The sequence below is a fragment of the Candidatus Frankia nodulisporulans genome, assembly GCF_902806475.1.
Taxonomy (GTDB): domain Bacteria; phylum Actinomycetota; class Actinomycetes; order Frankiales; family Frankiaceae; genus Frankia; species Frankia umida.
Map to the genome: position 1 here is coordinate 1 of NZ_CADCWS010000012.1, position 43,965 is coordinate 43,965.

General features: G+C 73.3%; 34 protein-coding genes and 1 pseudogene. 17 read left to right on the forward strand and 18 right to left on the reverse strand.

Annotation, left to right across the window (positions count from 1 at the left end; genetic code table 11):
- Positions 1 to 23 precede the first annotated feature (23 nt).
- Both G6R24_RS02640 and G6R24_RS02645 read right to left on the reverse strand, forming a co-directional pair.
- Positions 24 to 1,364, reverse strand: coding sequence for a CpaE/TadZ family protein (locus G6R24_RS02640; RefSeq protein WP_163547577.1), 1,341 nt, complete (start codon positions 1,362 to 1,364; stop codon positions 24 to 26).
- Positions 1,361 to 2,155, reverse strand: coding sequence for an SAF domain-containing protein (locus G6R24_RS02645; RefSeq protein ID WP_163547578.1), 795 nt, complete (start codon positions 2,153 to 2,155; stop codon positions 1,361 to 1,363). The genes G6R24_RS02640 and G6R24_RS02645 overlap by 4 nt, the downstream gene beginning before the upstream one ends.
- Before the next feature lie 531 nt (positions 2,156 to 2,686).
- Here G6R24_RS02645 and G6R24_RS02650 point away from each other — a divergent pair.
- The gene (locus G6R24_RS02650) at positions 2,687 to 2,923 is read left to right on the forward strand and encodes a helix-turn-helix domain-containing protein (protein ID WP_163547579.1); all 237 of its coding nucleotides are present in this window, start codon (positions 2,687 to 2,689) and stop codon (positions 2,921 to 2,923) included.
- A 149-nt stretch (positions 2,924 to 3,072) separates the two neighbouring features.
- Here G6R24_RS02650 and G6R24_RS02655 read toward each other — a convergent pair.
- Positions 3,073 to 3,640: pseudogene (locus G6R24_RS02655) on the reverse strand (hypothetical protein).
- Positions 3,641 to 3,929: 289 nt separating this feature from the next.
- On the opposite strand from G6R24_RS02655, the gene G6R24_RS02660 reads away from it, so the two are divergent.
- Together G6R24_RS02660 and G6R24_RS02665 are read left to right on the forward strand one after the other, a co-directional pair.
- Positions 3,930 to 5,192, forward strand: coding sequence for a LysM peptidoglycan-binding domain-containing protein (locus G6R24_RS02660; protein ID WP_163547580.1), 1,263 nt, complete (start codon positions 3,930 to 3,932; stop codon positions 5,190 to 5,192).
- A 504-nt stretch (positions 5,193 to 5,696) separates the two neighbouring features.
- The gene (locus G6R24_RS02665; protein WP_175084393.1) at positions 5,697 to 6,107 is read left to right on the forward strand and encodes an Rv3235 family protein; all 411 of its coding nucleotides are present in this window, start codon (positions 5,697 to 5,699) and stop codon (positions 6,105 to 6,107) included.
- A 318-nt stretch (positions 6,108 to 6,425) separates the two neighbouring features.
- On the opposite strand, the gene secA is transcribed toward G6R24_RS02665, so the two are convergent.
- Positions 6,426 to 9,398, reverse strand: a complete 2,973-nt coding sequence (gene secA / locus G6R24_RS02670; RefSeq protein WP_163547581.1) for a preprotein translocase subunit SecA — start codon at positions 9,396 to 9,398, stop codon at positions 6,426 to 6,428.
- A 360-nt stretch (positions 9,399 to 9,758) separates the two neighbouring features.
- Between secA and G6R24_RS02675 the strand changes: the two genes are divergently transcribed.
- Positions 9,759 to 10,328, forward strand: a complete 570-nt coding sequence (locus G6R24_RS02675; RefSeq protein WP_163547582.1) for a GNAT family N-acetyltransferase — start codon at positions 9,759 to 9,761, stop codon at positions 10,326 to 10,328.
- Here the strand turns inward: G6R24_RS02675 and G6R24_RS02680 are convergent.
- From G6R24_RS02680 to G6R24_RS02690, 3 genes are all read right to left on the reverse strand, one after another.
- Complete coding sequence (locus G6R24_RS02680; RefSeq protein ID WP_163547583.1) at positions 10,321 to 11,034, reverse strand: response regulator; 714 nt, start codon at positions 11,032 to 11,034, stop codon at positions 10,321 to 10,323. The two genes, G6R24_RS02675 and G6R24_RS02680, sit on opposite strands and share 8 nt — an antisense overlap.
- Before the next feature lie 140 nt (positions 11,035 to 11,174).
- On the reverse strand, positions 11,175 to 11,972 hold the full coding sequence (gene hpf / locus G6R24_RS02685; RefSeq protein ID WP_163547584.1) for a ribosome hibernation-promoting factor, HPF/YfiA family: 798 nt from the start codon (positions 11,970 to 11,972) through the stop codon (positions 11,175 to 11,177).
- A 357-nt stretch (positions 11,973 to 12,329) separates the two neighbouring features.
- On the reverse strand, positions 12,330 to 13,139 hold the full coding sequence (locus G6R24_RS02690; protein WP_163547585.1) for a ComF family protein: 810 nt from the start codon (positions 13,137 to 13,139) through the stop codon (positions 12,330 to 12,332).
- Positions 13,140 to 13,442: 303 nt separating this feature from the next.
- Here G6R24_RS02690 and G6R24_RS02695 point away from each other — a divergent pair, with 303 nt between their 5' ends.
- The 5 genes from G6R24_RS02695 to G6R24_RS02715 are packed head-to-tail and all read left to right on the forward strand — an operon-like array spanning position 13,443 to position 19,047.
- The gene (locus G6R24_RS02695) at positions 13,443 to 14,504 is read left to right on the forward strand and encodes a hypothetical protein (protein WP_163547586.1); all 1,062 of its coding nucleotides are present in this window, start codon (positions 13,443 to 13,445) and stop codon (positions 14,502 to 14,504) included.
- Positions 14,501 to 15,199 carry a DUF4129 domain-containing protein gene (locus G6R24_RS02700; RefSeq protein WP_163547587.1) on the forward strand — a complete coding sequence of 233 codons (699 nt, stop codon included), beginning with the start codon at positions 14,501 to 14,503 and terminating at the stop codon, positions 15,197 to 15,199. Before G6R24_RS02695 ends, G6R24_RS02700 begins: the two co-directional genes overlap by 4 nt.
- The gene (locus tag G6R24_RS02705) at positions 15,196 to 16,659 is read left to right on the forward strand and encodes a DUF4350 domain-containing protein (RefSeq protein ID WP_225438046.1); all 1,464 of its coding nucleotides are present in this window, start codon (positions 15,196 to 15,198) and stop codon (positions 16,657 to 16,659) included. The genes G6R24_RS02700 and G6R24_RS02705 overlap by 4 nt, the downstream gene beginning before the upstream one ends.
- The gene (locus G6R24_RS02710; protein WP_420811331.1) at positions 16,656 to 17,735 is read left to right on the forward strand and encodes an AAA family ATPase; all 1,080 of its coding nucleotides are present in this window, start codon (positions 16,656 to 16,658) and stop codon (positions 17,733 to 17,735) included. The genes G6R24_RS02705 and G6R24_RS02710 overlap by 4 nt, the downstream gene beginning before the upstream one ends.
- 16 nt (positions 17,736 to 17,751) lie before the next feature.
- Positions 17,752 to 19,047, forward strand: a complete 1,296-nt coding sequence (locus G6R24_RS02715; protein ID WP_163547588.1) for a DUF58 domain-containing protein — start codon at positions 17,752 to 17,754, stop codon at positions 19,045 to 19,047.
- A gap of 65 nt (positions 19,048 to 19,112) precedes the next feature.
- On the opposite strand, the gene G6R24_RS02720 is transcribed toward G6R24_RS02715, so the two are convergent.
- A complete protein-coding gene (locus tag G6R24_RS02720) occupies positions 19,113 to 19,565 on the reverse strand; it encodes a DUF5990 family protein (RefSeq protein WP_175084392.1) in 453 nt (150 codons plus the stop codon).
- Between the two features lie 81 nt (positions 19,566 to 19,646).
- On the opposite strand from G6R24_RS02720, the gene G6R24_RS02725 reads away from it, so the two are divergent.
- Positions 19,647 to 20,027 (forward strand): VOC family protein, encoded by a 381-nt coding sequence (locus tag G6R24_RS02725; RefSeq protein WP_163547589.1) that lies wholly within the window; start codon positions 19,647 to 19,649, stop codon positions 20,025 to 20,027.
- A gap of 21 nt (positions 20,028 to 20,048) precedes the next feature.
- On the opposite strand, the gene G6R24_RS02730 is transcribed toward G6R24_RS02725, so the two are convergent.
- Positions 20,049 to 21,083: a stage II sporulation protein M gene (locus G6R24_RS02730; protein ID WP_163547590.1), complete on the reverse strand. Its 1,035-nt coding sequence runs from the start codon at positions 21,081 to 21,083 to the stop codon at positions 20,049 to 20,051.
- Between the two features lie 149 nt (positions 21,084 to 21,232).
- On the opposite strand from G6R24_RS02730, the gene G6R24_RS02735 reads away from it, so the two are divergent.
- A complete protein-coding gene (locus G6R24_RS02735) occupies positions 21,233 to 22,231 on the forward strand; it encodes an RDD family protein (RefSeq protein ID WP_163547591.1) in 999 nt (332 codons plus the stop codon).
- A 35-nt stretch (positions 22,232 to 22,266) separates the two neighbouring features.
- Here G6R24_RS02735 and G6R24_RS02740 read toward each other — a convergent pair whose 3' ends face one another.
- Positions 22,267 to 22,923 (reverse strand): hypothetical protein, encoded by a 657-nt coding sequence (locus tag G6R24_RS02740; RefSeq protein WP_163547592.1) that lies wholly within the window; start codon positions 22,921 to 22,923, stop codon positions 22,267 to 22,269.
- Between the two features lie 199 nt (positions 22,924 to 23,122).
- Here G6R24_RS02740 and G6R24_RS02745 point away from each other — a divergent pair, with 199 nt between their 5' ends.
- Positions 23,123 to 25,339 (forward strand): transglycosylase domain-containing protein, encoded by a 2,217-nt coding sequence (locus G6R24_RS02745; protein WP_163547606.1) that lies wholly within the window; start codon positions 23,123 to 23,125, stop codon positions 25,337 to 25,339.
- 87 nt (positions 25,340 to 25,426) lie between these two features.
- Here G6R24_RS02745 and G6R24_RS02750 read toward each other — a convergent pair whose 3' ends face one another.
- From G6R24_RS02750 to G6R24_RS02765, 4 genes are all read right to left on the reverse strand, one after another.
- Positions 25,427 to 26,605, reverse strand: a complete 1,179-nt coding sequence (locus G6R24_RS02750) for an SIS domain-containing protein (RefSeq protein WP_163547593.1) — start codon at positions 26,603 to 26,605, stop codon at positions 25,427 to 25,429.
- A 6-nt stretch (positions 26,606 to 26,611) separates the two neighbouring features.
- Positions 26,612 to 26,827: a Trm112 family protein gene (locus G6R24_RS02755; protein WP_163547594.1), complete on the reverse strand. Its 216-nt coding sequence runs from the start codon at positions 26,825 to 26,827 to the stop codon at positions 26,612 to 26,614.
- Positions 26,827 to 28,185, reverse strand: a complete 1,359-nt coding sequence (locus tag G6R24_RS02760; protein WP_163547595.1) for a phosphomannomutase/phosphoglucomutase — start codon at positions 28,183 to 28,185, stop codon at positions 26,827 to 26,829. Before G6R24_RS02760 ends, G6R24_RS02755 begins: the two co-directional genes overlap by 1 nt.
- 266 nt (positions 28,186 to 28,451) lie before the next feature.
- A complete protein-coding gene (locus G6R24_RS02765) occupies positions 28,452 to 28,871 on the reverse strand; it encodes a DUF3499 domain-containing protein (protein ID WP_163547596.1) in 420 nt (139 codons plus the stop codon).
- A gap of 356 nt (positions 28,872 to 29,227) precedes the next feature.
- On the opposite strand from G6R24_RS02765, the gene G6R24_RS02770 reads away from it, so the two are divergent.
- Positions 29,228 to 29,698 carry a metallopeptidase family protein gene (locus G6R24_RS02770; RefSeq protein WP_225438048.1) on the forward strand — a complete coding sequence of 157 codons (471 nt, stop codon included), beginning with the start codon at positions 29,228 to 29,230 and terminating at the stop codon, positions 29,696 to 29,698.
- Between the two features lie 14 nt (positions 29,699 to 29,712).
- Positions 29,713 to 31,158 (forward strand): type I phosphomannose isomerase catalytic subunit, encoded by a 1,446-nt coding sequence (locus G6R24_RS02775; protein ID WP_391530114.1) that lies wholly within the window; start codon positions 29,713 to 29,715, stop codon positions 31,156 to 31,158.
- Between the two features lie 95 nt (positions 31,159 to 31,253).
- Here G6R24_RS02775 and G6R24_RS02780 read toward each other — a convergent pair whose 3' ends face one another.
- From G6R24_RS02780 to G6R24_RS02795, 4 genes are all read right to left on the reverse strand, one after another.
- Entirely contained in the window at positions 31,254 to 36,476 is a 5,223-nt protein-coding gene (locus G6R24_RS02780; protein ID WP_163547597.1) for a DUF5719 family protein, read from the reverse strand.
- Positions 36,477 to 36,506: 30 nt separating this feature from the next.
- The gene (locus G6R24_RS23900; RefSeq protein ID WP_163547598.1) at positions 36,507 to 37,184 is read right to left on the reverse strand and encodes a WhiB family transcriptional regulator; all 678 of its coding nucleotides are present in this window, start codon (positions 37,182 to 37,184) and stop codon (positions 36,507 to 36,509) included.
- 445 nt (positions 37,185 to 37,629) lie between these two features.
- Positions 37,630 to 40,401: a bifunctional FO biosynthesis protein CofGH gene (locus G6R24_RS02790; RefSeq protein ID WP_163547599.1), complete on the reverse strand. Its 2,772-nt coding sequence runs from the start codon at positions 40,399 to 40,401 to the stop codon at positions 37,630 to 37,632.
- A gap of 206 nt (positions 40,402 to 40,607) precedes the next feature.
- Positions 40,608 to 40,892 carry a hypothetical protein gene (locus tag G6R24_RS02795; protein ID WP_163547600.1) on the reverse strand — a complete coding sequence of 95 codons (285 nt, stop codon included), beginning with the start codon at positions 40,890 to 40,892 and terminating at the stop codon, positions 40,608 to 40,610.
- 367 nt (positions 40,893 to 41,259) lie between these two features.
- On the opposite strand from G6R24_RS02795, the gene G6R24_RS02800 reads away from it, so the two are divergent.
- From G6R24_RS02800 to G6R24_RS02810, 3 genes are all read left to right on the forward strand, one after another.
- Positions 41,260 to 41,892, forward strand: a complete 633-nt coding sequence (locus G6R24_RS02800) for a TetR/AcrR family transcriptional regulator (protein WP_163547601.1) — start codon at positions 41,260 to 41,262, stop codon at positions 41,890 to 41,892.
- Between the two features lie 94 nt (positions 41,893 to 41,986).
- Complete coding sequence (gene cofD, locus G6R24_RS02805; RefSeq protein ID WP_163547602.1) at positions 41,987 to 43,006, forward strand: 2-phospho-L-lactate transferase; 1,020 nt, start codon at positions 41,987 to 41,989, stop codon at positions 43,004 to 43,006.
- Between the two features lie 91 nt (positions 43,007 to 43,097).
- On the forward strand, positions 43,098 to 43,965 hold an 868-nt coding region (locus G6R24_RS02810), incomplete at its 3' end, for a coenzyme F420-0:L-glutamate ligase (protein WP_420840648.1).

A 43,965-nucleotide genomic window follows, 5' to 3' on the forward strand; every position in this document is an offset into this window, starting at 1 on the left:
GGGACTGACGGCGGAAGACAGGCCTAGCGGGACTGACGGCGGAAGGCACCCCGGCGCCGCGACGCCGCCGGCCGACCGGCCAGGCGAGCGGCGAGCTCACGGATCGCGAGCCGGGCCGGGGAGGCGGGGGCGATGTCACGCAGCAACTGGCCGGCGACCTGGGCGGCGTCCAGCCCGGCGAGGTCGTAGGGCACCAGCGCGACCGGCTCGCTGCCGGTGTGCCGCAGGATCGCCCGGCTCACCTCACGAGCCGGCTCGCCACCCACCACCGAGGCACGCAGCCGGTTGACCACGATCAGCGGCTCGACGGACGGCACACTCTCCCGCAGATCCGCCAGACCCCGGACGAAGCGGACCAGACCCACCGGCTCCGCCGAGGCGACCGCGAGCACGATGTCCGCCGCCTCCAGGACAGCGAGGGTCGCGCCGTTACGCCGCGGGGCCGCCGTGTCGAACGACAACTCCTCGTCGCTTTCCAGGCAGAAGCCGCAGTCGACGACGATGTACGCCGACAGCCGCCGGGCCAGCGCCAGGACCGTCTCCATCGACGCCGGGCGCAGCTCCGGCCAGCGCGACGGACGGGAGATCCCCGGTAGCACCCGCAGCCCGTCACCGAGATCACGACACAGCATGGCCAGGCGCGGCACGTCCAACAGGCCCTGGTTGGCCGAACGGGCCGCGGCGGCAAGCCCTGGCGCCTCCTCCAGCAGGCCCACCAGCTGGCCGATCGCACCCCCGTAGGAGTCGGCGTCGACCAGCAGGGTCGAGACCCCGAGCGCGGCGATCTCCGCGGCCAGGCACAGCGCGAGGGTCGTGCGACCCGGCGCACCCGCCGGACCCCACACCGCGATCACCCGCCCGGCACCGACCTCGGGCACGTCCGCGGCGTCCCCGCCGACGCCGAACGGGGCGAGTTGACCGAAGCCGGGCAGTGCCTCGCTGTAACCACTCGGCCAGCCGGGGGCCGCGCTGGAACCGTTGCCGACCCCCGGATGCGTCGCCAGCGCCCGGGACGCCTCGACCACGGCGCCGGCGACCACCTCGGCGGTCGCATCGGCGGGAATGACCGCGGCGACGCCGAGCTGGCGCAACCGGCGGTCCGCGTCCTCGTCCCCGGGGGCGATCAGACCGACGACGGCGATCCCGGCGATGGCCAGGCGGGTCAGCGCGTCCCGGTCCAGCCGGCGCAGGTCGGCGGACAACAGGGCGGCGCGGGCCGCTCCGGTGGTCGCCGCGGCCAGCAGATCCGGCAGGTCGACGCAGCGGCGGACCACCGTCACCCCGAGATCGCGCCGGTCGAACGCCGACACGAGCCCCGCCTCCACATCCGAGTCGGTCACCGCGGTCAGGATCGGCAGGCTCACCGCCCGAACCCCGCGGTGGTGGTCGGCCCGGACGCGCCGACGCCACCGCTGGCATCGCGTTCCAGCTTCACGACATCGACCCGCTCGCTCTGCGACGCCGCCACCGCCCCGATCGCCCCGTCGATCGGCACCCGCAGGGTGATCGACCGGTCGCCGCTGGCCAGCTTCTCCATCTCGACGAACTCGACGTCGTGCAGCGCGAGCGTCTCGGCACCGGCACCCACCGCCGGCGCGGCCGTGCCGTTCGTACCATTCGTGCCGGTGGCGTCGCCGCCGGACGTGCCGGCCGGGGTCCCGCCCGCCGCGGCCGCCCCGGCCTGGAAGACGTAGATGTCCACGTGATCACCGGACTCGAGCGCCGGCAGCCGACCGGCCTTGACGATGACGGGCACCAGCCGGGTCGCTGGCCGGTCACGCCCGGCGAAGTCGCCGCCGCTGACGAACTCGCCGGCGTTCACCGGACGGGCGAGCGTCGCGCCGGTCAGGTCGCCCACCCGGGCACCCGGGTAGTACCGGCCGGATGTGGTCCCGTCCAGCCGCGCGGACACCGTGCCAAGGTCGCCGGCGACGACGACGTGCCCCGCGGGAAGATCACCGCGGGCCACCACCCACTGCCGGGACGAGTCCGCCGTGGCGAACAGTCGCGCACCGACCACCACCGAGACGAGCACGAGCAGCACGCCCACGAGCAGCCGGGAATCCCGCCAGCGCCGTCGTGTGATCCGCCGCGCCGGGGGCGAGGTGGGCGGCGCGGACGCCTCGGGACGGACCGCCGCGGCAAGCTCGGTCACCGGGAGACCTCCCTTTCTCCTGACTGACCCGCCAGCGCTGGAACGCACCCTCCGGTCGCAGACCGTACGTGGTCTAACAGCTCGAACCTAGTCATACCGGTGAGCTCGGTGGCCGCACAGCACCGCATCCCACCACATCCGACCACCCAGCGCAGCATCAGGCCACGCAACGTCAGAACTGCCCCACATCCCGACGTGTCCGGACGTCGCTCCCACCTGTTGGACGCGCAGGTCACCCCGGTCGATGCGCGCCCACGCGACGCACATAGTGGCCACAATGCGGCCACCGCGGGGCCTCGGACTGGGGTCACGGCCCCGGCCACGGCTGGACCTGAACCTGGGGTTGGCGGCCGGGCCGCGGCCCTCGACCCGTCCAGCCAACAATCCCAGCCGAGGCGGTCGAGCGCGAGTGTGAGCTTTCGGGCGTGACTGGGCGCAGTTATCCACAACCTGAAGCATCTGCAGACGATGAACGGTGGAAACTCTGATACACACGTGAGGAGAGACATCCGGTCTCAGGAGGAGGACCCGATGAACGACCGCTTCCTTCAACTCAACGACGTGGCCGAGATCCTCAACATCTCCTCCAGCCAGACCTACGCACTCGTCCGCTCCGGTGAGCTGCCCGCGATCAAGATCGGCGGGCGTGGTCAGTGGCGGGTGGAGCGCGCCGAGCTCGAGGGCTACATCCAGCGCGCCTACGAGCAGACCCGGGCGTTCGTGGCGGCCAACCCGATGACCCGCGGCGAGAGCATCCCCGAGGACTGAACCCCGGGAGCCGAACGCCGAGAACCGAACACCGGCCCGTACCCGGCCGAGACATCCCGCGGGCATCCGAGCCGGTGGCGCCAGGGCGTGTCCAGTCGGTGGCCGCAGGGGGCGTCCGGCCGGTGGTGTCAGGCGTCCGAGCAGGGGTTTCAGGGGATGCGGCGGATGTAGGCGAGGGCGTTCAGCGGCAGCGTCCAGCCCGAACGGATCTGCCCACGGCGGGCGAACTCGCCCACGGCGTGCTCGGCGACCTCGAGAAAGTCGGCCCCCACCCGGACGGGCGTGCCGTGCAGCGTCGTCCCGTCCACGAACCGCAGCGTGCAGGTGGACCTGTCCCGCACCAGCCCCCGCAGGACGTAGCGCAGGTCAAGCTTGGCACCCAGGGGTCCCTCATGCCCGGGAGCGGCGGAGATGACCGGCAGGTTCTCGACGGCGAGCAGCGCGCGCATCGGCACCAGGGCCTCCGTCGCCCCCGGTTCGGAGCAGCAGCCAGTCCATCCCGAGCGCCGCGAGCGTGCCGTGCAGGCTCTCCCCCGCGTGCTGACCGCCGAGCACCCGCAGGCGGGTCGGGTAGCCCACCACCGGCCGCATCCGGTCGATCATTCGCAGGTAGCCGGCCTCACGGCGGCTGCGGTCGGCGAGTTCGGAGGCGAGTTCCGCCGCCTCGTTCGCCTCCCACTGCAGCTCGAGATCGGCGAACAGGTCCTCCCAACGCATCGGATCTCCTTCGCTCGGCGTCTCATCCAACACATCTCGCGACAACCCAGCCTGCCCGACTTCACCCGGCCCGCCCGGCCTGTCGGGCCTGGCCAGCCCGTCGGACGGCCCAGCCGCGCACAGTTTTCGGAGGCAACCGGGATTGACAGTCACACGGAAGAGGGTTACACAACCAAACAGAGGCAAACGAAGAGTTTCGATGCCATCCGCGAGACAGCACACCCGACAGGTAGCACCTCGACGGTCACCACCGCGACGGACGGCGCACCAACGGACAGGGGATTCGATCATGGGCACGGGACGAGTGCGGCGCACGTTGGCGCGACTCGTCGGCGCGGTTGGCGCGATCGTCGTGGCGATCACCCTGATCGCCTTCGGACCACGCGCCGCCGATCTTCCCGCCAGCTTCCACGACCTGCCGGACTGGTTCACCGCCGCACCCGAGCAGGGGCTGGTCACGATCATCGCCGCGGTGGCGTGGCTGTGCCTGCTGTGGCTGTGCCTGGGCGTGCTGCTCGCCGCGGCGGCGGCCATCCCCGGCGGCCTCGGCCGGCTCTCGGGCGCGCTCGCGCGCCTCGTACTGCCACGGGCGATGCGCCGACTCGTCGAGGTCAGCCTGGGCGTCACCCTCGTCGCCGGGATCGGGCCGGTGATGACCGCACTGCCCGCGATGGCCAACCCCGTGGTCCCGGCCAACCCCGGGGCTGGCGTCACCGCTGCGGCCTGGCCCGACCTCGACCGGCAGGCCGTCTCCCGCACGCCGCTGACGGCCGACCTGTCCCGTCCCAGCATGTCCACCGCCCCGACACTCCCACCGGCCACGCCGGCCCACTCCGGCGATGCGGCGGTGAGTCCCAGCCCGACACTGTCGGTTCCCGGCGTGGACGTGCCGATTCCGATCATCGACCTGCGCGAGACGGCCCCAGCCCCGACACCGGCCGCTTCGACACCGGCCGGGTCCGCACACACCGAATCTCCGGAGGCCGCCCGCGGCGGTGTTCCGGTGCACACCGCCCCTGACCCCGGCGTGTCCGTCCCACTCACCCCCGCCCGCGTCTCGGCGGACTGGCCCGACCTCGGCCGGCCCAGCGCCGCGGCACCGCGAGCGGCTGCTCCGTCGACGACACCGCCCGGCCCGGCCCCTGCCGGCGGTACCTCGTCCGCCTCGGCCCCTGCCCCGGCCGCACGTACCACCCAAGCACCCAGTCCTGCGCCCGGTGCCGGCAGCGCACCGGGCGCAGGTACCGCCGCGGCGCCCCCGTCCAGGGCGGCGTCGGCCGCCCCGAACGACCCGCTTGTTCCGTCCGCGCACCGTGGCACGGGTGTACCCGCGGCCGGCGCGGCGGGCAGCGGCCAGTCGGGCGAGGAGATCGTCGTCCGACGCGGCGACACGCTGTGGTCCATCGCGGCCCGTGCCCTCGGCCCCGACGCCACCACCGATCAGATCGCCGCCGAATGGCCCCGCTGGTGGGCCGCCAACCTGGGCGTCATCGGCCATGACCCCAATGTGATCCTTCCCGGCCAACGCCTCACACCACCCACCGGGCCCTGACCCCGCCCGCCGTCCACCGGAGCCAGCCGTGAACGCAGTCTGTGCCCTGCCCCATCCGCGACGATCCACGGCCGACCCCGGCCTGCGGCTGTTGCCCGTCACCGCCTGCGATCCGCCGTTCGACGGCGAGCCCGGGTCGCGCCCCACCGGACCCCACCCGGCCGGGCCGGCCCACGCCGCGTCCCACACGCCGATCGACCGCACGCCGCGGCGGCTGCCCATGCCCGACCTGCTCTTCACCGAATGCGGCCGGCCATCCCCGCGCTCCCCCGGCCCCGGCCCCGGCACCGCCGCGACCACGACAGCGACCGGCCCTTCCACCAGCCAGCCCGGCGATGGCAGCCGGCCCAGCGATGGCAGCCGAACCACCAACGGCGGTCGGTCCGCCAACGGCGTAACCACGTCCGGCAGGGCTACCGCCAGGGGCACGTCCACCGGCAGGTCCACCTCGACCAGGTCCACCTCGACCAGGACCGGTGCGACCACAGCCAGGACAGCCAGGGGGTGACGGCCCATGGCGCCACCGCCCGCGCCGCCATGGCGGACAACGCTCCGGCCGCGGGCGTCGGTGCCGTGGCGGACCAGCGCGCCGGCGAGGCCGGGCCGTCGCTGTCACCCCGGGTCGCGGCAGTGATCGTTGTTCGGGCGATCGTCGAGGCGCTGGCCGGTGCACGGCCGGTTTCGCACCTCGCACGCTGGACGACCCCGCGGCTGCTCCACGATCTGGAGCGCACCGCCGCCCAGATCACCGACCGGCATCGCGGCCTGGTGCGTAGCGTCCGGGTCAGCGAACCACGACCCGGTGTGGCCGAGGTGTCCGCGGTCATCAGCCGCGGCGCGCGGGCCGGCGCCCTGGCCCTGCGCATGGAGTCCACAGACGGGCGGTGGCGGGTCACCACCCTTCAGGTGGGCTGACCTCCGGTCCTTCAGGTGGGCTGACCTCCGGTCGCCCCTGGCGGTGACCGGGTTCCCGCGACCGGCTCGGTCACGGCTTTCACGGCCTTCGTCCTGACAGTCGGACGGAGGGCATCCGCACGGATCGTCGTGGCCGTGGCGTTGTTCGTTCTGCCCGACCACGGCGACCCGCCTGGCCGGCATCGAGGGCGACCTACCAGGCGGGGCCGGCCGGCCTGGCGCCGGCGGTCAGTGACAGGTGAGCCGAGGGACCGGCTTGATGCCGATCCCTCGGTCCCTGAGGCGTCCAAGACCAGGCCCAGGCAGGGCTACTCGGGGCTACTCGGCGGTGTCGGCGTTGCGCCGGGACGGGTCGCCGTGGCAGCGCTTGTACTTGCGGCCGGAGCCGCAGGGGCAGGGGGCGTTGCGGGCCGGGCGGGCGTTGGCGCCGGTGGACGAGTCCGAGTCGCCGCCGGCCGTCCGGCCTGGCCCGCCGCGGCCGCCGGGGCCGAGGGTGGTCGCACCGTTGTCGAGGACGGTGACCGGACCGGAGCCGCCGTCGACCGAGGGGGCGGTGTAGCGCAGCCCACCGGTGGGACGGCGCGGCTCGAGACCCTTGACGAACACCGGCGGCGGGGTGGGCTGTGCGGGCGGCTCCGGGGCGGGTCGTTCACCGACGGCCGCCGGGTCGCCTACCTGGGGACCGCTCCCGTCGGGCACGACCGTGGGTGGCGCGGGCAGGACGGCGGCACCGGCGGGCCCGGCCACGGGCGCGCTTGGCTGCTCCACCACCTCGGTGGCCTCGGGCTCCTGGCCCGCGACCTGAACCTCGACGTTGAACAGAAGGCGGACGGACTCCTCCTTGATGCCTTCCATCATCGTCTGGAACATGTCGAAGCCTTCGCGCTGGTACTCGACCAGTGGGTCGCGCTGCCCCATCGCCCGCAGGCCGATGCCCTCCTGGAGGTAGTCCATCTCGTAGAGGTGCTCACGCCACTTGCGGTCAAGGACGGCGAGCACGACCCGACGTTCGAGTTCGCGCATGACCGGCTCGTCGTCGGGTGTGTCGCCGAGCTCGAGTTCGCGCCGGTCGTAGGCCTCCTGCGCGTCGGCCTGGACGTCCTCCAGCAGGTGGTCGGAGCTCAGACCGTCACGGTCGTCGACCTCGGGAGCCTCCACACCGACCGGGTAGAGCTGGCCGAGCGCCGTCCACAGGGTGGCGAGGTCCCACTCCTCGGGGAAGCCGTCCGCGGTGGCACCGCGAACGTAGCCCTCGATGGTGTCATCGACGAAGTGGCGGACCTGCTCATGCAGGTCGGCGCCGTCGAGGACCTTGCGCCGCTCCTCGTAGATGACGGTGCGCTGCTTGTTCATGACCTCGTCGTACTTGAGGACGTTCTTGCGGATCTCGAAGTTCTGGCCCTCGACCTGGGTCTGAGCCGACCGGATCGCCCTGGTCACGATCTTCGATTCGATCGGGACGTCCTCGGGGATGTTGAGGCGGTCCATGATGCCCTCGACGGCGGCGGCGTTGAACAGCCGCATGAGGTCATCGCCGAGGGAGAGGTAGAACCGCGACTCACCGTTGTCGCCCTGCCGGCCGGCGCGCCCGCGCAGCTGGTTGTCGATGCGGCGCGACTCGTGCCGTTCGGTGCCAAGGACGTACAGGCCGCCGGCGGCGGCCACCTCCTCGTGCTCGCTCTTCACCGACTGGCGGGCCTTCTCCAGGGCCTCCTGCCAGGCGGCCTCGTAGTCGTCCGGCGTCTCGATCGGCGACAGGCCGCGCTGACGCAACTCGGCCTGGGCGAGAAACTCCGGGTTGCCGCCGAGCATGATGTCCGTGCCGCGGCCGGCCATGTTCGTCGCCACCGTTACCGCGCCCTTGCGGCCGGCCTCGGCGATGATGCTCGCCTCCCGCTCGTGGTGCTTGGCGTTGAGCACCTCATGCGGCACACCGCGCTTGTCCAGCTGCTTGGACAGGTACTCGGACTTCTCCACACTGGTCGTGCCGACCAGGACCGGCTGGCCCTTCTCGTGGCGCTCGGCGATGTCCTCGACGACGGCGTCGAACTTGGCGATCTCGGTCTTGTAGACGACGTCCGCCTGGTCGATGCGGACCATCGGCTTGTGCGTGGGAATCTGGACGACGCCCAGGTTGTAGATCTGCTGGAACTCGGCCGCCTCCGTCATGGCGGTACCGGTCATCCCGGAGAGCTTGTCGTAGAGCCGGAAGTAGTTCTGCAGCGTGATCGTCGCGAGGGTCTGGTTCTCCTGCTTGATCTCGACCTTTTCCTTGGCCTCGATCGCCTGGTGCATTCCCTCGCTGTAGCGGCGGCCGTGCAGGACACGCCCGGTGAACTCGTCCACGATCAGGACCTCACCGTCGGTGACGATGTAGTCCTTGTCGCGCTTGTAGAGCTCCTTGGCCTTGAGCGAGTTGTTCAGATAGCCGACCAGCGGGGTGTTCACCGACTCGTAGAGGTTCTCGATGCCGAGCTGGTCCTCGACCTTCTCGACACCGGACTCGGTGATGGCGACGGTCCGCTTGCCCTCCTCGACCTCGTAGTCGACGTCCCGCTCGAGCAGCGGGGAGATCCGGGCGAACTCGGTGTACCACCGGGTCGGATGGTCGGCCGGGCCACTGATGATCAGCGGAGTACGGGCCTCGTCGATGAGGATCGAGTCGACCTCGTCGACGACGGCGAAGTTGTGGCCGCGCTGCACGAGTTCGTCGGCGCTCCAGGCCATGTTGTCGCGCAGATAGTCGAAGCCGAACTCGTTGTTCGTGCCATAGGTGATGTCGCACGCGTACTGGGCGCGTCGGACACCGGGCGACATCTGCGGATGAATGATCCCGATGCTGAGCCCGAGGAAGCGGTGCACACGGCCCATGTTCTCGGTGTCGCGCTGGGCGAGGTAGTCGTTCACGGTGATGATGTGCACGCCCTTGCCCGCCAGGGCGTTCAGATAGGACGGCAGCGTGGAGACCAGCGTCTTGCCCTCACCGGTCTTCATCTCGGCGATGTTGCCGAGATGAAGCGCCGCGCCACCCATGATCTGCACGTCGAAGTGACGCTGGCCCAGCGTGCGCCGAGCGGCCTCGCGCACCGCGGCGAAGGCCTCCGGCAGCAGGTCGTCCAGGGTGTCGTCACCCTCGGTGAGACGCTGGCGGAACTCGTCGGTCATGCCGCGCAGCTCACCGTCGGACAGCCCGGTGAAGTCATCCTCGATCAGATTGACCTGCTCGGCGATCGCCTTGAGCTTGCGCAGAAGCCGGCCCTCACCGGCACGCAAGATCTTCTCTAGAACCACGGGCGAAACTCCTCCGGCAGGCATGTCGGCGACGTCACCGACGACACGATGCTAGCCCCTGAACCGACGCCTACATCCGACCATCGGATGCGGTTCCCGTAACGGCGCTCGCGGCGGACCAACGAAGGACGGGAGGACCGCTGATCAACCGGTTCCCGACTGGTTTACGGCCGGTTCCCGACGCGCACTCCGACCCGAGCCGCGAACCCCACCAACCGGAGCCGCGAACCCCGCCGTGGCCCGAGCGCGGACGCGACGCACGGCCGGCTCACACCCTTCATCTCATCCCACCCAACGATCGACGAGCCCCCCGGGTGCCCGCCGATCCCGGTCACCACCGCGGGACGTAGAACTGTGGCCATGCCCTCTCTCGAACCGGCGGAGATCACCGCCGGCCGCCTGCACCTGCGCCCCTGGCAGCCCTACGACATCGACGCCGTGTACGAGGCCTGCCAGGATCCGCAGATCGCCCGGTGGACCCGTCTGCCGCGGCCCTACCGACGGGCGGACGCCGAGTCCTTCGTCCGCGATCTGGCCCCCACCGCCTGGGCCGAGGGGACCTGCACGCCGTTCGCGGTGGTGGACGCGACGACGGAACGCCTGCTCGCGTCGATCTCGCTCACGGACATCTCCACGTCCGGGGAGGCCGAAATCGGCTACTGGTGCGCGGAGCACGCCCGCGGCCAGGGCGTGATCTCGCAGGCGGTGACGACCGTCACCCGCTGGGGCTTCGCGATGCTGGACCTAGCGCGGATCGAGTGGCGCGCCGCCGTCGGCAACGACGCCTCCCGACGGGTGGCCGAGCGCACCGGCTTCGTCCTGGAGGGGACGCTGCGCCAAGCCCTGGTGGTCGACGGCGGCCGGCGGGTCGACTGCTGGGTCGGCTCCCGGCTGCCCACCGACCCGCCACCGCGGTCCGAGCTCAGGTGATCTCGAGCAGTTTCTCCCGCACCGCGTAGACCACGGCTTCCATCCGGGAGTGCAGCTGCAGCTTCTCGAGGATGTTGCGGATGTGGTTCTTCACGGTGTTCTCGCTGATGAACAGCTGCTTGGCGATGTCCCGGTTGTTCATCCCCTTGGCGACGAGCCGCAGCACCTCCATCTCCCGCTCGGTGAGCCGGGGGGTGGGTAGCTGCGGCCGGTCATCCTTGTTCTTGATCATGGCCGCGAACTCGCTGAGCAGCTTGGACGCCATCGACGGGCTGATCAGACTCTGCCCGCCGTAGACCGCGCGGATGTCCGCCGCCACCTCGTCGATCGAGATCTCCTTCAGCAGGTAGCCCATGGCACCCGCCTTGATCGCGTCGTAGAGGTCCGCCTCCTCGTCGCTGATCGTCAGCATCACGATCTTGGCGCTGGGCACCGACTCCTTGATCGCGCTCGTGGCGTCGATCCCACCTCGACGGGGCATCCGGACATCCATCAGGACGATGTCCGGCGCGGTTTCCTTGGCCATGGTCACGGCCTCGCTGCCGTCAGCGGCCTCGCCCACGACCTCGATGTCGACCTCCTGGCCCAGCACCATCTCCAGCCCACGGCGGAACAGCGCGTGGTCGTCGACGATGAGCACCCGGATGGGGTTGGCCCCCGATGGCGTCGGGGCCACCTCCTCGGAGCGCGGCTCCTCCACCGTCATGTGACCTCCCTGAGACCGTTATACCCCGACCCGTGCCGCTGCTGGCGACCGCACAGGGCAGCGGCAGCAGCACGGTCATGTACTTCGACACGCGAGGCAAATGGTCCCACGTCAGCCGGTGGACGTGACCTGCAGATCGGCTAAAGAGCGGCGGAGCTCGCGTAGGCGTCGTGTTCCCGGGCCGCCTCACCGGTCCGCGACCGGCCGTGGGACAGCGCCGCCTCCAGCTCGCTCGAACCGGTCAGCCGGATGACCCCGTAGTCGTAGCCAACCCGCCGGTAGACCACGCTGGGCAGGCCGGACTCGGCATCCAGGAACAGGTAGAAGTCGTGCCCGACGAGCTCCATGTTCGACAGGGCGTCCTCCAGCGTCATCGGGTCCGCCTCGTGCGTCTTCTCCCGGACGACAAGGGGGGCCTGTTCGGGTGACTCCGCCTGGTCGGCCTGCTGGCGGACCGCGTTGACCTGTTCGACGGAGGCCGCGACCACCGGACGGGCCGCCGCGGGCCCCGTCGCCGGGCGCCGCTCGTCGGGGGTGTGGTGGCCACCCGGCGCGAACGAGCCGTCGAGGGGCATCAGGCTTTCCAGCGGTACCGCGGTGATCCCGGCCGGCTTGCTTCCGGCGTGGTTGGAGTGGTGGCGGACCCGGCGGTCAGCGGCGCGTCGCAGCCGTTCGGCCAGCTTGTTCGCGGCAAGGTCAAGAGCGGCGTAGCAGTCGTCGGCGGCGGCCTCGGCCCGGATCACCGGCCCCCGCGAGTAGACGGTGAGCTCCACCCGGTCGCAGACGTCAGCCAAGCGCGGGTTGCGCTCCTTCGACAGTTCGACATCCACCCGGATGATGTGGGAGTCCAGCCGCTCAAGCTTGGCGAGTTTGGCCTCGACGTGCTTGCGGAACCGTTCCGGTACCGCGGTGTGCCTGCCCTTGACCACGATGTCCACGCGATCCACCTCCCGTTCAAGTGTCCGGCCACCTGACCTGCGTTCGCAGCCGGCCCAGGTGCCGGTGATCTCATCGCGCCCGCTCGTGCCCCCGTACCCGCTCCCGTGCCTGGCCGGGATACTCGAGGGGCGCCCTGTCCACTCTGGTAACACCTTTCTGTCGTGCCGTTGCGCCGGTCGCGGCGGTCCGCGGATGGTTGCCCGCGATCGGCTCCTTCCCCGCTGCGCCGGCCCTACTCCGATCGCACGCCCAGCATCCGCACGACTGATGCGCTATGGCGTTCGCCGTGCCCGGGCGAGCGCTGCCCGACCTGAGCGTCTCGTGCACACGCGTCCGCAGGGCGCGTACCGGTAGTTTCACCCGGACGGGCCATCCAGCCCCGCCAAGCCGACCTCTGCGCGCGTCGCCGCCGCCCCCAGCCGCCGGGCGGGCGAGGCGGCACCCGTACGTCGCCGGGGGGTGGCCGCCACGAACACGGCCGCGTACGGGTGCAACGCGCCCTCGCGCAGCGCGCGAGCGGCCTCGCTCACGGTGGCGCCGGTGGTCACCACGTCATCGACGATGAGCAGCCGTGGGCCCCCTGGCCCGGCTGCCTCCAGCGTCGCAGCCCGGGCCCGCAGCGCGAACGCGCCCGCGAGGTTATCCGCCCGAGCCTGGATCCCCAGACCGGCCTGATCGGCCAGCCGCCGCACCGGGCGCAGCACCGGTGCCACCCGGACCCGGTAGCCCCGGCCGCGGAGCACCACCGCCGCCGCGGCGCACAGCATCTGGACATGATCGAAACCTCGACGCCGCCGAGCCGCCGCCGACGACGGCACCGGGACCAGCACCACCGCCGGACCAGGCCGGGCGTGAACGATCACCCGGGCGAGCGCGGCCCCCAGTGGGCGGGCGAGATCCGTTCTGCGCCGCTCCTTGTAGGCCACCAGCAGCGCTCGGACCTGAGCGCCGTACCGGGCCGCCGCCAGGCAGGGCGGCGGCCCCCGCCGCCGCGGGGTGGCTATGGGGCCCGCGGCGGCGAGGATCACAGGACCGCGTAGCTGCGCCAGACAGGTCGGGCAGACGGACACGCCCCGCCCACCACAGCCGGCACACGACTGGGGAACCACCAGGTCGGCGAGGATGGACAGGCCTCGCGACAGCACGGGGGGAAGCAGCCGGGTCACACCAGCAGGATCCGCGCCAGCACCCGGCGCCGCCAAGCACGACTTCGCGACCTGTGGATATCGCACCCCCCGACCGCGGCCTGTGGACAGGCGGACGCAGCCGACCGGCCGCGTCTGGGACGATCGACCCGAGCCAGGTGAGCCGACATCGGCGGCCGGTCCGTGACCGACGGCCACAGTCGGCCTCCGACCAGCCCGGTCGGTCCCCGGTCGGCCCTCGGTCGGCCTCGGCCGTCCGCGCGTGGGCGGCCCGTGGGCGGCGAAGACAACGAGACGACGAAGACGACGAGTGGAGACACGACAATGGCAGAAGGACCCGGCTGGGCCACGCCCGGCGGGCCGGCACCCGGCGAGCGCGACACCGGCGGTCCCAGGTGGGGCACGCCGCAGCCGCCCGGCTGGTCCGACGGTCCCGGCCAGCCGGCGCCGCCACCGGGGCCAGTCGGTCCGCCGCCGCAGTCCGCGGGTCCACCGCCGCTGGGGATTCCGCCGGGTGCGCCAGGTGGCCCGCCGGGGCCGTGGCGCTGGGGGGCCACGGCGCCCCGGCCCGGCATCATTCCGCTGCGTCCCCTGGCCCTCGGGGAGATCCTGGACGGCACGTTCGCGACTGTCCGCGCGAACCCGGGTGCCACGATCGGGGTGACGGTGGCCTCGGCCGCCGTGGTGGAGACCATCTCCACCCTGATCGCCATCGGCGCGCAGGACGCGTCACGCACGACCCAGGTGCTGGCCACCGTCGCGTCCTTCGCGCTCGAGCTGGTGCTGAGCCTGTTCCTGTCCGGGGTACTCAGCGTCGTGGTGAGCGAGGCGACGCTGGGCAGCCGGATCGGGCCGACCGAGGCGGTGCGCCGGATCGCGCCCCGCCTGCCCGGGCTGGCCGCGCTGACCCTGGCCGTGCTGGCCGCCGTCGTGCTCGGGGCGGTCGCGCTGCTGATCGGCGCGATCGTGGTGGCGGTGTACCTGAGTCTGGCGACTCCCGCGTACATCCTCGAAGGCGGCGGGGTCCGCCACGCGCTGCGCCGATCGGTGGCGATCGTGCGCGGCTCCTGGTGGCGGGCCTTCGGCATCCTGCTGCTCGCGATGCTGGTGTCGCTGATGCTCAGCGCCGTGTTCGCCCTCGTCACCGGCATCGTGCTGGTGTCCGCGCCGGGAGTGTTCGGTGAGTTCTACGATGGTGATCTCACCATCGCCGGCCACATCGTCGAGGGCATCGGCAACCTGGTGGCGACGACCGTGTCGACACCGATCTTCGCCGGCGCCGCGGTGCTGCTCTACGTCGATCTACGCATCCGACGGGAGGGGCTGGACGTGACACTCGCCGAGGCCGCCCGGCAGCGCGCCGCGGGGGCGGGACCACGCGGATGAGCCTGGGTAGCCCGGTCACCCGCGACGGCGCGCGGGAGGAGGCACGCCGCGAACTCAGCCGCGAGATCTACCACCGCGAGGGCACGAGCTGGTGGAACCGCGTCCTGAACTGGATCGGTGATCGGGTCGTGGATCTGTGGTCCTGGCTGTTCCCGCGGGGTGACACCGGCGGGAGCCACGCGCCGGGCCTCGGCGCGCTGTCCCTGGTGATCGTGGCCGTGATCGTGCTCGGGGCCGCCCGCTGGTGGCTGGGGCCGCTGCGGCGCACCGCAGCGGCGCGACGGGCCGCGCCCGACGAGCTCGCCAGCGCCCGGACGGCGACGCAGCTGCGAGCCGAGGCCGACCAGCAGGCCGCCGCCGGGCAGTACGCCCTGGCCATGCGCTCCCGGCTGCGCGCCATCGTGCGGATGCTCACGGACAAGGGCGTCCTGGAACCACGTCCGGGTCGTACCGCGGGCGAACTGGTCGGGGAGGTCTCCCGGGCCACCGGCGGCCAGCCCGCCCCGGGGCAGCCCGATCCGCTGCGCGCCCTCGCGGCCGCGACGGACGTGTTCAGCGAGACCTGGTACGGCGGCCGTCCGGGCACGGCCGAGGGCTACCAGGTGCTCGTCGAGGCCGACGCCGGGCTTTCCCGGCTGCGCGGCGGCTTCGCCGCACACGACGACCCGCCCGGCAGGTCGGCGGTGCCCGCGTGACGACCAACCCGAACACGGCCCCGACCAGCGGCGGCACCGCCGTCGGCACCGGCGGGTCGGGGCCCACGTCCGTGCGGACCGGGCCGCGGCCGGCGGTGCTGCGCCGGGGCCTGGCGGTCGGCGCGGTCGTCGCGGCGTTCGTGCTCGTCTTCCTGCTGCTGGCGGTGTTCACGGCGGGAACGTCCGGCGGCGAACCGTTCGACGTCAGATCGGCCAGGCCGCACGGCACTCGCGCGCTGGCCGAGATCCTTCGGGCACGTGGGGTGAGCGTGACCCCCGCCGAGACCGTTCCGGTGGGTCGTCGGTCGGCCGGCACGGTCGTCGTGTTCCAGCCCGGCCGCCTCGACCGCGACACGCTCGCCGGATTGCTCGGCCAGGTCTGGCAGGGCTCGGACGTGGTCCTCGTCGGCGCCGACGACGCGGTGCTCGACGTCCTGGACGTGGGAGTCCGCGCCGCGGACGAGAACCCGGGTGGGGGCACGGTGCCTCGCTGCGCGCTGTCGGAGGCCACCGTCGCCGGCACGGTGTCCCTGACGGGAAGCCTGGCCTACACCCGCGCCGCGGGGGGCGATCGCAGTGGGATGCGCGCCGAGTTCTGCTACGGCGAACCGTCCACGGCGGCGCGGCTGGCGGTGCTCACACCTGGTGGCGCGGCCGCGGGCGGGGCGACGCCGGGCGCGGCGGCCGGGGGCGGCCGGCTGGTGCTGATCGGCTCGGCGCGGTTCCTCACCAACGGTGACCTGGACGACGGCGGCGGTGCCGCGCTGGCGCTCGGGCTGCTCGCCCGACACGACACGCTGGCCTGGGTCACCCCGACCGCGGCCAGCCACGACGCGGTGGACACCCGCGGTCCCTTCGAGCTGCTGCCCGGTGGGGTCCGGTGGGGGGTGCTGCAGCTCGCGGTGGTGGTGGTGCTGCTGGGGCTGTGGCGCGGTCGGCGGCTGGGGCCGCCGGTGGCGGAACCGCTGGCGGTCGTGGTCCGCGCGGCGGAGTCCGTCGAGGGGCACGGTCGGCTCTACGCCGCGGCCCGGGCTCGGGACCGAAGCGCCGATGTGCTGCGCGCCGGGCTTCGCGTCCGGCTGGCCGAACGGGTCGGTCTGCCGCTGCGCACGGGCCCGACCGGAGCACCCGAGCCGGATCCGGTCGCCCTGGTCGCGGCGGTCGCGCGGCAGAGCGGCCGGTCACCCTCGGATATTGGATCGCTCCTGTACGGTTCGGGCATGCTGGCACCGATCGATGCCCGACCGGGCCCGTTCGGGCGGGCTGTGGACCAGGCCCGCTCCCGCGGTCTGCCCCCGGAGCCGCCGGCCTGGCCGCGTCCGTCCGCTCAGCCGGCCGGGCCCGGTGCGAACCCGACCCGGTCGACGGGCCTCGATCGCGCAGCTGACCAGCCCGATCGCGCGCTGATGGCGCTCGCCCGCGCGCTCGACGACCTCGACCGACAGGTAGGTGGACGGTGACCACCCCGCACATCGACGCGACGTCGGCCGACCCGGCCGCCGATCCGGGTGAGGTGACACCGCACAAGGCGGGTGGTGCGCCGACGCACCGGCCACCGCCGCCGGGCGAGACGACGCCCCCCGATCCCGATGCCGCCCGCCGGGCGCTGATCGCGTTGCGCGGCGAGGTCGCCCGGGCCGTCGTCGGCCAGGACGCGGCCGTCAGCGGGCTCGTCGTCGCACTGCTGTGCCGCGGGCACGCCCTGCTCGAAGGCGTGCCCGGTGTGGCGAAGACGCTGCTCGTGCGGACGCTGGCGGCGGCGCTGGCGCTGGACACCAAGCGTCTGCAGTTCACCCCGGACCTGATGCCCGGTGACGTCACCGGGTCGCTCGTCTACGACAGCCGCAGCTCCGAGTTCGCCTTCCGCGAGGGCCCCGTCTTCACCAACCTGCTTCTCGCCGACGAGATCAACCGCACCCCGCCGAAGACGCAGGCCGCGCTGCTGGAGGTGATGGAAGAGCGCCAGGTCACCGTGGACGGTGTCCCCCGCCCGCTGCCCACCCCGTTCGCGGTGCTGGCCACCCAGAACCCGGTCGAGCACGAGGGCACCTATCCGCTGCCCGAGGCGCAGCTGGACCGTTTCCTGGTCAAGGTGACCCTCCCGCTGCCCCCGCGGGACGACGAGATCCGGGTGCTCGCCCAGCACGCCGGCGGGTTCGACCCGACCAACCTGGCCGCGGCCGGGGTGCGTGCGGTGGCGGGTCCGGCGGATCTCGCGGCGGCGCGGGCCGCGGTCGGGGCCGTCGCGGTGCATCCCGACGTGCTCGCCTACATCGTGGATCTTGCCCGGGCGACCCGGGCGGCGCCGAGTGTCCAGCTCGGGGTGTCACCGCGGGGCGCCACGGCGCTGCTGGCGACCACCCGGGCGTGGGCCTGGCTGTCCGGTCGCGGCTACGCCACGCCCGACGACGTCAAGGCGCTGGCCCGGGCGACGCTGCGGCACCGGATCAGTCTGCGGCCCGAGGCCGAACTCGACGGGGTCACCGCCGACGTCGTGCTCGAGCAGGTGCTGGCCACCGTTCCGGCACCCCGCTAGCGCGGGCGGTCCGACAGTGGCGATCAGTGGCCGCGCGGTCGCGTTGGCGCTGTGCGGGGTGGCGTTCGTGCTGGTGTCCCCGGCGCCAGGGCTGACCCTGGTGCTGGTCAACCTGCTGATCGTGGTGCTCGTGGCCGCTGATGTGGCGTTCGCCGGTGCGGTGCGGACGATGTCGTTCAGCCGCTCCGGTCCCACCGCGACCCGCCTCGGTCAGCCGGTGCCGCTCGTGCTCGCCGTCACCAACAACGGCACCCGTACCGTCCGCGCGCAGGTCCGCGACGCCTGGTCGCCGTCCGCGGGGGCCCAGCCCCGGGTCCACCGGGTCGTGGTGCCCGCCGGGGAACGACGTTTCCTCGAGACGATGCTGACCCCCACCCGGCGCGGTGACCGCACCCCGTTTCGGATCACGGTGCGTACGCTCGGCCCGCTCGGGCTCGCCGGCCGCCAGAGGCGACATCACAGTCCGTGGCGGCTGCGGGTGCTGCCGCCGTTCACGTCACGGCGGGCGCTGCCCGCGGCGCTGGCCCGGCTCCGTGAGGTCGAAGGTGAGGTCGCGATCCGCGGGGCGGGCGCCGGTTCGGAGTTCGACAGCCTGCGCGAGTATGTGATCGGCGACGACGTCCGGCTGATCGACTGGCGCACCACCGCACGCCGCGGTGCCGTGGTGGTCCGCGCCTTCCGGCCGGAGCGGGACCGGCGGGTCGTCTGTGTCCTGGACACCGGGCGCACCTCGGCCGGCCGGGTCGGCGACACCCCCCGGCTGGACCACGCCCTGGACGCGGCGTTGCTGCTGACCGCCGTCGCGCTGCGGGCCGGTGACCGGGTCAGCCTCATCGCCCACGACAGCGTGCCGCGCGCCACCCTGCCCGGCTCGCACGACCAAGCCTACCTCGCCCGGGTCAGCGACGTGATGGCCGGTCTGGAACCGGCGATCGTCGAGGCCGATCACAGCGGCATCGTCACGAGCGTTCTGCGGGCGACGTCCCGGCGCAGCCTGGTGGTGCTGTTCACCGAGCTGGCACCGGCCGTCATCGAGGAGGGTCTGCTGCCCGCTCTGGGGACGCTGACCGCACGGCACACCGTCATCGTCGCCGCGCTGCGCGATCCGCGTCTGGACGAACTGGCCGCCGGACGCGACAGCGTGCGCGCCGTCCACACCGCCGCGGCCGCCGAACAGACCCGGATGCGCCGTCGTGAACTCGCCGAGACCCTGCGCCAGCGCGGCGTGGAGGTCGTCGACGCGCCCCCCGCCAGCTACGCCGCGACCGTCACCGACACCTACCTCACCCTGAAGTCCCTCGGCCGGCTCTGACGTCACCGCGTGGGCGGGATCCCGGTTCGGGATTCTGGTGCGGGGGGCTGGTCGCGGGGCGTGGTTCAGGCGCCGGGTGACCAGGTGATGGCGGGTGGACGAACCGCCGCGCACAGTGGGTTGCCCGCCGCGTCGGTGAGGCCCAGCCGTCCCACCAGTGTCCCGGCGCGGATCGCCGCGGCGAGCACGGTCGGGTCGACCGCGTCCAGCATCAGCTTCGCCCGCCGGAACATCGCGAACGTGCCGGCGGCGTCGACGTCACCCCACGACAGGTAGAGGAACCGTCCACCTGGACGGCCCTGGACGTGGCGGCCACGCAGATCGGGTCCGGCGGGCCCGGCCAGCACGGTGCATTCCACCGACCACAGCGCCGTGGCAGCGTCACCGGGGTACACCCCGAGCAGATCGGACGGATCACCCCTCGCCTGCAGCCCGACGTGGACGTCGCCGTGCCCGCCCTCACCCGCCGGTCCACAGCGCCGCCCCGGCAGATCATGACCCTCCACCCGGATACGCACCCCGTCATCATCGGTCAGGTAGCTGATCGGCGCCGACGGGTCGGGCCCGTTCTGTCGGAGGGCGGCCGTAGAGTGCCGCCCATGTTCGATCACATCGGAGTGCAGGCGGCCGACGTCGCCGCGTCGAGCGCGTTCTACCTGGCCACGTTCGCGGCCCTCGGGCTTCGGGAGGCGGTCCGGTTCGAACGTGACGGGGCGCTGGTGGTGGGCCTGGCCGGCCTGGATGGCCAGCCGGCGTTCTGGCTCAGTCCGGCGGGTGGCGCCGAGGCGCGGGAGTTGCACGTCGCGTTCCGCGCGCAGGATCGGGAGGCGGTCGACGCCGTGCACGCCGCGGCCGTGGCCGGTGGGGTCGAGGTGCTGCACGCGCCGCGGGAGTGGCCCGAGTACCACCCTGGCTACTACGGGGTGTTCCTGCGCGATCCCGACGGCCACAACGTCGAGGCCGTCCATCACGGGCCCTGAGAACGGGCGGCTGGGGTGTGCTCAGACGACGGGGGCGAGATCGGCGGCGCCCTGGTCGGCGTCCAGGTCGGCGTCCAGGTCGGCGTCCAGGTCGGCCGTCTCGCCCGCGGCGGCGGCCCGCGAGCCGTAGAGGGCCACGTAGCCGACGAAGCCCGCCCAGGCCAGCGCGCCGATGCCGATGCGTACCGCGGTGGGCAGGTGGGAGGGAGTCACGAAGGCCTCGATGACGCCGGAGACGGCCAGCGCCAGGGCCGCCCCCAGCACGACGGGAACCGCGGATCGTCCCTCCGCGGCCAGGGCCTCGACGCGTCGGCGGGGGCCCGGCGAGATGACCGACCAGCCCAGCCGCAGCCCGACCGCGCCCGCGACGAACACCACCGTGAGTTCCAGCAGACCGTGCGGAAGGATCAGGGAGAAGAACTGGCCGGTGCGCCCGCAGCCGGACATGTAGCCGCCGAGAATCCCCGCGTTCACCGCGTTGACCAGCAGCCCCAGCAGGGTCGGCAGGCCGAGGACCACCCCGCCCGCCACCGCCGCCGCCGACACCCAGGCGTTGTTCGTCCAGACCCGGCTCGCGAACGACGCCGCCGGATTCTCGGAGTAGTAGGAGGCGAAGTCGGAGCGGCACAGCCGCTCCACCGAGTCCGGCGGGATCACGCTGGCCCGCGCCTGCGGATCGTTGACGATCCACACACCGATCGCCAGGGCCAGCAGCACCGATCCGGCGGCCGTGGCCAGCACCCACCAGCGCCGCTGGTACACGGCCAACGGGAAGGTCACGGTGAGGAAACGGCCGAGGACGTGCCACCCGGGGTCCGACGCCCCGGCGACCACGGCCCGGGCCCGGGTGACGAGGTTCGTCAGGTCATCCACCAGATCCGTGTCATACGACCGGGTCCGGATGACCGACAGGTGGGTGGCGGTGCGCTGGTACAGGTCGACCAGTTCGTCGAGCTCGACGGCACGCATCCGGCGCGGACGGCTCGCCCGGTCCACAAGGTGACCGAGCCGGACCCAGACCGGTCGGTGCACGGCGACGAACGCATCGAGATCCATGGCAGAGTCATCCTCGCAGACGGCGAGAGGACGGATCACGGGCATCGTCCGTCCGGGACACGTCAGGACACCATCCGCATGGCCGCCGTAGGCTCACGCCTGGTACACATCGGAGTTCCGGGGGCCCGCATGACATTGCCGACGGCGCGATGAGCACAGCCGTGCGCGGCATCCCGGCGCCGAGGGTGGTCCCGGGCGAGGCCGTGGGTGCCAAAACGATCATCACCGGCGAGGCCGTCGCCATCGATCTGCGGGTGGCGCGGCTGGGTTCCCGGCTCGTCGCTGGCGGGATCGACCTGCTCGCCCAAGTCTACCTGCTCGGTTTCCTGGTCACGGTCGTCCTGCTCGTGGTGCGGCCCGAGGATGACGCGCTGGTGAGTGCGATGGTGCTGCTGGTCTATGTCACCGTGGTGATCGGCTATCCGGTGGCCTGCGAGACCCTCAGCGGCGGACGGACCCTTGGCAAGCTGGCGCTGGGCCTGCGGGTCGTGCGCGACGACGGCGGCCCGATCCGTTTCCGGCATGCCTTCGTCCGTGGCCTGGTCGGCGCGGTGGTCGAACGACCGGGCATCCTGTTCGGCCTGCCGGCGATCATCTGCATGATCAGCTCGCGGACCAGCAAACGGCTCGGGGACGTGTTCGCCGGAACGGTCGTGCTCCAGGTCAGCGTGCCGCGCACGGTCAGTTCGCCGCCGTTCGTCCCGCCGCCCCTGCTCGGCTGGGCGGGCCTGCTCGACCTGTCCGGATTGGACGACTCGCTGGCGCTGCGTACCCGTCAGTTCCTGAGCCGGGCCCACGCGCTGTCGGCACCCGCGTTGGAACGTCTCGGCAGTGGTCTCGTCCAGGAGATGCGGGCCGTGGTCACCCCGCCGCCACCGCCCGGCACACCAGGATGGGCGTATCTGTCGGCCGTCCTGGCCGAACGGAGTCGGCGCGGCTACGCGCGGCTGATCGCACAACGCCAGGCGAGCCGTCGACGGACCGCGCCCCCTGGCCAGCAGCCCACCCCGGGCCACATGCCCACGCCGGGTTACACGCCCACGCCGGGTTACACGCCCACACCGGGTCACGGACCCGGACCGGGACCCGGAACAGGCCACCTACCTGGCCCTGGACCGGGCTACGGGCCCGGCGCCGGGAAATGGTGATCCAGGCCACCGGAACCCCACTCCCTTAACGTCGCCTAAACAAACAGGGGCAGACCGCACATCAGGTAGCCGCCGGTTGGCCCGGGCCGGAATCCCTCGTCTACCGTTACCTGCGGTATCGGACCGTCTCGGCCATCCGGGGTGAACCGGCGCGCACCGCGTCGCCGCGCACACCGCGGGGTGGACGGTGCCGGGAAGCGACCAAGCACCGGCTCGCGCATGCTGGTGCTGGCGCAGGCCGTGGTTCGAGGTCCTACGTATTCCGGCGAGTTCGCCGGCTCACCGGAGGGGGTGACGGCGACGTCTGGCAGACGGGAGTCGAGCACTCCATCCCGGGCCACGCCGACAGAGGCGACAGCGCCCACGCAGGAGCCGTCCGGCGCCCTGCCACGGAGCGGCTCGGGTGGGGCGGGGGCGCCAGCGGCGGGCCGCGCGGCCAGTGTGCCGCCACGCCCCGATGGCCGGCCCCGCGCCGTGGCGGCCGAACGTGTGGCCACACCGCCCCGCTCGCCGTCGACCAGCGCGCGCCCGTCGACCACCGCGCGCCCGTCGACCACCGCGGTCGCGGCGCCCACGGCGCCGCACAGCCCCTCGCCCGCGGTCAGGTCCAGGGCCGCGGCGGGAGCCGGCGTGCGGGCAGCCGCCGGGACGGCTCCCGGCTCCCCGGCGGCCACGGCACCCGCGGCGGCCACCGGGCGATCTGGGTCCGTCGCGGTGGAGGGCCCGTCTCCGCGTTCCCCCGAGTCCGATGACGGACGATCCGGGGACGGGGCCGGCGGTGGGTCCGCGCAGGATGTGCTCGGCGCCGGCGGTGGCGGTGCCTGGTCGGGTTCCGCGGGGGCCGAGAGGCCGCCGCGACGCCCGGTCGACCGCCGACTGGTGCTGCGCAAGATGGCGTTGACCACCGGCGCGATCGGTCTGGTGCTGGCGCTGCTGGCGCTGCCGTTCGTCGGTGCCGTGGGACTGTTCGCCAAGAGCAGCGCCGATCACTTCCTGGGCCTGCCCGGTGCGCTGGTCACGCCGCCGCTGCCACAGAGCTCGACGATCCTCGCCGCCGACGGTTCGCCGATCGCGACCCTGCGTGGTGCGGAGAACCGCATCGTCGTTCCGGGCCGGGAGATCCCGAAGGTGATGCGCGAGGCGATCGTCGCGATCGAGGACGCCCGTTTCTACGAGCACGGCGGGGTCGACCCGCAGGGAGTGGTCCGGGCCGCGCTGCGCAACAGCGAGTCCGGCAGCGTCTCCCAGGGTGGTTCGACACTCACCCAGCAGTACGTCAAGAACGTGCTGCTGCAGAACGCCCGGACCCCCGAGGAACGCGAGGTGGCCGCCGGCGACTCCCTGGACCGCAAGCTCCAGGAGCTGCGATACGCCCTCGACATCGAAAAGCGCCTGTCGAAGGACGAGATTCTCGAGCGGTATCTGAACATCGCCTACTTCGGTGATGGCGTGTACGGGGTCGGCACCGCCGCCCAGCACTACTTCGGTGTGTCCATCTCCCAGGTGAGCGTCGCCCAGGCCGCGCTGCTCGCCGGGTTGGTCCAGAGCCCGTCCCGGTACAACCCGGCCGCCCACCCGCAGGCCGCACTGATCCGGCGTAACACGGTGCTCGACAAGATGGCCGAGAACTCCTACATCTCGTCCACCCAGGCGGACGCGACCAAGCAGCTGCCCCTGGACGTACGACCGGCACCGCCGGCGGCCGCCGACTCCTGCGTGATCGCCACCGCCCCGTTCTTCTGCGACTACGTCCGTTCGCAGCTGCAGGCGAGCCCGGCGCTGGGCAGCACCCTCGAGGAACGCAACCGCCGGATCTACGAAGGCGGCCTGGTCATCCGCACGACGCTGGACCCGCAGGTCCAGCAGGCCGCGCAGGACGCGGTGAACTCGACGATCGCGCCCGACAACCGGGTGTCGGCGACCGAGGTCATCATCCAGCCGGGTACCGGGAACATCCTGGCGATGGCGGTCAACCGGGTCTATGGGCCGGACACGGCCGCCAACCAGACGGTGGTCTCGCTGCCGACCAAGGCCACCTTCCAGCCGGGTTCGACCTTCAAGACGTTCGTGTTGGCCACCGCGTTGGAACAGGGCTACGGCACGTCCACGGCGTTCTACTCGCCGGCCTGTTACGTCAGTACGAAGTTCCCGCTCGACCGCGGTGAGGGTGACTGCGCGAAGGGCTATTCGAACTCCGACCCGGCCGAGGCCGGAATCTACGACATCCCGCGGGCCACCTGGGATTCGGTGAACACGTTCTACGTCCAACTGGCGGAGAAGGTCGGTATTCCCGCGGTGCTGGATATGGCCAAGCGGCTCGGTGTGACGCCGCCGGAGGCCGACCAGATCGGTGCCACGGACGGCGCGACCGCGATCGGCGGCGGCCAGCACATGTACGTCTCGCCGCTGCAGATGGCCGATGCCTACGCCACGATCGCCGCCGGCGGGCTGCGCTGCACGCCCCGGTTCGCCACCAGGATCGTCGATTCGAGCCAGGATTCACTGGATGTCGCCAAGGGCGCGCAGTGCGAGCAGGTACTCGCCAAGGGCGTCGCCGACACGGTGTCGAGCGTGCTGGCTGGCGTGCCGATCCGTGGCACCGGCACCAACGCGGCGATCGGCCGGCCGTCGGCCGGTAAGACGGGCACCACCGACGAGTACTCGGCCGCCTGGTACGTCGGGTTCACCCCGCAGATGACGGCGGCGGTGTCGGTCGGCGACCCGACGGGCGCGGAGTCGCATCCGCTGCGCGGTGTGGTCGCGGACGGCCGGACGTGGGCCCGGGTCTTCGGCGGTGACCTGCCGGCGATCATCTTCGGCAAGTCGATCCGGGCGGCGTTGGCGAACCAGCCGATCGAGCAGCTGCCCGCGGCTGATCCGACGGTGGCCCGCGGCACCAAGGGCGGTCTGCAGAACACTCCGCCGCCGCCCGCGCCGACACCCGCCGCGGGTCTGCCCGGTGTCCTGACAGACCCCGCCCAGCAGGGTCTGCCGGGTATTTTCAACCCCCAGACCGGCCAGAACAACGGTGGCGGTGGCGGCCAGGGCGGTGGCGGCGGCCAAGGTGGTGGTCAGGGCGGCGGCGACGGGCAGGGCGGCGGCCGCTGACACCATCCCGGTGGGGTGGTGTCAGCGGTGCGGTGATGTCGCTGGTGTGCTTGTCGCTGGTGTGCTGCCCGTCCGTCCGGGTGACGCTCAGCGGCCCAGGTCGTGGGCGGAGAGGGTCTGGCTCGGGTCGACACCGAAGGCGAGGGCCAGGTAGACGGCGGTGAAGTCGAAGAGGCCGAGCAGGGCGGCGAGCCGCTCCAACGGGTCGGCGCCCTCAGCACGTAGTTCGGTGACGCCGACGCCCCGTTCGGCGGCCACGGCGATGACCGCCTCCGCCTGCCGGGTGACCTCGCTGGCTTCGGCGCCGGGGTCACGCAGCAGGATCAGCCGCAGTCGCAGCGGCGTCTCCTCGTCGTCGGCCCGGTCACGGAAGAAGTCCTCGAGGTCGTCGGTGACCCCAGCGCCGCGGCCCGCCGTCGAGGGGCCAGCGCCACCGCTGCCCATCCGGGCCCCGAACGGGCCGTCGAGCAGGCCGATCTGCAGGTGACCGGGGTGCGGTAGCCCGCCGGCCAGGGCCGGGTACCGGGCGATCGCGGCGAGCTGGTCGACGGCGCCCCGGGCGGCCACCGCGGTCACCGCGGAGGTGCCCCAGACCAGGGGCAGGCTGCCGCCGAGTTCCAGTGCGAGGGTCTTCGCCGGGTTGACGAACGATTCGCTGGACGCCCGGCACCGGGTCGCGATGCCCTCCAGGCGGACCGCGGCGGCCTCGAGGGCGGCATCCGCGACCCGTAGCACCCCCAGGGCCCGTCCGGCGATCAGCAGGGGTACCGCGAGCGACCACAGCACGGTGCTGGCCGGCCGGCCGCCGGGCAGCGGCACGCACGGGGCGGCCACCAGCGCGGCCATCTGGGCCAGGGGCGTGTCGGGTGGGGCGACGACGGCGACCCGGGCACCGCGCCGGGCCGCCTCCTCGACCGCCGACAGTGCCTCGGCCGAGGCACCGGAGGCGGACACGGCGAGGACCACATCGGCGACGCCAACCCAGCCGGGCAGCCCGTAGGTGTGGTGGCCAAGCACCGGCACCGGGCCCGCCGGACCGGCGAGGGCCGCGATCAGGTCAGCGGCGAGCGCCGCTCCTCCCACTCCGACGACGAGGATCGCCCGCGGCCGACCGTCCGTGGCGAGTCGGGCGAACCCGGCCTCCGCCGCGAGCACGGCGCTGTGGCGGACCTGCGGACCGGCGGTGGCGACCTGCGGGAGCAGGCCGGCGACACCACCGGAGTCGAGGCGGGTGGGATCGTCGAGCGCGGACTCGTCGACGTACACGCCGCCTCAGCCGGAGGCGGAAGCGGTGGCGGACGTGGCGGTGCCGGTGAACGGAACAGCCTCGTCGAGCAGCATCACGGGGATGTCGTCGCGCACCGGGAACGCCAGGCCGCAGGCGAGGCAGACCAGCACGGGCGCGCCGTCAAGCTCGTCGGGCCGCAGCTCACCGTGCTTGCTGCACGGGCAGGCGAGGATCTCCAGCAGCAGCGGGTCGAGACTCATCAGGGTTCCCTTCGGCTCCGGACCAGCGACAGGACATCATCGCGCAGCCCCCGCATCGTCTCATCATCCGGGCCCTCGACATTGAGCCGCAGCAACGGCTCGGTGTTGGACGGACGGAGGTTGAACCAGGCGCCGTTCGGGAAGGTGATCGTCAGCCCGTCGAGATGGTCGACGCTGTCGGCCGAGGTCGAGTAGGCCTTCTCGACCTCCAGCATGGCGAGCGTGGCGTCGGCGACCTCGGAGTTGATCTCGCCGGAGGCGCTGTAGCGGGCGTAGCCGCCGAGCAGCTCCGACAGCGGCCCGGCCTGCCCGCCGAGGGCCGCGAGGACGTGCAGGGCCGCGAGCATGCCGGAGTCGGCCCGCCAGAAGTCCCGGAAGTAGAAGTGGCCGGAGTGCTCGCCGCCGAAGATCGCGCCGGTGCGGGCCATCTCGGCCTTGATGAACGAATGCCCCACCCGGGTACGCACCGGGACGCCGCCACGCTCGCGCACGAGCTTCGGCACACCCTGGCTGACGATGACGTTGTGAATGATCGTCCCGCCCGGCTCGCGGGTGAGTTCACGGTCGGCGACCAGGGCGGTGATGACGGACGGGGACACGATCTCGCCGCGTTCGTCGACCACGAAGCACCGGTCGGCGTCGCCGTCGAAGGCGAGGCCGATGTCGGCCCCCGAGGACCGGACCGCGGCCTGCAGATCGCGCAGGTTGGCGGGCTCGATCGGGTTGGCCTCGTGGTTCGGGAAGGTGCCGTCGAGCTCGAAGTACAGCGGGATGACGGTGAGCGGCAGGTCCGCGAGGGCCGCGGGCACGGTCAGCCCGCCCATGCCGTTGCCGGCGTCGACCGCGACGACGAGCGGACGGATGCCGCCGAGGTCCACCAGCGTGCGCAGATGGCGGACGTAGTCGGCGAGCAGGTCACGTTCGGTGATCGTGCCCTGGCGCCCGGACCCGGCGGGCACGCCCTGCTCCACCAGCGCGCGGATGTCGGCGAGCCCGGTCTCCTGGCCGATCGGCGCGGCGCCGGCGCGACACAGCTTGATGCCGTTGTACTTCGCCGGGTTGTGCGAGGCGGTGAACATCGCCCCCGGGATGTCCAGGGCACCGGCGCCGTAGTAGAGCAGATCCGTCGAGCCGAGCCCGGCCGCGATCACGTCGGCGCCCTGTTCGGTCGCGCCGCGCGCGAACGCGGCGGCCAGCGGTACCGAGGACGCCCGCATGTCGTGAGCGGTGACGATCTGCTCGGCGCCGAGCAGGCGCACGAACGCGGCCCCGGTGGCGCGTGCGATGTCCGCGTCGAACTCGGCCGGGACGACTCCCCGGACGTCATACGCCTTGAAGATCCGCGAAAGGTCGCGCATCGGATTCCCCGCCCTTCACCTGGCTGTCCCCCGCACCGGTCGTGAGCGCACCCATGGTGACCCCGACCCGTGGTGGAACTCCACCGGTGTGCGGGTGCTCCGGCACCTACGGCGACTACCGCCGCCGTCAGGCACGACGATATCCGCCACCACCGACAGCCCCGGTGCCGGATCCGGCGAGGCCAACACCGAGGACAACGCCGGCCGCCGCCGATCACTCTCGGCGACACCGGCGGCCCACGTCCACGCCGGACGGACCGGCCGCCTCAGGACGGGCTGGGAACCGCCCGTAGATGCCCACGCCGACCACCGGGATCAGGGGCGCCGCCACCACCCTGGGGACCGGCGCCACCCGCGGGTGGCGGTTCGGGACCGCGGCGCGGCGTCTCGGGCCCCCGACGGGAGGCCTCCCGGACGGCGTCGGCCAGCGCCTCGAGGTCATCGGCGGCGGCCTCGCGCTCGCTTTCGCGGGACGCCTCGGCCTCGGCTTCGGCCTCAAGCCGGACGACCGCCCACCCGAGCGGCACCGTGAGCCGATCCGCGTGTGTGCTGCACAGGTCGTACGAGTGCGGCTCGACGTACGGGGAGAGCGGGCCCAGCACCGCCGTCGACTCGGCGTAGGCATACGTGAGCGTGGCAACCGCGGCTGCCGAACAGGCCGAGCGGGAGCAGCGCCGAGGCTTCACGTTCCGGACGGTAGCCCCCGGAACGGACGACGGCCACCACCAATCGTCGTGTCGCGTGACGCGAGGCTGAATCGTCACGCGTTGTCGACCGATTCATTGCTCCCCGCATCCGATCCCCCGCGTAGCACGGGTACCACGCGGACTATTGAGATCATCAAGCTCATGGAACCTCCTCGGTCAGGGAGGGAGTCGGGGGTCGTACGGCTCTATGGTCGGTCGCGGCCACGGGCGAGTGACCGGCGGGGTCCTCGATTGGCACAGCGCCGGTGCCGGTCGAGCCCCGGAAGGTGCCGGGGTCCGCGGACGCCCGACGCCTGGCCGATCGAAGTCCCTGTCGCGAACGCTACGCTCACAGGGTGACCGACCTCGAGCGGTTCCCCTGCGCGGGCCGGCCGATCAGTGTCCGCCGTCGCCGTGACCGGCGCGGTCGGGGTGTGCGCGGCATGATGCTGCCCCCGGACGTGCCCGCCTACGCGACCCGCGGCGACCGGTTCGACGACTTCGTGCTGGACGCGGTGGAGCACCTCGACCACCGCTGGTCGGGCGAGCTCGCCGACGTCGAGTTCGCGGTGGAGGACGTCCCACCGATCGCGGTCGGCGACGAGGAGATCCCGCTCGCGAGATACCAGCCGGCCGCGGGAAAAGGCCGGTCAGCGACCCCGCGGCGGATCGTCGTCTATCGCCGGCCGATCGAGGCCCGCACTGTCGACAACGAGGAGCTCGCCGAGCTGGTCCTCGACGCGATCATTCATGAGGTGGCCGAGATGATGGGCGTCGATCCGGCCGTGATCGACCCCGAGGGCCACGGCTGGGGCGACGAGGACTGACCGGAGGGCACCCGGTGGCGTCGATCGCCACCGGGTACTTCCTGAGGGAGATCGTGACCAGGAACACCTCCCCCGCGGCGCACGTTCGTGTGCCGCCGAGGGCACCCGAGGGCACCACCGTCCACCCGTCCGCGGCCGCAGGCGGTGCCGTTACCGGACGCCGCGCCCGCGTGCTCCCACTACGCGGTGTGCTTCAGGGCTACGCCTGGGGTTCACCGACGGCCATCCCGGCGCTGTTGGGGGCGCCACCGACCGGTGACCCGGTCGCCGAGCTGTGGCTGGGCACCCATCCGGTGGCACCCGGACTGGTCGAGACGGCCAACGGGGTCCGGCCGGCGGCCGAGTTCGTGGGCGCCCTGCCGTTCCTGCTGAAGGTGCTCGCCGCCGATCGCGCCCTGTCGTTGCAGGTGCATCCGGATGTCAGCCAGGCCGGGGCCGGCTTCGCCGCGGACGAGGCGGCGGGTCTCGCGCTCAACGATCCGCTGCGCCGCTACCGTGACCCCAATCACAAGCCCGAGCTGATCGTCGCGCTGACCCCGTTCCGCGCGCTCGCGGGCATCCGCGATCCCGCGCGCACCCTCGCCGTCGTCGCCGGCTTCGGTGTGCCCGCGCTCACCGCGGCCTTCGCCCCCCTGGTCACCGATCCGCGGGCGGGCGCGTCCGCCGTCCTGCGAACGCTGCTGACCCTGCCCGCCGCCCCCGCGAAGGCGCTGGTGGACGACCTGGTCGCCGCCGCCCGCCGGCACGTCGGTGCCCCAGCGCCGACCAGTCCCGCCAACCGCGCTGACCGCGCTGACCTGGCCGAAACGGCTGGCCCGCCGGACCTCGATGGCGATGATCTTTCCAGGGCGGCGGACCTGGTGGGACGGCTGGCCGCGGCCCATCCCGGCGACGTGGGGACGGCCGCCGCTCTTCTGCTCAACGACGTCACACTGGCGCCCGGCGAGGGGCTGTTCCAACCGGCCCGGCTGCTGCACGCCTACGTCGACGGACTGGGGATCGAGATCATGGCGGCGTCCGACAACGTCCTGCGCGGTGGTCTGACTCCCAAGCACATAGATGTGGACGAGCTGCTGCGCATCCTCGACCCCACGCCGAGCGACGCCCCGGTCCAACCGCCTCGCCCCCTGCTCACCGGCCCGGGCGGCGAGCTCCACCGCTGGGATGTCCCGGTCGTCGACTTCGCCCTGACCGAGGCTGTCTGCACCGGCGGTGCTCTCGCGGTGGGCCGCCCGACGGTCCTGCTCGCGGTCGACGGCCAGGTCACCGCGACGATCACGGGGCCGGACGGGGACCCGGTCGCCGACGCCGGCGCACCCGAACGGGCGGTGACCGACGGTGACGCGGCCGACCCGCCGCCCCTCACCCTGCGCCGCGGCGAATCGGCCCTGGTGACCGCCCCGTCCGACGTGGTTCTCTCCGGACACGGACGGGTCTTCCTGGCCGCCCCCGGCGACTGAACGCCCCTGGCCGGACACCGGACACCGACATCGGACGCCGGCACCAGACGCCGACGCCGGACGCCACATGCCGGACACCGTCAGCGGTGGGGCTGTCAGCGGTAGGGGAGGCCGGGGTCGGCGACGGCGGGCAGTGCGTCCACCAGGGTGGGCGCGCCACGCAGAGGGATGACCGCGGAGAGGATCCGTGGCAGGCGTGGTCGCGGGCCGGCTCCGGCGGGCCCCGTGGTGGGTGGGGCGCCGGCGATGGCGGTGGCGATCAGCGGGCCGCCGGTGGCGGTGAGCCGGGCGGCGGGTGGTCGGGTGGGCTGCGCCACGACGGTGACCGAGCCAGCCCCCAGGCGCATGTCCGTGCCGTCCAGGCGGGCGGTGACAGGTCCCAGCGGCGCGGTGAGGACGAGGGCGCCCGCGGCACCGGCGGGGACGGGGGGGACCGCGACGACCGCGTCGGCGGCCGTGCCGGCACCGGCGCTGGGGCCGTCCGGGTCGGTCAGGCCGACACCGCGGCTGTAGCCGTCCAGGCCCGGGCGGCCGTCCGACGGTTCCAGTCGGGTGGCGCCCGCCCAGGTACGGACGCCTTTCCAGCCCGAGGCCAGCCCCAGCTCGGCGACCACCGGCGCACCGCCTCCGCCGCCCGCCGCGGCCGCGGCTCCGTCGGGGTCCTCGGCGCCGAGCGATTCGACGAGCAGCGCGCTGGCCGGGCCGGCGGGCAGCGGAACGGACACCCTGGTGACCCCGGCGGCCGGGACGCGGACCCCGGCGAGTCCGGGCGGAACGTGCGACCCGGCGGGGGTCAGCACGCTGATCCGGACCTTCGCGGACCCTTCCGGCGCGGCCAGGACAAGGGTGGAGTCGGGCGCCGGCGGGCCGGCGGGGACGACCACCCCGCCGAGTACCAGGCGACGTGCCGCCGGTGCGGTCGCGGGCACCAGCCGTGGCGCCGCGAACGGACCCCGCGCGCTCGAACGATCGACCATCCAGGTCAGCAGGCGGCCGGTCCGCACCTGGACGTCCACCGCGGTCACCGCGGCTTCCGGCGCGAAGGCGGCGAGCCGGCGAACGATCGCATGTCCGGGGGCGACGTTGACGTCCTGCCCGGGGGCGGCCGGCCCGTCGGTGAGGACCCGCACGCTGGCCTGCCCCGGGGTGTCGGCGAGATTCGCCAGCACGAGCAGCGGGTCCCTGCCGACCTCGGTGGACGGCCCGGCGAACCAGCTGCGGGCCCGCGGCGGGGCGCAGGCCGCCAGGGCCGGGCCGGCACCGTCGCCGCTGGTGGTCACCGTCGCGGCGAGGCCCGCGGCCGAGGCGCCTCGTCCCGAGACCAGCCGGGCCCCGGTCCCCCCGCGATCCTGCGGTGCGAGCCGCAGCCATCCTCCACGTTCCCGGACGGACACCCCGACGCCACCCGACGCCGCCGGAGCCACCCTGACCTGCCCATTGCCGCCAGCCTCGGCGCCCAGGGTCACGTCGAGACGAACGGAACCGGGCAGCACGGCGTCACGGGCACGTGGCTGGATGATCGTCGGGTCGGGGCAGGCCAGTTGCCGCACCCCGATCGACGCCTGCGGTGGCACCCCGGGACCAGCACCTTCGTCGATGAGGAACGCACCTCCCAGGCCCATGACGGCCAGCGGTACGACCGTGCGCAGCACGACCCGCCGCACCGAGCGGCCCCGCGGGCCCGCCCTGGGGCCGCGGAGCCGCCCCAGGGCCGGATAATCGGTCATCGTGACCGGTCCGATCAGGCGGGAGCGCAGACCGACCCCGGCCAGCGCGAGCAGCAGCAGGCCCAACGCCGCGATCTGCACGAGGACCCGCAGGTGGGCCGCGGTGTCGTCCCGTTCGACGCGCACCTGGCTGCCGGCGGGCAGATCCGCGGGCAGGTGGAATCCGGCGGCCCACCCCCAGGCGGTGAACCGGGACAACGGTCGCCCATCGGCAAAAGCCCGCCAGCCGTTTCCCGCCGGCGTGGTCAGAACCAGCTCCCGCGCACCGTCGCCCCCCGCGGACCCGGCCCCCGCGGACCCGGCCCGTGGAGATGGGACGGCTGCTCGGGCGGGCAGGGCGCCGTCCGCGGGAAGGAGCCGGGCGGACGTCGGCGCGGCCATGAGCGCCTCGGCGCCGGCTGCCCGCCCGGCCGATCCGGAACCGGTGGCAGCCGCGTCCGAACCGGAGGCATTGGCGTCGGAGCTGGGGGCAGCGGCGTCGACGATGTAGGCGGCCGGCGTGGCGGGTGGGGCGCCGGGACGAGCCGGGGCGACGGGTCCGCTGGCGGGGCGCCACAGCAGCAGGCCAGGACGGGGGCGGTCGCGGACCAGGGCGGGGCTTTCGTCCAGGCGGTCGACGAGCGTGGCGGACGCGTCCGCGGTGGGCACGCCGACCGCGACGACACCGAGCAGCGGCAGCCAGCCGCCGGCCCGGTCGGATCCGCTGGTCAGACCGGTGGCGACGGATGCGACGAAGTCGGCGGCCGGCCGTGGCGGCCCGACCAGGCCGGCGGGATAACGCTCGCCGGAGGCGGTGGCCAGGGCGTAGCGGACCAGCCCGGAGCGCTCGGACCGGTCCAGCAGGAGCAGGCGGGATCCGCGCGGTTCGGTGCGGATCCGGGCGAGGATCGCGCGGGCCACGGCCGAGGAGTCCTCGCCCGCCTGGCCCGCGGTGCCCGACCAGGCGGCCAGCGCACCCGAGGCACCGCTGCCCGACGAGGCGTCCTGGTCAGGATCGGCGGCGGTCGAGTCGTCGACGCCGGCGGTGGCACGCAGCCAGGAGGCGGGACTGCCGCGCCAGCGGGTGCCGCTGACCAGCCGGTCCGCGGCGAGGGCGACGGGGGTCGCCAGGATCAGGGTGGTCATCGCGACCGCGGTCGGTCGGGCGATCCGCCCCCGGCGTGGCCGCTGCGGGTCGAGGGCCAGGGCGGCGGCGACGAGCAACGCCGCGGCGAGCACGAGGCCGTACTGGGGTGCGGCCCACCATGCCTGCGCGGCGCCCACACGCCGGCCCGCGGCCAGCCGCGGCGTGATCAGCACCGCGGCCATTCCCAGCAGGAGCAGGCACCAGCCGGTGGTGGCGCTTCGGCGGGCCGTCGGGGTCGCGTGCCAACGTCCGATCAGCCAGCAGAACAGGCATCCGGCCAGCAGGCCCAGGTAGACCGAGGTCGGTCGGGTACCCGCACCGGCCAGCAGTCCCAGCGCGGGGCGCGGCACGGCGGCCAGCGAGGTCACGGGGGTCGACCACGCGCCCGCCGACAGCAGGGGGATCAGGGGGATCACCGAGCCGGCGAGTGCCACGGCCACGTCGGGCAGCCGGGCCGGGCGCACGAGCAGGACGCAGGCGACCAGCACGACCCAGGCGGGAGCGGCCAGCGGCGGGGCGCAGGCGACCAGAGCGGTCAGGCTCACCGCGAGTGTGAGCGCGGCGCGCGGACGGGCCCAGTGCGCCTCCCCGGGACCCACCGGTCCGCGCAGGACGGCGTCGGCGTGGGCCAGCACGAGTGGGAGCGCGACAAGCGCCCCGACGGTGTCGACCCGGCCGGCCAGCACGGCCGCGGTCAGCGCCGGGTTGAGCGCGTACCCGGCGGCCAGCGCGCAGCGCACGAGCGGACGGGACTGGCCTGGCGTCCACTCGAGCCGTCCGAGGGCCCGGTGCGCGCTCCAGCCAGCCAGGGCCGGTCCCAGGGCGAGTAGCAGCCAGCTGGCGGCCGTCACCCGGCCACCCAGGACGCTGGCGACCGCGGCGATCAGCGCGACGATCGGTGGGATCGGCTGCCCGCCGTCCAACGGTCCGACCAGCCCGTCCGGCCCGGGTAGTCGCCCTGACCACACCGCCGACCACAGTTCGCCCACGTCCGCGGGCATCGGCAGCCCGGCGCCGAGGGCGTCCACCGGCATCGCGCGCATCGCCACCAGTCCGACGGCCGCGAGCGACACGACCAGGACCGCCACGGAACGGCCCCCCGAAGCGTCCGCGGCGACAGCCGCTGGAGCCCCCGAGGCGCCACCCGGTGCGGTGGTGCGCCGGAGTGCGGCCGGCCGGGTCCCGGCGGGACGGCCGACGGTAGACGGGGTCGCGGCCCGCGGACCGGGCCTGTCGGGTGCGGCCAGCGGAGCGGCCCAGGTGGGCGGAGCGGGAGCGCGTGGGGCGGGAATCGACGGCGCGGGGGGCCGCGGCGCGGGTGGCGGAGGTTCGTGATGGGTCGACCGTCGGAGTGGACGGGCCGGGTGGACCAGGCCTCGCGGGAACAGCGAGCGGACGGCCCGCTGGGGCACCGTCCGGGTGCGGGCCGCACGTCGCCGCAGACGCAGGACGGCGCCAGGCCGCCCCAGGACCAGGGCTGGCAGGGCGAGTTCGCGGGCGGCGAGCCGGCCGCGGCCGCGCGTCAGCAGGCGCAGGGCGCGCAGCAGGGTCATGCCCAGCAGGGCCAGCACGGCGGGGGCCAGCAGCGGCAGGGCGGTGTGGGCGAGTCCGATCCGCAGCGCCGCCACCCGCTCGGCGCGGCTCGGGTCGAGCCGGCCCGGCTGTGAGATCGGTTCGGTGAGCACGGCCATCGGGACGACGACGGTGCGAAGCCCGGCGCGGGCGGCCCGCCAGCCCAGGTCAAGATCGTGGGCGGCCGCGAGGGTGGGATCGAGTCCGTCCAGGCGCCGCCAAGCCCAGGAACGGGCCAGCAGCCCCCGCCAGGAGACAGCCAGGACGTCGCGCACGCCGTCGTGCTGCCCGTGGTCGGGTGTGCCGGCGCGGATGCCGGTGTGCCGCCGTCCGGCCCGGTCGACGCTCGCGCCGACCTCCAGCAACCGCGGCGCCGCGACGCCGCGACGGAGCTTCGGGCCGAGCACCGCGGCTCCGGGATCGACCCGGGCGTAGGCCAACAACGTGCGCAGGGTGTCCGCCGCGGGCACGGTGTGCTGGTCGAGCAGCCAGACGAATCCGCCGGGGGGCGGGCCGCCGGCGAGATCGAGGGCGGCGGCGACCGCCGCGCCCAGGGATGTACCGGCGGGCAGGCAGAGCACCAGGTGCGCGCTCGACGACACCCCGGAGGTCGCCACAGGTGCCCGCGCCCCGAGATGGACCTCGACCACGCGCAGGTCGACCGCCTGGTCGAGCACCTGATCGTCGAGCCGCCGAGCGGCGCCGGACGGCCCCCTCGGCACCGGCACCGGCCCGGGCAGTACCGACAGCCCGGGCAGTACCGACGGCCCGGCCAACGGGACGGACCTGGTCGCCTCGGCGCGGTCGGCCGCGATCACGACGACCGCCACCACCGCGACGGTGCTCGGGGGTGCGCCGGGCGGCGGCAGACCCACCGGCGGCGGGCTGTTCACCCCCCGCCGGACGTCCTCCACTGCCCGACGTCAGACTGCTCGGCGCCGCTGCTTGCGTCGTTCCCGTTCGGACATGCCACCCCAGATCCCGAAACGCTCATCGTTTTCCAGGGCGTATTCCAGGCATTCAGCCCGGACCTCGCAACCGGAACAGATGCGCTTGGCCTCCCGGGTCGATCCGCCCTTCTCCGGGAAAAAGGCCTCCGGGTCGGTCTGGGCGCACAGGGCACGCTCCTGCCATTCCATCGCCTCGCCGAGCAGATCGCCCAGGCCAAGGTCGATCACCGCGGCAAGATCGCCCGATGGGTCGTCGAGGGGCGCGTCATCGAGCAGGTCCTCGACGTCGTCCTCGTTGTCCTGAACGCCCTCGCCCTCCCGGACGCCCGGCTCCTCCCGGACCTCGAGCGCGTCCCGGACGTCGACGCCCACCGCGGTGCCCACCGTGTCCGCCCGGTCGGCGACATCGTGGTCGCCGCCAACGGAACGCAGATGACCGACCTCGCGGGCGCCGACATGGCTCCCGGATGGCTGGACGGGCAGGCCGGGACGGGCGGGCCCGACCCCGGCGACCACCGACCGCGGCTGCGGTGTGGCCTGTGTGTGTCGTTCGGCGAGCACCCGCTCGGAGTGATCACCGAACGGGTCATGCTCAGCGGGACGCTCGACGTCCGCGAGGACGGTGTGGACGCCCGCGTCGGTGTGCTCCATGGGGACTCCTCCAGACCCGTCGCGGTGCGGTCGGCCACCCCCTGGGCGCCGGCGCGCAGGTGCTGGTTCCACACCGGCAGGGCATCGCTCTACCGCACGAATCCCGCCAGCAAGGGGAATGACACGCCGGTAATTACACGCGCCGAACCCGGTCGCGTCAACCCCACCGGCGCAACATCTTCTACAACCAGCGATGAGAACATAGCTCACAGTCACTGCACACCATCGCCACGGGTCCGGACAACCGCCCGATCAGTAACGGAGCGCAATCGGTATGGCGACGATGCTCGCATTATCGCGTGCGACCGGACCGGATAAGAATGCCCAAACGGGCAAACCTGCGACCAGACGTATCACCCCTTTCGATGTATGCCAGACGGTCCAGTCATCTATTCAAATCCGTTTGACTACCTAGAGTAATTTCCAGTCCGAGACATGGCGGGTGTCAGGACACCACCGGCAGCATGGTTCGGACGGGGCCTCCTCGGGCAGCGTGAAAGCGCTCATCCGGGACCCGCCCATAGGTGGTGGTCCGTTGCCGAGCGGGACGACCCGCCGATGCCGCCAGCTCCTCGAGTTCGGCCACCGAGCGGCGTGAACCGTGCTGGGAGCCCGCCATCCGGCTGATCGTCTCCTCCATCAGCGTGCCGCCGAGATCGTTGACTCCACCGCGCAGGACCTCTCGGCAGCCGTCGACGCCGAGCTTCACCCACGAGCACTGGATGTTGTCGATCGAACGGTGCAGCAGGATGCGGGCCATCGCGTGCACCGCCCGGTTCTCCTGGACGGTGGGGCCGGGACGGGCGACGCCGGCCAGGTAGATCGGCGAGGAGTGGTGGACGAACGGCAGTGCCACGAACTCGGTGAAGCCACCGGTCTCGTCCTGGATGGAGCGCAACAGCCGAAGGTGGGCGACCCAGTGCGCCGGCGTGTCGACATGGCCGTACATCATCGTGGCCGTCGAACGCAGGCCCACCCGGTGCGCCGTCGTGATCACCTCGACCCAGCTGGCGGTCGGCAGCTTGCCCTTGGTCAGCACCCAGCGAACCTCGTCGTCGAGGATCTCCGCGGCCGTTCCCGGCACCGAGTCGACGCCCGCCTCGCGTGCCGCGGTCAGCCAGTCGGCGATGGACATTCCCGTTCGGGTGACCCCGTTGAGCACCTCCATCGGCGAGTAGGCGTGCAGGTGCAGACCGGGCGCGGCCTTCTTGATCTCACGGGCGAGGTCGAAGTAGGCGCTCCCGGGCAGATCCGGATCGATCCCGCCCTGCATGCAGACCTCGGTGGCGCCGATCGACCACGCCTGCGCGGCCCGGGTGGCCACCTCCGACAGCGACAGCGTGTAGGCGTCCGCGTCCCCTCGGCGTTGCGCGAACGCGCAGAACCGGCAGCCGGTGTAGCAGACGTTGGTGAAGTTGATGTTGCGGTTGATGATGTAGGTGACGTCGTCGCCCACCGCGTCCCGGCGAAGGCCGTCCGCGAGCAGGCAGAGCTCCTCCAGCGCCGCCCCGCGCGCGCCGAACAGGGTGAGCGCCTCGTCGTCACGCAGACCCGCCGGGTCGGTGCCGGCGTGGCGCAACGCGGCCCGCACGTCCGAATCCAGACGCTCCACCCCAGACGCACCGCCGTCGGACGCACCGCCGTCGGACGCGCGGCTGCCCGTGCCGATCACGCCGTCGACGCCGGTCCCGGCGGCGCTGACCTGGACACGCAGCGACTCCCAGTCGCCGTAGACGGTGTCGAAGTCGGCGCGGGCGGCGTTGTGCCGTCCGACCGTGTCGACCTCGGTGTGCAGGTCGACACGGCCGGAGTCCACCAGGCCGCCGTCGGGCTCCTGCCAGGGCCGTCCGACGGGACGCACCGGCTGCCCCAGCAGGCCGTCGGGGCCGGCGAGGGCGGCCACGTGCCCGGCCACGCGCGGGTCGATCCACGGCTGCCCCAGGTGGGACGGATAGACCGTCAGCCGGGGTCGCAGGGTGAAACCGGCCTGCGCCGTCGCCGCCCGCAGCACGTCCAGGTCGGGCCAGGGCCGCTCGGGGTTGACGTGGTCCGGGGTGACCGGGGAGACGCCGCCCCAGTCGTCGATACCGGCCGACAGCAGCAGCGCGCACTCGGCGGTGTCGACCAGGTTCGGCGGTGCCTGCACCCGCAGGCCGGGCCCGAGCACGAGCCGGGTCACCGCCACGGCGGCGGCCAGTTCCGCGGCGCCCACATCGGGCACGGCGCGCATGGCGGTGTCGTCCTTGGCCCGGAAGTTCTGGACGATCACCTCCTGGATCGCGCCGTAACGCCGGGCCTGGTCGCGCAGCTCGAAGATGGTCTCGGCCCGCTCGGCGCGGGTCTCCCCGATCCCGAGCAGCAGACCCGTGGTGAACGGGATCGACAGCCGCCCGGCGTCGGTGAGCGTGCGCAGCCGCACCGCGGGGTCCTTGTCCGGCGAGCCGAAGTGCGCACCGCCCGGTTGGGACCACAGGCGGCTCGCGGTCGTCTCCAGCATCATGCCCATGGACGGCGCCACCGGCTTGAGCCGGGCCAGTTCCGTCCAGCTCAGCACGCCCGGGTTCAGATGCGGCAGCAACCCGGTCTCCTCCAGCACCGCGATGGCGGCGGCGCGCAGGTAACCGAGCGTCGAGTCATAGCCGTGGGAGTCGAGCCACTCGCGGGCCGCGGGCCAACGATCCTCGGGCCGGTCGCCCAGGGTGAACAGCGCCTCGGCGCAGCCCGCCGCCGCCCCGGCCCGGGCGACCTCGAGCACCTCGTCCAGGGACAGGTACGGCGCGTCCAGCCGGTGCGGGACGGTGGCGAACGTGCAGTAGTGGCAGCGGTCCCGGCACAGCCGGGTCAGCGGGATGAACACCTTCGGCGAGTAGGTGACGACCCCCGGCCGTCCCAGCGAGGCCAGCCCCGCGTCCCGCACCCGCCCCGCCGACGCGCACAGATCGACGAGATCGTCGCCGCGGGCCGCCAGCAGCACCGCCGCCTCGACCGCGTCCAGAGTGGCGCCGTCCCGGGCCCGGCGCAGCGCCCGACGCATCGCCGACGCCGACGGCGCGGCGGACTCGTCCCCCGGCCCGGGGAGCGTCCCACCGGGTGGGGTGACGGTCCGACCGGGCGGGGCGGCGACGGGCTCGGGCGGCGCGACGCTCCTGCCCGGCGTGCGGTGCGGCGCCGTGGGCAGGTCGCTCTCGCCGTCGGATGTCGCCGCCGTAGTCGTCATGGCTTCCTCGGTTTCCGCTCCCGATGGGCAGCGGCCGGGGCGCCCGCCGGCGGGTCGGCAGACACCCTGGTCCGCCGCCACCGGCGTCTCGAAGGTGCACGGATGTCGCAGGTACAGGTCTCGCGGGTGCTGATGTGGCGGGTGCGGGCCGGCGAGGTCAGGCCGGCCGTGGGGTCAGACTGCGTGGGATCAGACTGGCAGTGGGATCAGGCTGGTGGGGTCACCTGGTTCGCCCGCCAGCCCGTGGCCGGACGGCGGAGCCGATCGAGCGTGCCGATCAGCATGTTTGTCCGGGAGCGGGCGGCGAGCGTGGCGGTGGCCTCCCGGGCGCGGCGCAGGCGGGCATCGTCCCCCTGGACCGGGGTCGCCGCCGTACTGCGCCGCTGAGCCCGGTGCGCGGCGACGACCTGGGGGGCCCGCGCTCCGGCGAGCGCGCGGTTGAGCGAGGCGGACAGGGCTTCGAGGCTCTTGGTGGTCCTGATCTCGGACATGACGGTCCTTCCAGCGACGTGGAGAGCTCAGGCTCATCTCACTGCGCTCTCTAAGCCGAATCAAGAGATGTCGGGTGACAGACGCCACATCCGGCCGGCGAACATGCCGGCCGGGCTGTGGCCACAGGGGGCTCATCCCCCCGAACGCCGTATTCACCCGACCCGTTCGGCCACAGCCAGGGTCCACCACCTGCGAAAATCCGCGAATTGCACGATCAAGCCAGACAATTGCCGCATAAAAAGTGATTTACCTCACGCGCAAATCTGGCAGGTGTGTGAATTCCGGCAGCTGGGTATCGCAGCGGAGCCGGTTGTGCGCTGATCCGAATCTCTCGGCTGCGCGGCCCAAAGTCGCTACGCTGACCGGGTGCCACGAAATCGCCAGGACGTCCCCCGCGAGGAGCGGATCGACGCGTTGCTCGCAGTGGCCGAAGAGCAGTTCTTGGCCCGGGGCTTCGCGGCTACCTCCATCGCGGAGATCGCCCGCTCCGCGGGCATCGAACCCGGCAGCGTGTACTGGTACTTCCGCTCGAAGGACCACGCGTTCGCCGCGGTGCTGAACCGCCTGCTCGACGTCGAGGTCGAGCGGATCGCCGCTCTGCCCGGCGACCCGGCCGAGCGCCTGTTCCTCGCACTCGACTCCGTGGAGCGTCGGCGCACGCTGCACCCCTGTGTCGCCGAGCGCGCCCCGCACGCCGAGCCGATCATGGAGTACCACGAGCGGCTGCACTCGTGGCTGCACGAACTCGCCCTCGCCGCCGTGCACGACTTCGTCCCCGCCGCCGATCGGGCACTGGCCGCCGACGCGGTCGTCGCGACCATCGAGGGTGGCCTGGCCAACCCGGCTCCGAGCCGGCCCACCAGCCACCTCGTGCACTTCCTGCTCACCGCGTTCTGCCAGGACGCCCCGCTACCAGCCAAAACGGAGTTCAGCGGCTGGGTGGCGCCGCTGTTCGCCCGGCCGAACCTCGGCTCGGAGAACCCGCCCCGCCCGCTCTGATCCGACCCGGTGGCGCCGCCCGCGCCCGCCTCGGGCGAGCGCGGACCGATCCGCGTGACGCACCGGCGGCGCCGGGATGCCAGGATCACCGGTTGTGAAGGTGACAGCTCTGGCCGGCGGGATCGGTGGCTCCCGCTTTCTGCTCGGCGTGCAGGCCGCCCTGCCCGACGCCGACATCACGGTGATCGGCAACACCGGTGACGACATCACCCTGCATGGCCTGCGCATCTGCCCCGACCTCGACACGGTCATGTACACCCTGGGCGGCGGCATCTCCGCCGAACGCGGCTGGGGTCGCGAGGACGAGTCGTTCGTCGTCGCCGAGGAACTCGCCGCCTACGGGGTCGGCCCGGCCTGGTTCGGCCTCGGTGACCGGGACCTCGCCACCCACCTGGTCCGCACCCAGATGCTCGACGCCGGCCATCCGCTGTCCGACGTCGTCGCCGCCCTGTGCGTGCGCTGGAAGCCCGGTGTGCGCCTGCTGCCGATGTGCGACCAGCGGGTCGAGACCCACGTCGTCCTCGAGGATGAGCAGGGTCAGCGCGCGGTGCACTTCCAGGAGTGGTGGCTGCGGATGCGGGCCGGAGTGCCGGCGCGGTCGATCGTCGCGCTCGGCGCCGAGCGGGCGACACCCGCCCCCGGCGTGCTGGACGCCATCGCGGACGCCGACGTGGTGCTGCTGCCCCCGTCCAACCCGGTCGTGTCGATCGGCACGATCCTGGCCGTACCCGGCATTCGCGACGCCCTCGCCGCGACCTCGGCCCCGGTGGTCGGCATCTCACCGATCATCGGTGGAGCCGCGGTACGTGGCATGGCCGACGCCTGCCTGGCCGCGATCGGCGTCGAGACGTCCGCCCAGGCCGTCGGCCGGCACTACGGCGGACGAGGCCGCACTGGCGCCCCATCCACCGGGGCCGGTGCTGGTGCTGGTGGCACGGACGGGGCTGGTGGCGCCGTGGGGACGGCAGGGCTGTTGGACGGGTGGGTGGTGGACACCGCGGACGCCGACACGGTCGTGCCCGGGGCCACCGTGGTCTCCCGTCCACTGTTCATGACGGATCTGACGGAGACCGCCGCGATCGTCGGCACCGCGTTGGACCTCGCCGGTGTCTGAGCTCGCCGACCTCGCGACCTCCGGCACCGTGGCGTCCGGCGGTGTGGTGGGCGGCAGTGTGGTGGGCGGTGCTGCGGCGTCCGGCGATGTGGTGGCGGGGAGGGGGCCTGGTGGGCCGCCGAGTGCGGCTCTGGAGATCCACGGGCTGGCCGGGTTCGGGGAGATCCTGCCTGGCACCGATCTGGCCGAGGCGGTCGCGGCGGCGATCACGGCGGGCGATCGTCCGCTGGCCGACGGAGACGTCCTGGTCGTCACATCCAAGATCGTCTCCAAGGCGGAGGGGCGACTGGTGCCCGCCGGGGTCGACCGGGAGGCGGCCCGGCAGGCCGCGATCGACGCCGAATCGGTACGCGAGGTGGCCAGCCGCGGACCCACCCGCATCGTCGAGACCCGCCACGGCCTGGTGCTCGCGAGCGCCGGGGTGGACGCGTCGAACGTGTCCGGCGACTGGCTGGCCCTGCTCCCCCTGGACCCGGACGCCAGCGCCGCCCGGTTGCGCGCCGGCCTCGCCGACCAGCTCGGCGTGGACGTCGCGGTCGTCATCACCGACACCGCCGGACGTCCCTGGCGCCGCGGCCTGACCGACCTCGCCATCGGCGTCGCCGGGATGTCCGCCCTGCGCAGCCACATCGGCGAGGTCGACGGCTACGGCAACGAACTCGGCATGACCGAGGTCGCCGAGGCCGACGAACTCGCCGCCGCCGCCGACCTGGTCAAGGGCAAACTCGGCGCGACCCCGGTGGCGGTCGTGCGCGGCTACGGCCGCCTACCCGAGGACGGCACGGGCGCCCGGGCCCTCGTGCGCCCCAGCGACGAGGACATGTTCCGCCTCGGCACCCTGGAGGCCCGCCGCGCCGCCCTGACCGAGCGCCGCACGGTCCGCGAGTTCAGCGCCGCCCCCGTCGACCCCGCCGCCGTCGAACGGGCCGTGGCCGCCGCCCTGACCGACGGCGGGGATG

Bases quoted from the DNA above. Each gene is read 5' to 3' on its own strand.
- G6R24_RS02700 (WP_163547587.1), top strand. From the start codon at position 14,501: ATGAGCCTGGGTAGCCCGGTCACCCGCGACGGCGCGCGGGAGGAGGCA.
- G6R24_RS02680 (WP_163547583.1), bottom strand. From the start codon at position 11,034: ATGACGGTGGAGGAGCCGCGCTCCGAGGAGGTGGCCCCGACGCCATCG.
- G6R24_RS02675 (WP_163547582.1), top strand. From the start codon at position 9,759: ATGCCCTCTCTCGAACCGGCGGAGATCACCGCCGGCCGCCTGCACCTG.
- G6R24_RS02650 (WP_163547579.1), top strand. From the start codon at position 2,687: ATGAACGACCGCTTCCTTCAACTCAACGACGTGGCCGAGATCCTCAAC.
- G6R24_RS02755 (WP_163547594.1), bottom strand. From the start codon at position 26,827: ATGAGTCTCGACCCGCTGCTGCTGGAGATCCTCGCCTGCCCGTGCAGC.
- G6R24_RS02660 (WP_163547580.1), top strand. From the start codon at position 3,930: ATGGGCACGGGACGAGTGCGGCGCACGTTGGCGCGACTCGTCGGCGCG.
- G6R24_RS02730 (WP_163547590.1), bottom strand. From the start codon at position 21,083: ATGGATCTCGATGCGTTCGTCGCCGTGCACCGACCGGTCTGGGTCCGG.
- G6R24_RS23900 (WP_163547598.1), bottom strand. From the start codon at position 37,184: ATGGAGCACACCGACGCGGGCGTCCACACCGTCCTCGCGGACGTCGAG.
- G6R24_RS02795 (WP_163547600.1), bottom strand. From the start codon at position 40,892: ATGTCCGAGATCAGGACCACCAAGAGCCTCGAAGCCCTGTCCGCCTCG.
- G6R24_RS02735 (WP_163547591.1), top strand. From the start codon at position 21,233: ATGAGCACAGCCGTGCGCGGCATCCCGGCGCCGAGGGTGGTCCCGGGC.
- G6R24_RS02760 (WP_163547595.1), bottom strand. From the start codon at position 28,185: ATGCGCGACCTTTCGCGGATCTTCAAGGCGTATGACGTCCGGGGAGTC.
- G6R24_RS02725 (WP_163547589.1), top strand. From the start codon at position 19,647: ATGTTCGATCACATCGGAGTGCAGGCGGCCGACGTCGCCGCGTCGAGC.
- G6R24_RS02745 (WP_163547606.1), top strand. From the start codon at position 23,123: ATGGCGTTGACCACCGGCGCGATCGGTCTGGTGCTGGCGCTGCTGGCG.
- G6R24_RS02695 (WP_163547586.1), top strand. From the start codon at position 13,443: ATGGCAGAAGGACCCGGCTGGGCCACGCCCGGCGGGCCGGCACCCGGC.
- G6R24_RS02790 (WP_163547599.1), bottom strand. From the start codon at position 40,401: ATGACGACTACGGCGGCGACATCCGACGGCGAGAGCGACCTGCCCACG.